Genomic DNA, 57,671 nt, shown 5'->3' with positions numbered 1-57,671 from the left:
GATAACGTCGCGGACGCGCTCGGGCAGCTTTGCCACACGCTCGTGCTGACCGGCATCCCACGCCGCATCGTGATGGGCGGCGGCGTGATGGGGGCATCACACCTGTTCCCGCGGGTTCGTGCAGCAATGACGCGCAGCCTTGGCGGGTACATCACGCTGCCCGAGGTCGCGCTGGTCGACACGTTCATCGTGCCGCCCGCGTTAGGCAACAACGCCGGGCCGCTGGGCGCAATCGTACTGGGCGCTCAAGCACTTGGACATAAGTTACAAACATCGTTCACAGCGTCTTAACTGCTTTAGGTTACTATCCTTCGTAACGATGAAGGCACTTGGCGTACCGCAAGGCACGGATGCGGTGGCCAGTGAGGAACTGTATCGATGCGCATTCTGATCGTGGACGACGAGCCAGCGATGCATGACAGCTACCGGCGCAGCTTAGCCGGTCAGCGATCGGAGAGCGGCGAGGCGCTCGGCGCGATAGCGGCGGACCTGTTTGGAGGAAACGCCAGCGATCTGCGCCGCGGGGACATCGCGGGCTTCGCGCTGACGCATGCGCACCAAGGGCTGGACGCGGCCGCGGACGTCGCGCGGGCGTTGGCGGACGGCGAACCTTTCGCAGTCGCGTTCATCGATATCCGCATGCCACCCGGTATCGACGGGCGCGAGACGGCGCAGCGCATCCGGGCGCTCGACCCAGAGATCAACCTCGTCATCGTCACCGGTTTTTCCGATTTTTCACCGATCGAAATCAGCAAGGTCGCAGGACCTGCCGACAAGATCTTCTACATCGCCAAGCCGTTCGAGGTTGCCGAGGTGACACAGACCGCGACGGCGCTTGCGAAGCGGTGGGAAATCGATCGCGAGCTGAAGGCGGCGCGCGTCACGCTGGCCGCGCAGGTCGTTCAACTCGAAGAGCAGAGCGCCGAACTAGCCGCGAACGAGAGTCGCGCGGTGCATATGGCGACACATGATTCGCTGACCGATGCGCCGAATCGGCTCGCATTTCTGCGCGCGCTTGCCGAGCGAACCCGCGCGGCAGGGCTGTTCGCGACGGTGATGGTCGATCTGGATCGGTTCAAGCTGGTCAATGACACGCTCGGCCACCTGGCGGGCGACGCGCTGATCCGTGAGATCTGCACGATCCTGCAGCGATCGGCGCCGGAGGGAGCATTGGTCGCCCGGCTTGGCGGGGATGAGTTCGGCATCCTGTTCGAGACGTCCGGCGAGGCGGCGGGCGTCATGGCGTGCGAGCGTGTCGTCGCGGCGTGCTCGGTCAGCCTGCAGGTGTTCGGCAATTCGGTGCAGGGCGGGGCGTCGGCGGGCGTGGTTGTCAGCGAGGGTGGGCAGGGCCGCGATCCGGTGGATGTCATGCGACGGTCCGATCTCGCGCTCAACGACGCCAAGCGTGGTGGGCGAGGGATCGTCCGCCTGTTCGACGAGAGCATGGACGAAGGCATCCGGTTTCGCCGGCGGGTCGAGGGTGGGCTGAGCCAGGCGATCGCGAAGGGCGAATTGAGCCTGGTCTATCAACCGATCGTGTCGCGCGACGCGGTCGAGGTGATCGGTTTCGAGGCGCTCATCCGCTGGAACACCGACGAATATGGCGCGATGAGCCCGAGCACGTTCATCCCGATCGCCGAGGAATCGAACCTGATCCACGAGTTGGGCGACTGGGTGCTCGGCGAAGCGCTGCACGTCCTGAAGCAATGGCCCGGCCAGTATGTCTCGGTCAATTTCTCGCCGCGCCAGTTTCGCCGCCACAATTTCGTCGGGCACATCATGGAGAGCGTCGAGCGCGCCGGGATCGAGCCTGCACGATTGCAGATCGAGATCACCGAAACCGCGATCTTCGACGATGCCGAACGGGCGGCGGAAACGCTCTACAAGCTCCGCCAGATGGGATTTCGGATCGCGCTCGACGATTTCGGGACGGGGTATTCGAGCCTGTACAACATCCGCAAGTTCGCGCTCGATTGCCTGAAGATCGACCGCTCGTTCATCGATGGGATGGGTCGGGAGCGCGAAAGCGCGGCGATCGTGCATTCGATCATCCATCTTGGCCGCGCGCTGGGGCTGGGCGTGATTGCGGAAGGCGTCGAGACCGACGCGCAGGTCCAGGCGCTCAAGCTGGCTGGAGCGAGCCATTTCCAGGGATATTTCTACTCGCGCCCGGTTGCTGCGGATGTGGCGCTCGACATGGCAAACGCGCGCTATCTCGGCGGCGAAGACGATGTGGCGGGTGACGGACCGACGGCACCGCGGCAATTGGGTAATGGAATGCTCAACTAGTGCCGACCGTCGGGATGGGTCGCGTCCCGGCGACGCTCGGCCGGCAATTCGGCAAGATGCGGCGGCCTGCGTCGCTCGGTGCGAAACTCGTGCTGATCATGACGGGCGTGGCGCTGTGCGGGACGGTCGCGATCACGGTGTTGCTGGCGTCGATCATCACGCCGAGCTTTACAAAGCTGGAAGACGCGGCAATCTCGGGGCAAGTCGAACGGACGCGCGCGATGCTGTCCAAATACGCTGCCGGGGTCCAGGCGGAAGCACGAGACCGCCGCGATGCAGCGGGGCTATCCGAGGCAAGACTTGCGCCCGGTAGTCGCGCCACGCCTGCGACGCGATCACTCCCTGCCGATGGCGTTGCCGATATCGCAGCAAACGGGCGCATTGCTCGCGCGAGTTGGAACGGACCGCCGGGTTCGACGTCGTCGCAACAATGGGCTGATTTGCTCGATCGTACGGACTTCGCGCTCGTGCTTGGTCAGCGTCGTTCGGCGCGGTTCTATACGCGGCTGGGGAATAGTGTCGCAGCGGTAGGTGTCGCGCGAATGGCGGCGGCGAGCGGCGCGGATACCGGGCAGGGCTATATCGCGATCGCACGCGTGATAACCGCCAAGCAGATTTCCGAAGCTTTGGGTGTAGATGCGACGTTAGATGTCGGTTCCCGCAGTTCGGGGGTGGCGACCTATCGAGGGTCGAGCGCGGCAATTGCCGTGCCACTGATCGGCGCCGATGGGCGCGCCGTGGCCACGGTTCGGTTTGCCGTGCCAAGTGATGCAACGCGGCTTGGCAGGCGCGTGCTGGTGTTTGCGATCGCAGGATCGATTGTGCTTCTGCTGTTCGTGCTCATCATGCTGCGTCGCCTCATTGCGCAACTCGTGCTGCGCCCGTTGCTGCGCATCGAAAATCATATGCGGCGTGTTCGCGCGTCGGGATCGCTCGCGCTGCTCGAAGAGGATGAGCGGCGCGACGAGATCGGTTCGCTCGGGCGCAACTTCAACGCGATGTTGCAGCAGTTGAAGGATCTCCGTGAACAGATCGGCGTGCAGTCATTCGATCTCGGGCGGAGCGAGAGCGCGGTGGCGGTGATGCACAACGTCCGCAACGCGCTCAACCCGATCAGCACGATCCTCAGTCGCGAGATCGCGCAGGTGCCGCCGATCGATCGCGCCACGCTCGATCGGGCGATCGACGAACTCGCCAGGGGCGACGTCTCAGACGAACGTCGCGCAAAGCTTGCCGCGTTCGTCACCGCGGCGATCGACGCAGAAGTCGCCAACCGCGAATCTACCCGCCATGAACTCAGTATCGGACGGGAGGCGATGGGTCATGTGCTGGAGATCATTGGCCAACAGCAGCAAGGCGCGCACGAACGTCCGGCGCTGGAGATATGCGACGTCACCGCGATCATCGCGCGCAACGCGACGATCGTCCGCTATCTCGACGGCGCATCGATTGCGTTCGGGTTTCCCGCGGGACCCGATCTGGTCATGGCGAACCGACTGATCCTGAGCCAGGTGATCGGCAATCTGTTTGCAAATGCCGCCGAATCGATCGTCGCGCGGGGGACCGGCAGCGGATCGATCGTTACCGCCATTGAGCAGGGCGATGGCAACGTGACGATCGAGATACGCGACGATGGCGAGGGGATCACGCCCGAGGTCGCAGTGACGCTGTTCCACCGCGGCTTCTCGACGCGTGCGCATAAGTCTGGCGGGCTGGGGCTGCACTGGTGCGCTAATTCGGTGAACGCGATGCAGGGTTCGCTGCGTCTGGAGAGCGAAGGGCCAGGGCAAGGCGCGGTTGCGATCCTGACCCTGTTGGCGCCCGATGCAGGGGTCGTCGACGTCGGTTGAACCTACAACAGGCTTGGCTGCACTTCGTCGTCTTCGCCCATGATGCCCGACAAGGTGAGCCCGAGGAGGCGCACGCCGTCCGGCACGGGTAGTTGTGCCATCAGCAGGTCGAGGCCAGCAGCCAGGAATGCGGCCTTGTCCGTGACCGGCGCCTGTGACGATCGTGCGCGCGTGATCGTGCGGAAGTCGGCGTGGCGCAGCTTGAGCGTGACCGTGCGACCGCGGGTGCCGTGCCGTTCGATCCGCACCCACGCGGCATCCGCCACCCGGTGCAACGCGGCGCGCAGATCCTCCGCGGTCGTCAGGTTCGTCTCGAACGTCCGCTCCGCCCCGACCGACTTCGCAGCCCGGTTGACGCGCACGGGCCGGTGATCGATGCCGCGCGCCGCACCGTAGAGATAGTCCGCATAGCTGCCGAAATGCGCCTGCAGGAACGCGAGCGTCATGCCGTAGAGGTCCGCGCCGGTGAGGATGCCGAGCCGCTCCATTTTCTGCGCGGTCACCGGCCCGACGCCGTGGAAGCGCTTGACCGGCAGCGACTGGACGAACGCCGCGCCGCGCTTCGGCGTGATGATGCAGATGCCGTCGGGCTTGTTCTGGTCCGATGCGAGCTTGGCGATGAACTTGTTGTAGCTGACCCCGGCGGATGCGGTGAGACCGGTATCCGCCTTGATCCGAGCACGGATTTCCTCCGCGATCGCAGCTGCCGTGCCGAGCCCACGGATGTCCTCGGTCACGTCGAGATACGCCTCGTCGAGCGACAGCGGCTCGATCAAATCGGTATAGTCGGCGAAGATCGCGCGGATCCGGTCCGAGACTTCGCGGTACACGTCGAACCGGGGGGGCACGAACACGAGATCGGGACATTTTCGGATCGCGGTGACCGACGGCATCGCGCTGCGGACACCGAACGCGCGCGCCTCGTAGCTTGCCGCCGCCACCACGCCGCGCGCACGCGACCCGCCGACTGCCACCGGGCGGCCCTTGAGCGAGGGATCGTCGCGCTGTTCGACCGACGCATAGAAGGCGTCCATGTCGACATGGATCACCTTGCGCTGCACCGGCGGCTGGGTAGGAGGGGCGGCCATCGTCATCCCAGATAGGGCGGCTGTGCGCGACGATACAGGGCATTCACGCAACCAAAACGGCGCGCCGCGCATATCTTTGCGCAATGGACGAAGGGATACCGATGCAGGTTGGGACGGAGTGCTGGCGGGTCGAACGCGCCGAACGGATGGCGGTGATCGTCGATGCGGCGGACTATTTCCAGACGGCGCGCGTCGCGATGCTGGGGGCCAAACGCCGCATCCTGCTGATCGGCTGGGATTTCGATGCGCGTATTTCGCTCGAGCCCGGCGTCGATCGGCCGGGCGAACCCAAGACGCTGGGCGCGTTCATGCACTGGCTGGTCGAGCGCGAGCCCGAACTCGAGATCTTCGTGCTGCGTTGGGATACCGGGGCGATCAAGTCGCTGTTCCGCGGGTCGACGCTGTTCACGATGATCAAGTGGATGCGGCACAAGCGGATCCATACCAAGCTCGACGGGCATCATCCGACCGCGGCGTCGCATCACCAGAAGATCGTTATCATCGACGACGCGCTGGCGTTCTGCGGCGGGATCGACATGACCGGCGACCGCTGGGACACGCGCGAACACCGCGACGGCGATCCGCACCGCGTCCAGCCGTCGGGCAACCCGTACAAGCCGTGGCACGACGCGATCAGCGCGGTGCAAGGACCCGTCGCGCATGCGCTGGGCGAGCTGTTCCGCCGTCGCTGGCGACTGGCGGGAGGCAAGCCGATGGCGGCGGGGGTGCCGGGCGGGACGTTCTGGCCCGAGAGGCTCGCGGTCGATTTTCGCAACGTCGACGTCGGCATCGCGCGGACCGAGCCAGAGATGTCGGATCAGGCGCCGGTGTACGAGAGCGAGGCGCTGTTCCTGGGGCAGATCGCCCGCGCGAGGAAGCATCTGTATATCGAGAGCCAGTATTTCGCATCGCGGAAAGTGGCGGAGGCGGTGGCGCGGCGGCTCGACGAGGCGGACGGGCCGGAGATCGTCATCATCAACCCGACCGTGGCGCAGGGGTGGCTGGAGCCGCTGGCGATGGACACCGCGCGGGCGCGGTTGATGGAGGCACTGCACCGGCGTGACACGCACCGGCGGCTGCGGATGTATCATCCGTACACCAAGGACGGCGCGCCGATCTATTGCCACGCAAAGATCCTGATCGCGGACGACGACGTGTTCCGGTTGGGGTCTTCGAACGTCAACAATCGATCGCTGCGGCTTGATACGGAGTGTGACCTGGCGATCCGGGCTGTCGATGCGGCGACCGCGGAGGGGATTGCGGCGATCCGGGACGGGTTGATGGCGGAGCATCTCGGCGTCGCGGTGGAGGTGGTCAGCGCGATGATCGCCGAGACCGGATCGTTGATCGAGACGATCGAGCGGTTGCGTCAGGAGCGGGAGGGCGTGAGCAAGACGCTGCGGTGTTACGAGGTGCCCGACCTGACTGCGGTCGAGGCTTGGCTGGCGGACAACGAGGTGCTCGATCCGGAAGGCCCTCAGGAGATGTTCGAGTCGCTCAGCAAGCGGGGGCTGTTCCGGCGGTGGCGGCGTAAGACTTAGGACGAGTTCCAGTATCCTCCCCCGCAAGGGGGAGGTGGCGCCGTAGGCGACGGAGGGGGAGGACGAGGAAAGCGGTTACTTCTTTCCTCCCCCTCCGTCTGGCAAGGGCCAGCCACCTCCCCCTGGCGGGGGAGGATTTGGAACCCCAAAATAGGAAAGGCCGCGGCACCCCCCGATGCCGCGGCCTTCTTGCTCCCGAAAACTGGGGAGTTACGCGACCTGGGATTCGAGCACTTCGTCGGGTTCGCGCAGCACGTAGCCGCGACCCCAGACGGTCTCGATGTAATTCTCGCCGTCGCACGCAAGGCTGAGCTTCTTGCGGAGCTTGCAGATGAAGACGTCGATGATCTTCAGCTCGGGCTCGTCCATCCCGCCGTAAAGGTGGTTGAGGAACATTTCCTTGGTCAAGGTCGTACCCTTGCGGAGCGAAAGCAGCTCCAGCATCGCATATTCCTTGCCGGTCAGGTGAACGCGGCTGCCATTGACCTCGACCGTCTTCGCATCGAGATTGACCGCCAGCTTGCCGGTGCGGATGACCGACTGGCTGTGCCCCTTCGAGCGACGGACGACGGCGTGGATGCGCGCGATCAGTTCCTCGCGGTGGAACGGCTTGGTGACATAGTCGTCGGCGCCGAAGCCGAAGCTGCGAACCTTCGAGTCCATCTCGTTGACGCCCGACAGGATCAGCACCGGCGTCGCGACACGCGCGACGCGCAGGCGTTTCAGCACGTCATAGCCGTGCATGTCGGGCAGGTTCAGGTCGAGCAGGATGATGTCGTAATCATACAGCTTGCCCAGATCGAGGCCTTCTTCCCCGAGATCGGTGATGTAGACGTTGAACCCTTCGGTCGTCAGCATCAGCTCGATAGCCTTGGCCGTCGTCGGCTCGTCCTCGATCAGCAGCACTCGCATGCGTCGTCCCCTGTTCGCGAGACCGCCCGACACCCCATGCCAGCCGCTCGACTTCTATTCATTAACCACACAACATCTGAAGGCAAAAGGTTAATTTCGGACTAAGGTTGACGCGACGAATCGGTTGGATCGCCGCCGAGCAGTTGAATTCTTTACAAATCTTCGGTCGGAGGGCTCGGCGTCAGGTCGGGGCCGAGCAGCGTCCGGTGGACCGTCTTCGGGATATCCTCGCCGAGAACCTCACGCAGATACAGGCTGCGGACGAGCGTGAAGATCACCACCAGCAGCGCCGCTGAGAAGAACAATCCGAACAGGCCGAAGATCGTACCGATACCGATGATCGCGAAAACCGTGATCGCGGGTGGGATCGAGATCACGCGGTTCTGCACGTACGGCGTGATGAAATTGGTCTGGACGAGCCGAACGACCGCATAGGTGACGAGCGTGCCGACGATCGAGGAGGTCCCTTGCGTCGCGGCGAGTCCGAGCGCGGGGATCATCGCCGCGGTGGGGCCGATATACGGAATGAACTCGGATAATCCGGCGAGCAGGCCGAGCGCGGCAGCGCTGGGGACGCCCGACAACCACAACCCGATTCCGACCAGGATTCCCATCGTCGTCATCAGGATCAGCGACGAGCCGAGCCACAGCCGGAGCGTCGAGCCGACGTCGAACAGCGCATCCTCGACCGCGGCCCGCTTCGATCGTGGGATCAGCAACAGGAAGCCGCGTTCGTACACCTTGGGATCGGCGGCGAAGAACAGCGCGCCGACCAACAGCAACAGGCAGTTTAGGACGAGTTCGCCCGCGCCCGTCACGAGTCCGCCGACGTCCTGCGCGACCTTCGACCCGGCATAGGCCTGCTGCACGGCATCGACGAGCTTCGCGCCGACCGCGCTTTGCGAAAGATACGCGGCGAGCTGGTCGAGCAGCGCCGGCGTCTGGGCGATCAGGACGTTGACCTGGCTGCGGAACTGCACGCCGAACAACCAGACGAGGAACGCGATGACGCCGAGCACGGTGGCGATGCCGAGGCCGAGCGCGGGCTTGCGCGGGACGCGGAGATGGTCGCGGTAGAGATCGGCGATCGCGTGGATGACGATCGCACCCAGGATCGATCCGAAGGCGAGGATGAGCAGGTCGCCGGCCTTGTAGAGTGCGGCGACGACCGAGACGATCACGATGGTCAGGATGACGCGACGGATGAAGCGCGAATCATCTGCATCGGGGGCCAGGCGGTTCATGCTGCGGCCCGCCGAAAAGCCGGAAGTTCACAAAGTGCACACGCTGGCGCGGTATGCGCGGACTGTGCACTTCCGGCTTTTGAAGCCGATCCTTGGCCGGATTGGTGGTGGTTTTGCGAGGATGGCGGGGCGATCATCTTGCGACCGTGGCAGATCGTCGCGGCGTAGGACAGCCGTTCCAAGGACTTAAGGTACGTTCCGGAAACGACACTCGCTGATGCTCCCCCGTCAGGGGGAGATGTCGCCGAAGGTGACGGAGGGGGAGGACTCGCAACGGCCGTCATCGCCTGCCTCCCCCTCCGTCTGGCAAGTGCCAGCCACCTCCCCCTGGCGGGGGAGGATTGTAGAATGGACGTCGGTATAGCTTAGAGCGCGAGGTCGGGGCTGCGGTCTGGCTTTACGCGCATGGCCGCGGGGCGCGGGCTAGCTGCAACGCCGACCGTGGGCGAGGGGATGGCGAGCTGCAGCGTGTCCGCGGTCGAGGCCCAATGCTCGGCGAGGACGTCCGGCGTCTCGTTGAGCATCACGCCGTAGGTAGGCACGATCTCGCGGATCTTCGCCTGCCAGCCGGCGGTGGCGAGGTGGTTCGGGAACACTTTCTTCAGCAGGTTGAGCATGATCGACGGCGCGGTCGAGGCACCCGGCGAAGCGCCCAGCAGCGCGGCGATCGAGCCGTCCTTCGACGCGACGATCTCGGTGCCGAGGCGCAGTACGCCACCCTTTTCCGGATCGCGCTTGATGATCTGGACGCGCTGGCCCGCCTGCCACAGGCGCCAGTCGCCGTCCTTCGCACCCGGGAAATACTCGCGCAGGGCATCCATCCGGTCGCTGTCCGACATGATGAGCTGGCCCGCGAGATATTCGACGAGGTCGAAATCGTCCCAGCCGACCGCGAGCATCGGCCGGAAATTGTCGAGCGTGACCGACGCCGGAAGATCGAAATACGAGCCTTCCTTGAGAAACTTGGTCGAGAAGGTCGCGAACGGGCCGAACAATAGCGCCTGCTTGCCGTCGAGGAAGCGCGTGTCGAGATGCGGCACGGACATCGGCGGCGAGCCGACCGCCGCCTTGCCGTAGACCTTGGCGAGATGGCGGTGGGTGATTTCGGGCTTGTCCGCGACCAGGAACGAGCCGCCGACCGGGAAGCCGGCATAGTCGTCGGCCTCGGGGATGCCTGACTTCTGCAGGATCGGCAGCGCGCCACCGCCGGCGCCTGCGAACACGAAGCGCGCCTTGATGACCTGCTTCTCGTCGGTCTTCATGTCGCGCGCGGTGACGCGCCAGCGCGCCTTCTTGCCGCCGATCGTCTCGCGTTCGAGCGAGCGGACCTCATGGCCCGTGGTCAGCGTGAAATTGTCCTGCTTGGCGAGCGAGGCGATGTACTGGCGCGTGACCTCGCCCCAGTCGCAATCGGTGCCGAGCGGCGAGCGCGTCGCGGCGAGTTTCGTGCCGGGCGCGCGGCCCTCCATCATCACCGGCGCCCACTGCGAGATCTGCTTCGGGTCGGTGGTGAATTCCATGCCGGAAAAGAGCGGGCTCGCCTGGAGCGCGGCGTGGCGCTTTTGGAGGAAGGCGACGTTGGCATCGCCCCACACCAGATTCATGTGCGGCGTCGAATTGATGAACGAGCGCGGGTTGGCGAGGATGCCGGTATCGACCTGGTGGCTGAGAAACTGGCGCGTGACCTGGAACTGCTCGTTGATCTCGACCGCCTTGGCGATCTCCACCTTGCCGTCAGCCTTGTTGACCGGCGTGTAGTTGAGTTCGCACAGCGCGGAGTGGCCGGTGCCGGCGTTGTTCCAGCCGTTGGAGCTTTCGTCGGCGACCTTGTCGAGGCGTTCGACCATCTCGATCGTCCAGGTCGGCTCGAGCTCGCGAAGCAGGACGGCGAGCGTCGCGCTCATGATGCCGCCGCCGATCAGCAGGACGTCGACCGTCCGCTCGGTGGTCGCGGCGTCGGCGTGCGCGATCGGCAGCGCGGCTGCACCGCCGGCGACGATCGCCGAGCCGAGCAGGTTACGGCGGGTCACGCCGGTCTTGGTTTCTGGGGACATCGTGTCGTTAGCGTCTGGCCGCATGGTCATGCCTTTTCGTTTCGGCATGGTCCGCTGTCCCGACACAGGCCGAAGACGACGAGAATCCATAACCGGATTATCGGGTCAGCCACGCGGAAATCACGGAATCGATACACGAACTACCGACTGAGCGCGGCCGCTGCTCAAAGTCCTCATCCCGGTATCGGGTGTCGTTGGGATCGCGCTGGGGTGCAAACTCGAGCGTCTATCCAGCCTCTTACATGGCATCCGACCCGGTTTTGCGCAAGGTCGCCGCTTTACGCTTGCCCTGCGTTCGGATCGCGGAGCCGTGCGGCGAGGAAGTCTATCAGTGCCTCGACGCGGGCCGGGCGGAGGGGGCTTGGCGGGGTTAGGAGATGCAACCCGATCTTGGCGGGCGCCCAGTCTTCGAGGATGATGACGAGTGCGCCAGACGCGATATGGCGGTCGACGATGAAGTCGGGGAGGCGCGCGATTCCGAGGCCGGCGATCAGCGCGGGGACGATCGCCTCGCCGCTGTTGGCGGTGAGCTGGCCTTGCAGGCGGACCGAGACGTCGGCGCCGCCGGGGCCGTGGAAGCGCCACGGGCCGACGACGTTCGAATATCCGACCAGCTGGTGCTCGCCGAGCTGTGCCGGGTGCGTCGGGGTGCCGTGCTTCGCGAGGTAGCTGGGTGCGGCGACGGTGTGCGCTTGGATGCTGCACAAACGGCGGGCGCGGAGCGAGCTGTCGGGAAGCTCGGCGATCCGCAGCGCGACGTCGAAGCCTTCCGCGACGATGTCGACGCGCGCATCGGAGAGGTGAAAGTCGACCTCGATACCCGGGTGCGCGACGAGGAACTCGGCGAGGATGGGGGCGACGTTGGTGACGCCGAAGCTCATCGGTGCGGCGAGGCGGACGCGGCCGGTATGCGCGCTGGCGGCGTCGTGCGCGGACTCCTCGGCGGCGCGGGCTTCGGCGAGGATGCGTGCGGCGTGCTCGGCGAGCGGCTTGCCGGCTTCGGTGAGCGCGAGGCGGCGCGAGGTGCGGTGAAAGAGCGACTGGCCGAGATGCGCTTCGAGGCGGGTGATCGCCTTCGACACGGTTGCCTTGCTGAGCCCGACCGCGTCGGCGGCGGCGCTGAACGAGCGGTGCTCGACGACGCTGGCGAAGATCGCCCAGGCTTCGAGATCGGGCAGGCGCATGTGGGTCTCCGCAAACATCCGTAGAATACCACCCCGGCGGAGGCCGGGGCCCAATTGGAGAGGCCAATGTAACGACGGACGGCGCGTCGTTATCGATGTCCCCCAATTGGGCCCCGGCCTTCGCCGGGGTGGTCGATTGGCTGGTACAGGATAGCCACCGAAACGATCGGTTTCCAGCGTTTCTATTTACGGCGTAATCGCAGCGCTTATCTAGGGTTCAATCAGTGGAGACCTAGCATGACGACCACGACCCTTTCCAAAGTTGACCGCCGCCCCTTCGAGAGCCTTGGCCATGCCGATCACGGCTGGCTGAACGCGCGGCATCATTTCTCGTTCGCGAGCTATTACGATCCGGCCCGGATGGGCTGGGGAGCGATCCGCGTGTGGAACGACGACCAGATCGCCGCGAACTCGGGCTTCCCGCCGCATCCGCATCAGGACATGGAGATCATCACCTATGTCCGGTCTGGCGCGATCACGCACCAGGATTCGCTCGGCAACAAGGGCCGCACCGAGGCTGGCGACGTGCAGGTGATGAGCGCGGGGACCGGCGTGCGGCATGCCGAGTATAATCTCGAGCCCGAAACGACGACGATCTTCCAGATCTGGATCGAGCCCTCGCGCAAGGGCGGCGCGCCGAGCTGGGGTGCCAAGCCGTTTCCGAAGGGCGAGCGTTCGGGCCAGTTCGTGACGCTGGCGAGCGGGTTCGAGGGTGACGGCGATGCGTTGCCGATCCGGGCGAATGCGCGGGTTCTGGCGGCTACCCTGAAGGCTGGCGACAGCGTCGACTATGCGGTCGGCGAGGGGCGTCACGTGTATCTGGTGCCGGCGACTGGCGCGATCACGATCGGTGAAGACGCCTTTGGTGCGCGCGACGGAGCGGCGCTGCTGGGCGGCCAGACGGTGACGATCACGGCTCAAGAAGACGCCGAGATCGTTCTGGTAGACTCGGAGTAAAACTCCCCCTCCCGCTTGCGGGAGGGGTCGGGGGAGGGGCTTCCTCCCGCGATCCCGCCCGGAACTGCCCTCCCCTAACCCCTCCCGCAAGCGGGAGGGGAACTCGAAGGAAACACCCATGACCAAGGTTCTCGTGCTTTATTACTCGTCCTACGGCCATATCGAGCAGATGGCGGATGCCGTCGCCGAGGGCGCGCGCGCCGCTGGTGCCGAGGTCGATATCCGGCGCGTCGCCGAAACCGCGCCCCAAGCCGTGATCGAGGCTGCGCACTTCAAGACCGACACCGCGCATGCCGTGATCGAAGGCCCGGATGCGCTCGCGCAGTACGACGCGATCATCGTCGGTGCGCCGACCCGCTTCGGCCGGATGCCCGCGCAGATGGCGCAGTTCTGGGACACGACCGGTGGCCAGTGGTTTACCGGCGCGCTGATCGGCAAGGTCGGCGGTGCGTTCACCTCGACCGCGAGCCAGCATGGCGGCCAGGAAACGACCTTGTTCTCGATCATCACCAACTTGCTGCATCATGGCATGACGATCGTCGGGCTCGATTACGGGTTCCAGGCACAGATGGGCGTCGACAAGGTCAAGGGCGGCTCGCCCTATGGCGCGACGACGATCTCGGACGGCGACGGCAGCCGCATGCCGCACACCGAAGAGCTCGATGCCGCGCGCTATCAGGGCAAGCGGATCGCGGAAACGGCAGCCAAGCTGACCGCATAAGCTGCCGGTATCCGGTGGTGGCCGGCCCGACGAAACTTACCCCCCGGTAAGGACGTTTGGCCACCACCGGAGCATTTCGCTTCGCGTGCACCAGCTATGCGAGGATATGATCATGGGCTTGTTTTCCAAGGACATCGCGACGTTCGAAGACCTGTTCCTGCACCAGTTGCAGGACGTGTATTATGCCGAGCACCAGATCACCAAGGCACTGCCGAAGATGACCGACAAGGCGACCGCGCCGGGTCTGAAGGCCGGGTTCGAGACGCACCTGCGCGAGACCGAGGGCCAGATCGTTCGTCTCGAGCGGATCTTCGAACTGCTCGGCGAGAAGGCGAAAGCCGTGACCTGCCCGGCGATCGACGGGATCATCAAGGAAGCGAACGAAGTCGCGGGCGAGATTGCCGACAAGGCGGTGCTCGATGCGGCGCTGATCGCGTCGGCGCAGGCGGTCGAGCATTACGAGATCACGCGCTACGGCACGCTGATCGCGTGGGCGAACCAGCTTGGTCGCAGCGAGATCGCGGCGATCCTGAAGGAAACGCTCGACGAGGAATATGCGACCGACGACAAGCTGACCGCGATGGCGACCTCGAAGGTCAATCCGAAAGCCGAGGCGGTCACCGCCTGAGGTTTTCGCGAGGTAATTAAGAAAAGGGCCGGCGATCGGGTGATCGCCGGCCCGTTTTTCGTTCAGGCCTTCTTGCGGGCGCGCTTGGGCGCGGCGGCGGCGGCGACGTCCTCTTCCTCGTCCGGTGCGTCCTCACCGGCTTCGGTCAGCGCTTCGCCGAGTGCCTTCAGCTTGTCCTGCGACTTGTCGGCCTTGTCGGCGATCTTGGTCGTCGCGGTGCCGAGGCGGTGGAGCAGCGCGTGGACGCGGTCGGCGTCGGGCGTGTCCTTCTCCAACTGCTTGCGCAGCGAGCCGAGATCGCGAAGGATTCCCTTGGCGCCGGAGACTTCGGTATCGGCCAGCGCGGCTTCCCAATCCTCGACCATGTCGGCACCCTTGGTGGGCTTGGTCGCGTCGAGCCCGCGATTGATCGCGTTCATCGTTCCTGCAAATTTAATGGCCATGTGATCTCTCTCCGCATGCCTTTGTGGCAATCGTCAACGCGACGTGGCGGCGGAAATGTCCCCTCGATCGTATCGACTTCGATCAGTATCCGGGCCCAAGTTAACGCAGGATATCGGGCCCCTCCGCCTGCCGAATGACGTCGGCGAGTGCGGCGTCCGGCACGCGGTCCGCGAGCACCGGCGAGCAGGCGAGCAGGCCGTTGGGGCAGTAGCGATCGTCGTCCCAGCCTGGGTGGTCGAGGATGGGGTAGAGGCACACGCCCTCGACGGGCACGCCGAGCGATTGGGCAATCTTCACCTCGCGCAGGATCATGCGGAGCCAGGCGGGGCGGGCGCTGCCCTCGATACCGGTTTCGGCGATGAAGATCAGGCGGCCGTAGCGCGCGTAGGCGTCGGCGAGGATCGCGTGGAGCGGGCGGCTCAGCGGATGGTCGTACGACAGCGGGGGGCCGCCGTGGATCCACTGGTTGTTGTGGTAGAAATTGACGCCGACGATATCCAGCAATGGCGCGCGGCCGCCGATCTGCGGCCATGCTTTCCCCGCGATCATGTCCCACGCCTGGTATTGCGCAAGGCGGTGGCCTTCTGCGGCGGGGGCGTCGTGCGGGCGCGTGGGGTCGGTGATGACGTTGATGACCGGGTCGGCATGCACGAACCGCGCGGCAGGGTCGACCGCGAGGATCGCCTCCATCGCGGCGATCGACGCGCGGGCGAGTTGGACCTTCAGTTCGTAGCCGCGGCCTCGGGCGAACGGGTTGAGATAGGCTGCGTCGCCGCCGCCCCAGGCGAAGAACGAGATCTCGTTGACGGGGGCGTAGAAGCGCGTCTCGCCGGGTGCGGCCGGGCCGATGTGGCGCGCGGCGGCGGCGGCGAAAGCGGCGAAGCGCGTGACGAAGGCGGGCGTCCAGATATCGATGTCGTCGGGCCAGCCGTAATGGAGCAGGTCCCAGATGACTTCGGTGCCGATCGCCTTGGCGGCTTCCAGCTGGCGGTCGAGGCTGGACCAGTCGTAGATGCCGGGTTCGCGCTCGATCAGATGCCAGCGCAGGCCGTCGCGGACCGTCAGGATGCCGAGCCTGGCGAGTTCGCTGTAATCATGCGCGGCGAGGGTGTCGTGATGGCTCGCCGCAATGACATCGACGCGCTTGCGATCGTGTGCGCGGCGGTGCGTCGAGGATTCGAAGCCGCCTTGCAGAAAGCTCCGGAACAGGCCGGTCGGGCGGGGCACGGGCGGCCGGTCGGACAGGACTTCGGCAAACAGCGCTTCCCAGCGGGGGACGACGGCGGCGATGGCGTAGTCAGTGTCGACCTTGGTGCGGAGGGCAGTGCCGAGGCGGGTCCGGAGTGCGGCGTCTTCGAGGAGTTTCGTGATCGCAGCAGCAACTGCGGGGGGATCCTCGTGGGGCACGAACAGGCCGCTGATCCCGTCGACGATCTGTTGTTCGGAGCCGTTGTCGCGCGTTGCGATGACGGGGAGGCGTGCGGCGCCGGCTTCTGCGATGACGTGCGGCATGCCTTCGCCGCGCGACAGCCAGACGAAAATGTCGAGCGCGGCGAGCAGGTCGGGCACGTCGTCGCGGTCGCCGAGGAAGGTTAGGGCGGTGTCGAGGCCGAGTGCGTGCGCTCGGTTTCGAAGTGCGGCGGCGTATTCGGGGATGAAGGCGTCCGGTCCGCCGATGATGACGAAACGCGCCCGGGGGTGGCGGGCGTGGACGAGCGCGGTGGCTTCGATGAAGTCCTCGACGCGCTTCTTCGGGTCGAGCCGGCCTAGCCAGCCGATCAGCGGTACGTTTTCGGCGATCCCTAGCGTCGCACGGACCGGCGCGCGGCGGGCGGGGTCGAAGGCGCGCGTATCGACCATCGACGGGATCTCGATCGCGTGGTGTTCGCGGCCGGGCATGCGGCCGGCGGCGGCGTCGCGGATCGAGGCGCAGACGCCGACATAGCGCGCGGTGAAATGCTTGGGGCCGGCAAGCGCTTCGGAGACGAGGCCGCCATGCTCGATCAGTGGCGGGCGGAGGTACATGCGTTCGAGCGCGGGATAGATGTCCGCGACGTTCTGGCACGAGACGACGACGTCGTACGCGGGCAGCTTGCTGGCGAGGTAGGCGACGGTCTCGTCGAAGCCGAGCGCGTAGGGCGTGCGGTCGACGGGGACGCCGATCGCTTCCAATTGCGCGTGCGTCTGCTCGGGCATGCCGTCTTTCCGGAAGCAGGCGACGACCTCGATCCGGTAGCGGGTCGGGTCGAGCGCCTGGGCGAGCAGACGCACTTCCGTCTCCTCGCCGCCGACGACGAGCCAGGCGAAGACGAACAGGATGCGGATCGGTCGGGCGTCGGCAGTGAGTGCGGTACTCAATCGCCGACCTTGAAGACGATCTGGAGGAATTCGGGCCGCTCGCCGACCAGCCGCGCGATGAAGGCTGGCGCGTCGTCATAGGGCACGACGTGCGTGATGAGCTGCGCGCGGATCTCCGGGCCGCGGGCGAGGAGGAGCTTGACCGTCTCGTTGGCGAGGCGGCGGCGGTCCCACTGGAAACCGAGCCCGCGGGGGACGCGGTTGATCTGCGCGCAGCGGAGGTTGAGGCCGTTGTGGTGGAATTCCTCGCCGAGCCTGAGCCGATCCGCGCCGCCCTGGTAGAAAGCAAGGTCGATCACCGTGCCCTGCGGTCTCAGCGCGCGCATCGCGGCGTGGAGGCTGGCGGCGTCGGCGCGGGTTTGGAACACGACGTCCGCGCCGCGATCGTCGCCGCCGTGGAGCCAGCGTGCCTTGGCATACGCCCAGGCCTGATCCTCGGTCATAGCGGTGATGCCGAGGCATTCGGCGCGCAGGCGGCGGAAGGGGGACGGGTCGGCGATCACGACTTCACTCGCGCCGGCGGCCTGTGCGAACAGGGCCGTCAGCATGCCGACGATGCCTGCGCCGATCACCAAAGCGGGACGGCCACGGATGCCGTCGCCTAGGTTGACGACGTTGGGTCCCAGCAATTCGACGTCCGCGTGGAGAATGCCGTTGGCGGCGATCGGACCCATCTGGCCGATATAGATGCCGAGGATCGGATCGAGCTCGGGCGGGAGCTTGGTCAGCAGATCATTGAACGGGTCTGCGGTGTGGCCGGTCTTGTGGCCGAAGACGGTGCCGACGACGTCGCCGTTCGCGAAATCGTCGACCCGGCTGTCGCTGACGCGTGCACATTCCATGTAGCCGAGGAACGGCACCGGATAGTGCGCGCTCGATTCGCCGGGGACGAACACGCCGCGGCCTGCGTCCCAGCGCGAGTGGAAATACGGGTTGCTGTTCTTGACGAAGGTGAGTTCGGTGCCGGCGGAAAACCCGGTGTAGAGCAGGTCGAGGCGGACCTGGCCGTCGCCCGGAGGTGCTTCGTCGTAGCCGAAGAAATAGGCTTGGCCGGGACGTTCGACGCCGAGCGAGCGGACGTGGCGCCACTCAGACATGCCCCATCTCCTTGGTTGCCTCCCGCTCGCGGACGTCGATCGCGCGGCCTTCGACGGCGGAGCGTTCGATCGCCAGCGCGAGGCGGAGCGTTTCGAGGGCGGCGGGGTAGGGACAGCGGATGCGGTTTTCGCCGCCGCGGACTGCGTCGATGAAGTCGCGATCCTCCAGCACGACCGGATCGCTGCCGGTGCCGCGGACCGGACGTCCGCGGCCGATGTCGATCATGACGTCGCGGTCGGTGAGTTCGATCGCGAGGCCTTCGCCAAACAGGTGCAGGCCGACGCGGTGGTTCCAGTTGAGCAGGCAGGTCGAGGCAAAATTGGCGATCGCGCCGCTCGCGAAGGTGAGCATCGCCGTACTGGTGGTGGCGACGTCGAGGCCGGGGAAGGCGGCGCGGTCGATGTGGCCCGATTGGCCGTAGACGCGGACGACGTCGCCAACGAGGTAGCGCGCGAGATCGACCAAGTGCGTCGTCTGTTCGAGCATCTGGCCGCCCGATGCGTCCTTCTTCCACCACCAGCGCGGCGGCGGGGTTGAGTCGAGCCAATAGCCGGAGAGCAGGCGGGCGGGGGTTGCCGAGAGGAGCGCCTTCACCTCGTCCACGGTATCGAGATAGCGCCAGTGATAGCCGACCGCGGTGACGAGACCGAGCCGGTCGACTGCCGCCGCGACGTCCTCCGCGGTGCCGAGGTCTAGCGCGACGGGCTTTTCGACGAAGAACGGGAGCTTGTGCTCGATCGCGAGGCGTTCGGGTTCACCGTGCGCGAAGGGTGGCACGCAGATGTAGAGCGCGTCGAGGTCGACCGCGGCCAGCATCGCGGACGCATCGTCGAAGGCGCGCGCGCCGAAGCGGGCGGCGGCTTCGGTCGCGCGCGCCATGTCGACGTCGGCGACCGCGACGATCGCGACGTCGTCGAACTGCTCCAGCACGCCGAAATGGCGATTGGCGATACCGCCCGCGCCGATGAACCCGATCCGTGTCCGCTCCACGCCGTCTCCCTTTGATTGTCTATCTGTCTGATCTTGCACGGCGGCGTAGACCGCGCGCGTGTCGGCGATCATGCGATCGGCCGAGAATAGGTCTTGCTGGCGTTCGATCGCGGCACTGGCCATCGTTTTCAGGCGGTCACGGTCGGCTATCAGCGTGACGATCGCATCGGCGAAACTGGCCGGGTCGGCGGCGGTCAGGCGACCGGTGACGCCGTCCTCGATCGCTTCGGCATTGCCGGGTGCGACGGTGGCGACGACGGGCAGGCCGGCGGCCATTGCTTCGAGCGCGACCAGCGGCAGGCCCTCGAATGCAGAGGGCAGGACGAGCAGGTCGGCGAGCGTCATCAGGTCGGCGACGTCGTTGCGCGTGCCGAGCATGCGGACGGTGCCGGCCAGATCCTTTGCTGCAATCGCGCGCGCGGTCTGGGTGAGGAGGGGGCCTTCGCCGGCGAGCAGCACGATCACGTCCGGTTGTGCGGCGCGGATTGCTGGCAGTGCGTCGAGCAGCAGAGCGTGGCCTTTTTGCTCGGCGAACCGTGCGACCATCAGGAGGACGGGGGCATTGCCGACGCCCCATTCGCTGCGGAGGGCGTCGCGCGAGCGCGAGGGTTTGTGCGCGCCGACGCCGTTGTGGATCGTCGCGACCAGTGCCGGATCGACACCGGCTGCGCGGTGGGTGTCGCTGACGGCGTCCGAGACGCAGATCAGGCGCGCGAGTGCGGCCGAGGTGTCGCGGTGTTCGTCGCGCTGCGCAGGGTCGGTCAGGAGGTAGGGGAGGTGTTCGGTGCGGATCACCGGCACGCCCGCCGCGTGCGCGGCGCGGACGGCGGCGTGGCCTTCCCAGCCGATACCGGCGTGGACGTGGACGATGTCGGGCGCTGCGCGGTCGAGCCAGCGCGCGAGGCCTGCATCGTCGTCGAGCGCTTTCACCGCATAACCCTTGGCGGCGGCGTGTTCGAGCAGGCCGGTGCCGGGCCGCGCGGCGACGACGATCTCGTCCCCGCCCAATCCTTCGGCGAGCGTCATCATGTGCGCGCCGACGCCGGACGGGGCGAGGCTGTCGGTCAGCAGGCAGATCCGGGTCATTCGGCGGCCATTACGGGGGTTTCGAGGACGGCGGACTTCGCGACCATGCGGCGATAGGTGGCGAGCGCCTGGCCGACGACCTGGTCCATATTGTAGTAGCGATACGTCGCGAGCCGGCCGACGAAGGTCACGCCTTCCTCCGCGTCGGCGAGTGCCTCGTAGCGTTTGAACAGGGCTTGGTTCTCGGGGCGAGGGATCGGGTAATACGGGTCGCCTTCCGCGCTTGGGAATTCGTAGCTGATGCTGGTCTTCGCGTGGAGTTGGCCGGTCAGGTGCTTGTATTCGGTGATGCGTGTCTGCGGCACGGTCTCGTCGGGATAGTTGACGACCGCGACCGGCTGGAACTGCGCGACGTCGTGCGTCTCGTGGCGGAACTGGAGGCTGCGATACGGCAGCTTGCCGAAGCGGAAGTCGAAATACTCGTCGATCGGGCCGGTGAAGACGATGTGGTCGACGTCGACCCGGTCGATCACGTCGCGATATTCGACGCCGAGATCGAGCGTGATGCCGGGGTGGTCGAGCATCGCCTCGAACATCCGGGTGTAGCCGTTCGCGGGCATCGCCTGGAATTTATCGGTGAAATAGCGGTCGTCGGTCGAGGTGCGCGTCGGCACGCGCGCGGTGACGGTGCGGTCGAGTTCGGACGGGTCGAGACCCCATTGCTTCCGCGTGTAGCCGCGGAAGAACGTCTCGTAGAGATCGCGGCCGACTGCGGCGACGACGACGTCTTCGGAGGTGCGGATGTCCTCGACCGATTCCGCGCGGCTGGCGAGGAAAGCGGCGGCATCCGCATCGTTCTCGAGCGACAGGCCGTAGAGTGCGTTGAGCGTGGTGCGGTTGATCGGCATCGGGACGAGCTTGTCGTCGACGCTGGCGAGGACGCGGTGTTCGTACGGGCGCCACTCGGTGAAGCGCGAGAGATAGTCGAACACGTCGGCGGAATTGGTGTGGAAGATGTGCGGGCCGTAGCGGTGGATCAACACGCCGGCCGCATCATGCTCGTCATACGCGTTGCCACCGATGTGCGGGCGGCGGTCGACGACGAGGACGCGCTGGCCGCTGTCGCTGGCAAGCCGCTCGGCGAGGACCGCGCCGGCGAACCCTGCGCCGACGATCAGCGTGTCGTAGCGTTCGCGTTTCGGGGCGGGGCGGAAGGTGCGTTTTGCCTGGAGGATGCGGTCGATCTCGGTTGCCATGGCGGTTTGCGTGCGGTCCCAGGATTGCGTGGCGAGCAGGCGATCGGCTTCGTCGCGCCACGCGCCTTCGCGGGGGAGGGCGAGGGCGGCCTCGCACGCCGCGACGAACGCGGTTGCGTCGGCGGCGATCGAGACGGCCGCTGCGTCACCGTAGTGGCGGATCACGTCGACGATCGGCGTCGAGACGACGGGCAAGCCGCCGGCGAGATATTCGGGTGTCTTGGTCGGGCTGATGAAGCGGGTCGCGGCGTTGATCGCGAAGGGCATCAGCGCGACGTCCCAGCCGGAAAGGTATGCCGGGAGTTCGTTGTAACCGCGTCCGCCGAGCCAGTGGATGTTGGCGCGGCGTGGCAGGTGCGCGGGGTCGATCTTCACGACCGGGCCGATCATCACGAACGACCAGTCGGGCCGCTCAGCGGCGACCGCGTCGAGCAATGCGAGGTCGATGCGCTCGTCGATGACGCCGAAGAAACCGAGCTTCGGGCCGGCGATTTGACGCTGATCTTCGGGTTCGCTGTTGCCGGCGCGGGCTTGGGCGAAATGCGCGACGTCGACCGCCGAGGGGAAGGCGTGGACGTCGCGGTGGCGGTCGCGCTTGGCTTCGTAGAGGCTGTAGCCGCCGGTGAAGACGAGGTCGGCGCGCGCGAGTAAGCGGGCTTCGCGATCGAGCAGGGCGGGGTCGGCGAAGCGGAACGCGGACAGTTCGTCCATGCAGTCGTAGACAACCGCGGCGGCGTCGAGATGCTCGGCGAACGGGAGCATCATCGGCGTGTAGAACCAGAGGACGGGCTTTGCGCGGATGCTCGTCGTAACAAGCATGTCGAGGAGTTGCCGCAAGCCTGCCTCGACCTGTTCGGCATTCCACCAATGCGGCAGGCGCGGGCGCAGCGCGATCACGTTGTCGGCGGGGAAGGGATGGTGTTCGAGAAAGGGCAGCGGGTGGTCGCAGGGGATGTGTTCTTCCCAGACGAACACGCTCTGGGCTTGCGCGAACCGTTTCATCAGATGCTGCGGGCGCTGCGTGACAAAATCCCAGCGGAGATGCGAGAAGCAGATCAGCGGCGGCGGGATCGTATCGTCGGTCGTGGCGAGGGTGGGAGTAGGTCCGATACCGTGCACGCTCTTCCAATCCGCGAATCCGCGGTCATCCGCGTTGTTGATCGAACCTAAGCCCACGCCTCAGACCTGACTATGCAAATGTAATTGCTTTGCATCATGTATTTGCTGGATAATCGCACCCAAACGCACAACGCTATGCTGCCAAGTCCAACGCGCCAATACGGCGTCGCGGGGCCGGAATTCGGCGTAGGTTTCACGCATTGTAAGGATCGCATCGGCAAACCCGGTCGTCGAAGCGGTCATGCCGGTCTCGGGCAGAATGAACTGTAATCCGCAACGTAATTTCGCATTGGCGAGCACGGGCAAGCCGGCGAGCATGTATTCGGTGAGGATCGCGGGTGCGCCGTCCTCGATGCCGCAGACGACACCGAACTTGGCGCGGTTCATCAAGCGGTTGACCTCGTCGATGGGCACGCCCGGTGGTCCGACGAACTCGATCGAGAGGTTCTGGTCGCGGGCGCGGTGCCGGAGCGCGTCGGCATCCTCGCCATAGCCGAACACGCAGAGCGCGCGGACGTCGCGCGGCAGGTGTGCGAGCGCGTCGAACAGGATGTCGTGGCGCTTATACGGTTGCGCGGCGGCGACGTAGATGAGGTCGACATCCTTGGGTGTGCCCAGTGGACGGAACTGGTCGATCGCGGCGAATTCGGGACCGACCGGCAGGATCGCGGTGCGCATGCCGGGGTGGCGGGCCTCGACCTCGTCCGACTGCCACTGCGCGCCGGTGATAACGAGATCGAAATGTTCGCTGACTTCAGGTGGCACGCGCAACGAGGGCGCGTCGATCGAATTGTAGAGGATGATGCTGTTCGCACAGAGCGCGAGGAGTTCGGGCGCGACGCCGAGACCCAGCACGACCAGGATGTGCGGTACGCCGAAGGTCCGCACGAAGTCGATCATCTCGGTAGACGCGAACGGCGCGTGGTCGTGGTCGAGGCGGAAGGCGCGGCGGGCGAGCACCGGGCTGTCGCGGCGGAATCGCGGGTCGCCTTCGCCGCGCCAGTGATGCCAGATCTCGGCTTGCTCGACGATGCCGGCGGCGACGAGCGCGAGCGGAAGGCGTTCAAGATACCCGCCAGCGACGGGCTCGCGGTGGCCGGCGGCACCCGTCCAGGGTTGGTTCGCGGGATCGAGCGCGCGCCATGCCGATCCGTCGCGAGGAGGCGTCGCGGCGGAGGGATCCGCAGGAGGCCAGCCGTCGACCCAGTCGCTGATGACGACGACCGATCGCCGTTCGCTCAACGCCACCATGCACGCATTCCCTGCATCGGTATCCCCCTGGCCTTGCACCCTTTCGTTGCAAGGCAGGCACTTAACGGGCGAAATCGAGAAACGGGATCATGCAGCTTAAATTTAGTCGGCGCGCGTATTCGCAATCGCGCTCGACCGCCGGCGGGGCTTGCGCCATGTTAGTGCAAAGACGTCCATGAGTAGGTGGGGCGATGACTAGGCGAGGGCAGCGCGGACGATGCTAATCTGGATGGCGATAGTCGGCGCTTTGCTCGGCTGGGTGCTCGGAAGCTTTTCAGAAACCGCTTTATTCTTGGGCGGGGCGGTTGGCTTGTGCATCGGCTGGGCGTTGCGGCGGGCGATGCGGATCGAGATCGTTCGCGAGACGGCGGTTCTGAGCGCGGAGGTCGCCTTGTTGCGGGCGCACGTCAACGAACTGATGGACGCGCCGCGTTATCGTGGGGACGGTGTCGCCGATGCGCCGGAGGTCCGCACTACGCCGCGATCGATCGAGCCGTTGGTCGCCGAACCGTCGATCGCGACGGTTGCGCCGGAGGTCGTATCGCAAAGTGAAGCACTAACCGATTTCGATACCGCGGCGGGAAGCCGCTGGGGTTCGCCGCCTTCGGGCGACCGCGCTGCGTCTGTACCTGCGCCCGCCGAACCACGCGAGCCGGGCTGGCTGGCGAGCGGCGTGGCGGCCGCGCGCGGCTGGCTGTTCGGCGGCAACACGATCGTCCGGCTCGGGCTCGTCATCCTGTTCGTCGGGTTGTCGTTCCTCGCCAGCTATGCCGCGGCGGCGGGGCTGTTCCCGATCGAGTTCCGTCTCGCGGTAGTCGGCCTGTTCGGCATCGCGCTGCTCGGCATCGGTTTTCGGACGCGGACCAAGCGACCGGATTTCGCGCTGGCGCTGCAGGGCGGCGGCGTCGCGATCATCTATCTGACGCTGTTCGGGGCGGCGCGCTTCTACGACCTCGTACCGCTGTCCGCGGCGTTCGTGCTGATGATCGCGGTCTGCGCGCTCGGCTGTGCACTGGCGCTGTTGCAGCGTTCGCAGGCGCTGGCGGTGACGGCGTTCGCGGGCGGGTTCGCGGTGCCGTTGTTGCTGGGCGGGGAGGGCGGCAATGCGCTCGGCCTGTTCGGGTACGGGACGATCCTGAACCTCGCGATCCTGTCCATCGCACGCGCGCGGACATGGCGCGTGCTGAACCTGGTCGGGTTCTTCGCGACCTTTGGGATCGCGAGCCTGTGGGGCGCGACCGCGTATCGGCCCGAGCATTTCCTGATCGCGCAGATATTCCTGATCGTCTCGGTGCTGATCTACGTCGTGACCGCCGTGCTTTACACGCGGGCGACGCCGGGCAAGTTCGGCAACGCGGTCGATACGACGTTGTTGTTCGGGCCGGCGCTGGCGGGGTTCGGGCTCGAGGTCGGGCTGATCGGCGACCGGCCGTTCGGCAGCGCGTTTGCGGCACTGGGCTTTGCGGCGCTGTATCTGGGCGTTTCGCTGGTGGCGCGGCGTCGGCAGCGTGGGGGACAGCAAAACGGGCTGCGCGTGATGAACGAGGCGATGCTGGCGATCGGCATCGGCTTCGTCACGATGGCGATCCCGCTTGCACTGGGCGCGCGCTGGACCTCGGCGGCGTGGGCGCTGGAAGGCGCGGGCGCGTTCTGGGTCGGGATGCGGCAGGCACGCTGGATGCCGCGGCTGTTCGGGCTGGCGCTGCAGGTCGTCGCGACCTTGCTGTATCTCGGCACGCTCGACGACAATCTCGCGGCGCTGCCGTTCGCCGATCCGGCGTTCGTCGGTGCGATCCTGGTGGCGCTCGGCTGGTTCGCGACGGCATGGTTCGCGAAGGCGACGATCGCGCCTGGGGAGACCCGGCTCGCGCGGGCTTATGCGCGGGGTGAGGCGGTGATCGCGACGCCGGCGTTCCTGACCGGGTTTGCGGCGTGGTGGATCGGCTGGCTGATGGAGGCGACGCGGCTTCATCCCGCGGTCGAGCGATCGTTGGCGCCGGTGCCGGTGTTCTCGACGAACGTGCAGATCCTGTTGGCGATGCTGGCGTATCTGGTCAGCGCAGCGGCGTTCCAGACGATCGCGCGGCGTCGCGACTGGCCGGTCGCGGCGTGGCCGGCGCGCGTGAGTGTGGGCGCGTTGTGGATCGGCTTCGTCGGGCAGGCCGATCGGGGCGGGAGCGTGCTGTCGTCGCCCGGCTGTTTCCTGTGGATCGTCGCGCTCGCGGTGCATGGCTGGATGCTGTTCCGCAGCGATCGTGACGACGTCGAGACACCGGGCACGCGGGCGGTGGCGTCGGCTAGCCATGTCGCGGGCGTCTGGCTGGCGGTGGTCCTGATCGCCGACATGCTGTGGTTCGGGATCGATCGCGCGGCACTGTGGTCGACGGCGTGGAACGAGGTGACGTTCCTGGCCGGCGCGGTGGCGGTCCTGGCGGGCCTCACCTTGTGGGCGGGACCCGCGTTGCGCGGCGACCGGGCTGCAACGCGGTGGCCGCTCGATCGCCATGCCCTGCACTATGCCTGGACCGCGGCGGTGCCGATCGCGCTGGGTATCTTCAGTGGCGCCGCGGCGATCGCGCTGTTTTCGTCGGGCGATACCGCGCCGTTGCCGTTCGTGCCGGTGCTCAACCCGGTCGACGTGATGGTCGCGCTGGCGGCGGGCGTGCTGTTGCTGTGGCGACGGGCGGTGCTGGCCGCGGATGCGGTGCCGGCGGGCGCGGCGCTGTTGGCGAGCAAGCGCATCTGGCTGCCGATCGCAGCGCTTGGTTTCGTCGCGGCGAACGGCGCGTGGTTGCGGACGGCGCATCATCTGGCGGGCGTCGCATGGGAGGCGGATACGCTGCTCGGCAATGCACTGGTCGAGACCGGGATTGCGATCCTGTGGACGGTAATCGCACTGACGCTGATGGTCGTCGCGCATCGGCGTGCGACGCGCAGCCTGTGGCTGGCGGGAGCGAGCCTGTTGGGGGCGACAGTCGTCAAGCTGCTGGTGGTCGACCTGTACGCGACCGGCGGCGGCGCGCGGATCGTCGCCTTTATCGCGGTCGGGATGCTGATGCTGCTGGTCGGGTATCTGGCGCCGCTGCCACCCAAGGCAGTGTCGGACGATACGAAACGAGGGGCGGTGGCATGAGCGGGGTTCGGTGGCGGTTGGGCGCGCTGGTCGGCGTCGTATTGTTGGTCGCTGCGGCGCCGGCGGGATCGGATGGCGAGCCGGAAGGCTATGCGCTTCGCCTGTCGCTGTCGGTGGAGGCGAATGCGAAAGTCCAGCGACTGGCGTTGCCGGCCGCAGTGCTGGCAGGATTGCAGACCCGCGACGGGCATGACGTGCGCGTGTTCGATGCGAAGGGGCGGGCGATGCCGATCGCTCGCGCAGGCGCGTCCGCGGCGGTCGGCCATGTGTCGCTCGATCCGATGCCGATCCTGGGTGCGCCCGATGCGCTGAAGGTGTCGGGCGTGTCGCTGAGGCTCGATGGGCGCGGTGCGGCGCAGGTTGCGGAAGTGCGCGGCGAGCCGGTTGCGGCTGGCGGCGCGCCCGTGTTGCTGGGCGTGCTGCTCGATGCGCGGCAGGTGTCGGGCGCGATCGCGCGGGTTGCCGTTGCCGCGGACTTGCCGGTGGGCCAGCCGGTGACGTTGACGGTCGAGGCCAGTGCCGACCTGCGCGAGTGGCGGCGGTTGGGCGAGGCGACGGTCTATCGGCGCGCGGGCGAGGCGGTGCGGTCGTCGATCGTCGCGTTGGACGATGCCCTGGTGGCGCAGGAGTATCTGCGGATCACATGGAGCGCGGGGTCGCGATTGCTGGCGCCGGTCGCGATCCGTGGCGCCGCGCTCGACGTGCGGCCCGACGGTGCGGCGGCGTCGGAAACGGTCGAGGCTCAGGCGCCCGCGCCGACGTCCGGGAATGCGCGCGTCGTCGATTTCGCGGTGCCGTTCGCGACGCCGATGGCGAGCTTGCGGGTGATACCGGTCGAGGGCGATGGCGTCGTACCGGTTCGGATATTGGGGCGGGACGACCGCGAGCAGCCCTGGACCTTGCTGGGGCAAGGCGTGGCGCGCAGCGATGGCGGGCGCGACATCACGCTGTCCGGCGACGCGCCGCGTGCGATCCGGATCGAGGCCGATGCCCGCAGTGCGGGGTTCACCGTCGCGCCGCGCTTGCGGATCGGCTTCGCGGACCGCGGCGTGATCTTCCTCGCCAGCGGCACCGCGCCGTTCACGCTGGCCGCCGGGCGCGCTGCGGCGAAGGACGTGTTCCTGTCACCCGCCGATCTTGCCGATGGACAGGGCAGGCCGGGCGAAGCGCGCCTGGTGTCGGTGCCGGCCGCGACGGTGACACTGTCGGCGCTCGGCGATGCGGGGGCGCCGACGCGGAATATCGTACTGTGGGCGGTGCTGCTTGCGGCGACGGCAGTGCTGGCCGGGGTGGCGTGGATGCTGTGGCGGCAACAGGCGACGCAAGCGCCGCGCGATCCCTGCTGACGGTCAGGGTCCAAGGTATCGGCCCGCAGCGGGATTTAGACTACGCTGCGGGCCGATCCTGACGGGTGGTCAGCTTTTCACGAACGCCAGCAGATCGGGGTTGATGACCTCGGCGTGCGTCGTCAGCATGCCGTGCGGAAAGCCCGTGTAGATCTTCAGCGTGGCGTTCTTGAGCAATTTCGCCTGTACGAGCGAGGCGTCTTCATAGGGGACGATCTGGTCGTCATCGCCTTGCAGCACCAGCATCGGCACGGTGATCGCCTCCAGATCCGCGGTCTGGTCGGTCTCCGAAAACGCCTTGATGCCGTCGTAATGCGCGAGTGCGCTGCCCATCATGCCCTGGCGCCACCAATTCCGGATGACGCCGTCCGAGACGACGGCGTTCGGACGGTTGAAGCCGTAGAACGGACCCGATGCGACATCGAGGAAGAACTGCGCGCGGTTTTCGGCGAGCGCCTTGCGGAACCCGTCGAACACCGCGATCGGCGTGCCGCCGGGATTGGCGTCGGTCTTGAGCATCAGCGGCGGTACTGCGCTGACGAGGACGGCCTTGGCGACGCGGCCCTGGGGCTGGCCGAACTTCGCGACATAGCGCGCGACTTCGCCGCCGCCGGTCGAGTGGCCGATATGCACCGCGTTGGTGAGGTCGAGATGCTCGGCCACGGCGGAGGCGTCGGCGGCATAATGATCCATGTCGTTGCCGGTGTCGGCCTGCGACGAGCGGCCATGCCCGCGGCGATCATGCGCGACGACGCGGTAGCCCTCGGCGAGGAAGAACAGCATCTGCGTGTCCCAGTCGTCCGACGACAAGGGCCAGCCGTGGTGGAACACGATTGGCTGCGCGTCCTTCGGTCCCCAATCCTTGTAGAAGATGTCGACGCCGTCTTCGGTCTTGATGAAGCCGCTGCTCATTTCGATAACTCCGTCTTGTCATGAAAGTGCAAGGAAGCGTGCGATTCAGGGTCAAGCCTCTCCGAACACAGGTTTTTCTGATCTGCCGGGCGTTTTCACGTCTACAATTGGCAAGCAGAAACTGCGTCGTCAGAGGAATGACACGCCGCGCCGCGATGTAAAAGCCCGGATCGGACTGGGATAGATCGGTTGATCGTATATAGTTCATAGTATCGCAACGGCTGAGACCGAGCCGGTTTATTGCAAGATACTGAGTTAACATTTCCTATTGTGGCCAAGCTCACGGTGAGAGCTGGCGGGGAGCGGCTATGAGCGGACGACGACTGGGGCCGGGGAGAATCGAGGCCTTCACCGACGGCGTGGTCGCGATCATCATCACGATCATGGTGCTCGAGTTGAAGGTGCCGGAAACGGGCGACCTGCATGCGTTGATCGGGAGTGCGCCGGTGTTGCTGGCGTATGTGTTGAGCTTCGTGAACGTCGGGCTTTTCTGGAACAATCACCACCATATGTTTTCCGCGGTCGAGCGCGTCGACGGGCGCGTGATGTGGGCGAACCTGTTCCTGCTGTTCTGGCTGAGCCTGGTGCCGTTCGTGATCCGCTGGCTCGACGAGAGCGCGTTCGCGGCGGGGGCGACGGCAGCTTACGGCATCGTCCTGGGCCTCGCGGCGATCGGCTATTCGTTGACCGAACGCGCGATCATCGCCTGCAACGGCAAGGAGTCGGCGGTCGCGCGCGCGATCGGTTCGGACTGGAAGGGGTGGGGCAGCATCGCGCTGTATTTCACCGGCGTGCCGCTCGCGTTCGTCAGCCGCTGGTTCGCGATCGCGTTGTACGTGGCGGTGGTTGCGCTGTGGCTGATCCCCGACCGGCGGATCGTGCGCGCGTTCGAGGATGAGCTGCGCGGCTGAGTCCTCCTCCCCCAAGCGGGGGAGGATTTGCGCGTCATTTCCTAGTGCGGAGGCCCCACAGCATCGTCCCGACCAGTGCGATGCCGGCCGCGGTGCCGCCGACCGCGACTGCGGCCATGACCGGCGAGATGCTGCCGTCGGCACGGTGGAGGTGCGGGCGCAGGTTCTTGAGCAAAGGCTTGCGGCCCGACAATCCCTCGAACATCTCGCCCGGACCCTCGGGATCGAGGATCTTGTTGTCGGCCAGCCACTCGCGGACGGAGTCGAGTTCGGGAACCTCGTAGGGGCGGAGCGAGCGGCCGTCGCCGCGCAGCCGTTCGATCGTCTCGATCAGCGAGCCCGTTTCCGCGATCGACGTCTCGATCGTCGCGACGTCGGTGTCGAGATGTTCGGCGAGCAGGCCGTTGCGGATGCTGGCGATCGTGTCGCGTTCACCGGCGTTGCGATCGCGCGCGGCATCGATGACGACGTCGCATTCGCTGTCGAGCCGCAGCGAGCGGTTGTTGAAGTTGGACGAGCCGACGCGGAGCACTTCGTCGTCGACCACCGTCACCTTGGCGTGGACGTAGATCGGCTGCCCCCCCGCGGTGAAGGGGTGGTAGAGCCGCAGCCGGTTGTGTGGGTCCTGTTCGTGCAGCGCTTCGACCAGACGTGCACGCGCGGAGTCCATCGCGATCGGTTCGAGCCAGCCTTCCGCCGTGGTCGGGTGGACGATGACGAATTCGGGACCATCGGGTTCGCGCAACCGCTTGCCGATCGCCTCGGCCACCTTGCGCGACGCGAAATACTGGCTCTCGGCGTAGAAGAAGCGCTTCGTCCGCGCGATCAGGTCGACGTACAGCGCCTCGATATCGTGGCGGGGCTCCTGTTCGGCCATTTCGGGAATCGTGAGCGCGATGCCGACTTCGACGTCGGTGAAATCGGCCTTCACATGATCGGGCCAGCAGTCGGCGCCGTCGGTCACCGGCTCCAGCGCGCCGCCGCCGGACACTTCCCAGCGGCCACGGCACATGTCGCCGAGTGCGCGCGCGACGGGGCCTTGCAGGATCGTGGTCGCGTCGTGCCACGGACCGTAGGGCGAGCCGTCGGGCTCGATCCGGCGCGGTTCGTCGTCGGCGTGCGCGCGCGTGTCCCAGCGATCGACGGTCATGTCGATCCCGCCGCAGAACGCGACGTCGTCGTCGATCACGACCACCTTCTGGTGATGCGAGCCGGCGGGGGGGTGATGACCGTCGAGCCGGAGATGGACCTGCGGGTCCCTAATCCACTTGGCGATCCGCAACAGCGTCTGACCGTGGAACAGCGTCTTGATCGCGCCGGTATCCCAGCGGAGGATGTGGATGTTGAGCCCCGGCGTGCGGCGTGCGAGCCAGGTGACGAATTCACCGACGCGCTCGGGACCGCCATCGTCGTCGTCCCCGCCGCTGTCACCGCCACCGAAGCGGATGCGCGCGTCGAAATCCCAACCGACGAGCAGGATCTGCTTCTTGGCCTTCATCATCACCGCGCGGGCGGCTTTGAAATAATCGTCGGCGTCGACGATGACGGTCGCCTGCTTGGCGGGTTCGATCCGCCAGCAGTTGCGACCGGGCTCGAGCAGTGTTCCGTGAGAATTCATGATGCTGCCATCGCAGGCTTGGCGCGATCAGCCAACCCACGGAGGCGCGTTTTGCCACTCAATGGACGAACGGCCGACGGCATTCATTATAAAATGTTCGTGGCGCGCACGCACCATCGGTACTTTATTCGGACAGCTCGTTCTCGGCTGCGTCGAGCGCCTGCGCCAGCAAGGCCGCCACGAGATGGTCGTCCTGGGCGTCGGCAAGTTGCAACGCACGGACGATGGCAATGCGAAGCGAACGGCGATCCTGTTGCGACGTGGTCATCTCGGTACCCTTGGATTTTTATCAGGTCCTCGCCGCGGGGCCTTACCCGGTCGGCAGCGACGATGTAACCTGTTTGACGAACGAACGGCCGCGCGATTGCGCGGCCGTTCGCCGAATGGGATGCCGTCCAGTTACGCGGACGGCGCCCGTTACACGAACCGATCGGCCGTATCAGACGGCGTCGGTGTAGACGCGGCGGCGGGCGGCGGTGGTGGCACCGAAGCCTGCTGCGGCAGCGCCGATGAGCAGCGCGATCACGATCATGAACGACGTACCTGCGGCTGCACCGGCGGCGGTGTCGGTCGCCGACTTGGCGGTCTCGACCGTCTTGTTCTTGGTCTGGACGAACTGTGCCTTGGCGCGCGTCACCTGGGCCTGGGCCTCCGGACGGCTGATCTTGCGCTGTGCAGCGACGATGTCGACGATGCGGCTTTCAGCCTGCGCGCCGTCCTGGCCACCCTTTGCGAGTGCTGGCAGCTCCTTGGCGATTTCCTTCTGCGCCTGCTCCGGCGTCATCTGCGCGGGATCCGACGGTGCGTCCGACAGATACTGAGCAGCTTCGGCGCGAACGTCGGTGACGTCGACATTGGCGACGTCGGCAACCTTCGGGGCTGCTGCGCCGATGCCGGTGCCGGCTGCCGATGCGACCGAACCGACGGTGCGGAATGCGCCGCCGATGATGCCGCCGACGGCCGAGGTCAGCAGGTACATGGTGAGGATCAGAGTGACGCCCCAGACGACCAGGCCGTGGATAAGGCCGTCGAACCGGTCATGCACGCCAGCGCCGCGTGCTGCGGCATAACCACCGGCACCCAGCGCGATGATCGTCGTGATGATCCAGTATATCCCTGCGCCGATGCCGAAGCCGGTCGCGCCGGGGGTCGTGCCCTCGACCGGATCGACCAGGCTGAGGCCGATGCCGGTGCCGAGGATGCCGAGTACCAGCTGGATCGCGATCGCGATCACGACGCCGGCGAAGATTGCGCCCCACGAGATGCGGGTGGGGGTCTTCACGCGACGGAAGTCGTCCGTCGGCAGAACGCCGGAATTTACATGGTTAGCCATAATTCACTCCTGTTATTCACGATATTCGAGGAACGGCGTCAGTCTTTGCCGTGCCTATCGATGGGTGTGTCGATCTGTTTGTCGGCCTTCGCTGGCCCGGCCTTCGAGCCTTTGCCAGACTTCGAGGCTTCGTCGGCCTTGGCTTGGCGCGCGCCGGCTTCGCTTTCCTGCGAGCCGCGCTGCTCGATCGCGGCATTGCCGATGATCTTGCCGATCGCCTCCTGGATAGAGCCCTTCGCCTGGCGGGTGCGGGCGTCGTCCTGGTCCGGCTTGTCCTTGTCGCGCGTCATGCGGCGATCTCCTTCGAGGGCGCCTTGAGGTGGAGCGCGTGCGGGATGGAATCGCCGTCAAAGCCGCGGGCGCGGGCCCAGGCGGCAGCGGCGTTGCGACGGTTGACGCCGATCTTCGAATAGATCCGCGCGACATGGTTGCGCACGGTATTGCTGGAGACGTCGAGCGTGCGCGCGATCGACTTGTCGTCGAGCCCGCGACAGATCAGTGCCAGCACCTCGCGCTCACGCTGCGTCAGTTCGTCGAGCCCGACGCCGACCGGCTCGGCGTTCGGCGTGCGGATTCGCGCCAGCTTTTCCATGATCGACCGGCTGAGCCAGCTCGTGTCTTTCATCACCGCCTCGATCGCGTTGACGAGTTCGCGCTCGGACGCTTTGCGCGTGCTGATGTCGCGCATTGCCCACAGCACGCAGGCTTCGTCGTCGAGCTGGATCGGCTCGGTCGAGACGATGCAGTCGATGATGTCGCCGTCCTTGCCGCGGATGCGGACTTCGCGGTCGCGGATCGGGAGGCCGGCGTCGATATCGGCCTCGATCGCATGGCGCAGCGCGGGCGTTTCCCACAGGTCGACGTCGCCGAGCGGGCGACCGATGATCTCCGCCGACGAATAACCGGTGAGGCTGGTGAAGGCCTCGTTGACGTCGCACAGCCGGTGGCCGTCGCGCGCGCCGATCGCGAGCGCGACGGGCGCGAGCGAGAAGGTCCGCATGAAGCGCTCCTCGCTATGACGCAGCTGCGTCTCGGCCTTGCGGCGTGGCTCAAGGTCGGCGAAGGTGAACAGCATGCAGGGCTGATCGCCCATGTCGATCGGCTGGCCGGCGACGATCACAAGCTTGGTCGCGCCGTCGGGAAGGCTGAGCTCCGCCTCCATCTGCGGGATGGTGCGACCCTCGGCGAGGCGCTGCTTGCCGAGATCGCGCTTTTCGCCGCGTTCGAGGACATCGATATCGTAGACCGTGCGCGACAGGATGGCGTCGCGGTCGTGTCCGGTCATGTCGATGAAGCCTTGGTTGACCTTTACGAAGCGAAGATCGCACAGGCGACAGATGACCGCGGGCGCGGGGTTCGCGTTGAACGACTGTTCGAAGCGATCCTCGGCCTCGAATTGTGCGGACACGTCCTGGATGATCATGACGAGGCATTCGGGCTCGTCGTCGTCGTTGGTCAGGACGAGGCTGCGCACCTGATGCACCCAGCGGGGTTCGTTCTCGCCGGCCATCGCGACCTCGACCACGACCTCCGAGAAGGCCTCGCCCGAGACGACGCGCTCGATCGGGTAATCGGCGTCGTTCAACTTGTGATTGTTGCGGTAGCGCAGCTGGAAACGCTGGCGATAATCGTCGACCGTGGCACCGAGATCCTCGACCGAGTCAACCCCGTGCATCCCGAGTGCGGCCGTATTGGCCCACAGGATGTCCTGATCGGGATCGACGAGGATGACGCCTTCGTCCAGCCCCGCGATGATCTGGCGCAGATGGCGCAGATCGGCGGAGTCACGAAGCGACTTGAGGGGCGGCGCCACGGTCACGCGATCAGTCGCGCTGGCCGTGGACGAGCCAGGCGAGGCCGTAGCCGATCGCTGCGGCGCCGAGCGCCCAGAGGACGGGCGCGTCCTTGGCCGATGCCTGCGCGGTCGAGGCGGCGCGACGAGCGGCGTCGGCGGCACGATCGCCGGCTTCGCGCGCCTCGCTGCCGATCTTGTCGGCGAGTTCGGGGGCACCGTCGACGGCGTCCTCGATCGCCGACTTGGCGCGGCCGTAGAGGTTCTGTGCGCCGCCGGCGACCTGGTCGACGACGCCGTCGACCTGCCAGTCGCGGCTGTTTACGGTGTCGCCAACAGCCTTCTCGACCTTGCCGCCGACATAGCGGGCGCCGCCCTGGAATTCGTCCTTGTTCATGTCAGATCCTTATGTTTGGAGTTCGGTGGAGAGGGCGCGGGTTACGGCAGCACGCCGCAGCCCGCGGCGGCCTTGCCGACTTCGAGCGCGATTTTCGGATCGCGGAGCTCGGAGGCGACGCGGATGAGATCGGACGGGGTGAGCACGCCGGGCATGGTGTCGCCCTGGCGGTACGCCGCGGCGGCCTTGCCGAGACGCTGCAGCTGGCCGAGCGAGAGGTTCGCCTGAAGCCGATCGCCGACGCAATCGGAGCGCGATTGATCGAGCCCATAGCGCTGCAGCCCAGACGAGATGCGCGTCGCGGGCGCGGCGCAACCGGCAATGGACGCCAGCAGGGCCAAGGCCCCGGTGGCGGACGTCATGCGCTTCATGTGAGCAGCTCCAGTATCTTGCCGCACGCGGGGTATCGCGACGGGACTGGACGCATAAACCTACCGGTAACCTCTTGGTTCCTGGTAGTTTTGTGTAAGAATACTAGCTGTAATGTACCATATCAGGACGTCGCGCGCGCCGCATAGAGCCGCGCGAACCGCAGATGCAGCGACCGCGTGCTCGAATCCTCGGCGACCTCGGCGCGGCCTTCATGCCACTCGGCTCGACGCTGAAAATAGGTCGAATCGTCGTTGTCGTCGGCGGGAAAGTGGCTGTCGTCTTGAACCTTCGTCATCGCATTGCCCTTGGTAACCTGCGCCTTCAGTACGAAATTGCAGGCGGCCGCGCGTGATCGGAAACGACTAGGCGATGCGGTAGTATGATCAGTCTGGCGTCGGGGGTAATGACGCTATGGGGACGCCGCCGCGGCCGAGTTGGCCGGGCGACGATGCCGTCCTTATGTCGGCCTGGTTCGATCGATTACTTGGCCATTGCCGCGGATTGGTCGAGCGGGACGACCGGTAACCAGACCGCGCTCGCGGATGCGCCGCCGCGGACGATCGTCACCGTTGCCGGCTTATAGTCCGCTTTCTTTGCGAGGAAGATGTTGGGCACGAACGTCTGCGGGTTGCGATCGTAGAGCGGGAACAGGCTTGACTGGACCTGGATCATGATCTTGTGGCCCGGCTGGAACACGTGGTTCACGGTCGGCAGGCGGAACTTGTATTCCTGCACCTTGCCTGCCGGGATCGCGGTCGGCTTGGCGAAGCTCTGGCGATAGCGGCCGCGGAAGATGTCGAGGCTGATCGGCAGTTCGTAGCCGCCCATCTTGGGATCGGTCGCGTTCTCGGCCGGGTAGACGTCGATCACCTTGACGACGAAATCGCCGTCGGTGCCGGTCGTCTTCGCAAAGATGTCGGCGATCGGTGCACCCGACACGCGCACCGGCGTGGTCAGCGCCTCGGTGGTGTAGGTCATCACGTCGGGACGGCCATCGACGCCGCGCTGGTCGCTGACGAGCCAGTCGCCCCAGCGGCCATCGCCGAAGTTCACCGGGCGGGGCAAATGCGGCACGGGCTTCGACGGATCGGAGACATAGCTGTCACCGCCGGTCGTCGCCTTGCCGAAGCCGAGCGTGCCGCCCTCCTGCAGGTAGATCGGCTTCAGCGGCGACGTGCATCCGGTCTCGCATGCGAGCGGCCAGGTTGCGAACTTGTCCCAGTGGTTCTCGCCGGTGTTGTAGATCGCGGCGGCGGGCAGCGTGACGGGCGCGCCGTCCTTCAGATACTGGTTGAAATAGGGGAGCAGCATGTCCTCGCGGAATTGCTGGGCGGTGTCGCCATTCCACTGGAACGGCCCGAGGCTGCGGCCCTCGCGGTTGATCTGGCTGTGGCGCCACGGCCCCATCACGAGGTGGTTGTTGCCGAGCTTGCCCTTGGCCTTGAGCGCTTCCCACGCGGTGATCGCGCCGTACATGTCTTCCTGGTCCCACAGGCCTTGTTCCCAGATCGTCGGCACGTTCGACGGGTTGGCGGCGAGCAGCTTGTCGAGCGCCTGACCCTGCCAGAAGCCGTCATAGGCGGGGTGCGACACCATCCGCTGCCAATAGGGAAGCTGGTCGTAGCCGGACTTCTTCGCCCAGTCGCCGGCCGAGCCGACCTCGCGGAAATTCTCGTAATCGTCGTAGCCGCCGGTGGGCGGTGCCTTGCCCGCGCCCTTGTAACCCGTTTGGCTGCCGAGCCACGCGATGTTGGCGAGACGGAAGGCGCCGTAGTGGAACCAGTCGTCGCCCATCCAGCCGTCGATCATCGGGCTCTCGGGCGCGGCGACCTTCAGCGCGGGGTGCGGGGCGAGCAGCGCCATCGCGACCGTGAATCCCTCGTAGGACGAACCGATCATGCCGACCCGGCCGTTGCTCTCGGGGAGGTTCGCCTTGTTCACCAGCCAGTCGATGGTGTCGTACGCGTCGGTGACGTGATCGACCTTGGTCGGGTTGAGTGGGCCGATGACGGGGCGTGTCACGACATACTCGCCCTCCGACCCGTATTTGCCGCGGATGTCCTGATACACGCGGATATAGCCCGCCTTCACGAACATCTCGTCGGCGAGCGGCAGCGTGGCGAGGATGTTCGCACTGTCGGAGCGGTTCGCGCGACCCTTTGCGTTGTAGGGCGTGCGGGTCAGGACGATCGGCGCGTTCGCGACGCCCTTGGGATAGACGATGACGGTGTAGAGCTTGGTCCCGTCGCGCATCGGGATCATCACCTCGCGCTTCACGTAATCCTGCGCGGCGGTCGGCGGGACGAACTTGGCGGGGATGTCGCCGCCGACGGGTGCGATCTTGTCCTGCGCGATTGCAGTGGTGGCGAGGGCGATCGAGGCGAGCAGGACGAATTTGATAGTCATGGTGACGTGCTCCGGAATCTTTGGGGCGAAGCTAGGCGCAACCGGGGCGCGGGGGCAATCGGTCTGACGGTCTTTAGTGGCGCGGCATGGTCGATGGCGCGGTCGAGGCCGAGAACGGCCGGGCCTTCGCGCCCTTGCCCCAGAGCTTGTTGGGTTTTGCGGCCATCACGAAGCGGAGTTCGCCACCCTGCCGGATCTCGTCGTCGCGCAGATAGCTGCGGGTGAGGGGCGCTCCGTTCAGCGTGACCGACTGGATATAGGGGTTGGCGTCCGACAGATTGTCCGTGCGGATCGCGAACTGCTTGCCACCGGGCAGCGCGAGCGTTGCCTGCGACAGGAACGGGCGACCGATGACATATTCGTTCGATCCCGGCGCGACCGGGTAGAAGCCGAGCGCGGTGAAGACGAGCCATGCGGACATCTGGCCAAGATCGTCGTTGCCGCTCAGCCCCTCCGGTTTGGCGCCATATTGGCTCCGCACGATCTGGCCGAGCCGCTCCTGCGTCCGCCACGGCACGCCGGCGTAATTGTAGAGATAGGCGACGTGGTGGCTCGGTTCGTTGCCGTGGATATACTGGCCGATCAGCCCGGCGATATCCTCCGCATGACTGTAATCGACCTTCGAATTGTCGAAGTCGAACATCGCGTCGAGCTTCCTGACGGTCTTCGCATCGCCGCCGAGCAGATGGAACAAGCCCGCCTGATCCTGCGGCACGAACCAGCTATATTGCCACGCATTGCCCTCGGTATAATCGGAGCCGTAGTTGATCGCGGTCGGATCGAAGGGCGTACGGAACGCGCCGTTCGCGAGCCTTGCGCGCAGCCAGCCGGACTTCGCATCGAAGCTGTTGCGCCAGTTGCCCGCGCGCTTTTCGAACCGCTCGGCGATGGCGGTCTTGCCCATCCGCCGCGCCATTCGCGCAATCGTCCAGTCGTCATAGGCATATTCGACGGTCTTCGACGCGGCCTCCGGCTCCTTGTCGATCGGGACGTAGCCGCGCTGGATATATTCGCCGAGCCCGCCGTAGGACGCGTGGTCGGCGCTCGCGACCATCGCCTGCAGCGCGGCGTCCGCGTCGAAGCCGCGAATGCCCTTCATATACGCGTCGGCGATGACGGGGACGGCGTGATAGCCGATCATTGTCCACGTCTCGCGTCCGGCGAATTGCCAGACCGGGAGGATGCCGTCGGGGCTGTGCTGTTGGCTGGCAATCAGCGAGCGGACGATGTCGGAATTGGTCTTTTCCGGCTGGATCAGCGTCAGAAGCGGGTGTTCGGCGCGGAACGTGTCCCAGAGGGAAAAGGTCGAGCGGACGGTGAAGCCGGTGGCCTGATGCACCTGGTCGTCGGGGCCGCGGTAGCGCCCGTCGCTGTCGCTCCACACGCTGGGGGCGAGCAGGCTGTGGTAGAGCGCGGTCGCGAAGATGCGGCGCATCGGTGCGGGCGCCTCGAACTTGACGGCGCCGAGCGCGGTATCCCAGTCGCTTGCAGTCTTGGTGCGGACGGCGTCGAAGCTACCGGGTTCGCTGTCGAGATTGGCGAGCGCCCCGGCTTCATCGACGCCGGAGATCCCGACCTTCACCTCTAGCGGAGCGTCGAGCGGGCCGAAGTCGAGCCGTGCTTCCAGTGCCTGGCCAAGCTTTTCCGCGAGCGCATCGCTGCCGCGGCCGGGGCCTTGAAAGCCCTTGTACGGGATATCCTTCTCGCGGTTGACCAGCGCGTGGCCGACCAGCGGCGCGGAGAACCGCATCGCGAAGTAGAGCTTGCGGCCGGGTGCCCAGCCGCGCGTCTCGCGGAAGCCAGTGAGCACGCCGTCGTCCCGCAAATGCAGTCCCGACCACAGGATCTTGCCGGGATAATTATATAGCGACGACCGGAGATCGACGACGAGGTGCGCGGCCTTGCCCTTGGGAAAGCTGTAGCGATGCACGCCGATCCGTGTGCCCGCCGTCATTTCCGCGCGTACGCCCGGACCGTCGAGCGTGACCGCGTAATAGCCAGGCTTGGCGACTTCGCTGGCATGCGAAAAGCGCGAGCGATACCCGAGTGCGGCGGGCGTGCCGGGGTCCATCGACACGGCGTCGCCCGATACCGGCATGACGAGGATGTCGCCGAGATCGGAATGTCCCGCGCCCGAGAAATGCGTGTGGCTGAACCCCTCGATCGTCGGATCGTCGTAGCGATAGCCGGCAGCATGGCCGTAGCAGGTACGGATCACGCAGGAGGTATCGGTATCCGGCGACAACTGGACCATGCCGAACGGCGCGACCGCGCCGGGGAAGGTGTGCCCTTCGCCGCCCGTGCCGATGAACGGATCGACCGCATCGCTAGGTTTAGCGGCATCTTGTCCGAAGGCAGGGCCGGCGAGGATCGTGGTGAACAGTGCACCCACGAGGCACGATCGTGTGAAGATGGACGTCGAGGTCACCCGTTCGGAGGGAAATAGGCGGGGTAGCTTGCCGGGTGCCAGGTGAACCATGTCGCGCACATCCCCTCTATTCGTTCGGTCGCCAGACTGCCTTCATCGCCAGCTCTTGCGCAACCGCAGAAGTGGATTAGAACATCAAATTGGATAATTCAAACGAACAGTTTGAAAGCGAGGGGATGCGGAAGATGGTCTTCAGACCGGGCCGATGTGCCATGCGTTCACTGAACGCCAATAGTGTGCGCTTGCCAAGCCTTCGCAATCGCGGGATCACTTCGTCGCCAACGCTGACGTCGCTATGTTGCAGCGCAGTACGGCTTCGTCTTCTGTTCTCCAGCCTGGATGATAGGTCCGCATGACTCTTCAAACGCCGCCGCGTCTGTCGGGGACCAACCTCGAGCGCGCCGCCGACCACAACCAGCGCGTGACGCTGCATGCCATTCGCCTCGGCGGATCGCTGACGCGGATCGACCTCGCACGCATTACCGGGCTGACAGGGCCGGCGATCGCGAACATCACGCGGCGGCTGTTGCAGGAAGGGATGATCGAGGAGGCGGGGCAGCGCCGTGGTGGACGCGGCCAGCCGCCGACCAAACTCGTCGTCCGCGCCGATGCGTGCTACTCGATCGGCGTCAATATCGACCGCGACCATATCACGATCGTGCTGGTCGATTTCCTCGCCCAGATCCTCGCGCGCAAGTCGATCGAGATCAGCTTTGCGCTGCCCGACGACGTCCGCGATCTCTTTCGGCGCTCGGTACGCCAGATGCTGAAAAGCGCGAAGGTCGATCCCGCCAAGCTGGTCGGCATCGGCGTGGCGCGACCCGACGACCTCGCGCTGGTCGCGATGCCGGGCCGTCCGGCCGCCTATGCGGCGTGGGACGGGATTGACATGGCGACGCTGTTCGACAAGCCGCTGTCGCTGCCGGTGTTCGTCGAGAACGATGCCGCCGCCGCCGCGATGGGCGAGATGCAGCTAGGCTTCGGACAGAATTACAGCAGTTTCTTCTACATCCTCGTGTCGTCGGGGCTGGGCGGCGGCTTCGTTGCGGATGGCGCGTATGTTCGCGGCACGCACGGGCGCAGCGGAGAGCTGGGGTTCATGGCGGCCGGCGGCGGCAAGCGGGGACGCGAGACCGTGCAGAAACTGGTATCGCTATCCGGACTTGCCGAGCATCTGGCGAATTCGGGTTTCGAGATCGGGCAGGTTCTGCATCAGGCCGATTGGGCGCCGGACGTCGAGCTTTGTCTGGAGGAATGGGTCGAGAGGGCGGCGCACACGCTCTGCACGCCCCTCGACGCGATCAACTGCCTGATCGATCCGGCGGTAATCCTGATCGGCGGGCGCCTGCCGAGCCGGTTGGTTGAACGGGTCGCGGAGCGCGTCAACGCGTTGATCCGGGACGCGACCGATGCGCCCGCGATCGCGCCGGTCCGCCGTGCCGCGCTGTCGGAGGATGCGCCGGCGGTCGGTGCGGCGATCCTGCCGTTCAGTCATTTCCTGCTGCCCAAGGCCGCTGCGCTCTGGAAGGATTCCGGCGCGGCAGCCGACTGACGCCGGTAATCGGTTTCGGTACCGCTACCTTGGCATGTGAGGCCTCTGTGCGCTTGGCGTTCCGGAGTGCGGGCTGTTGTCTTCGTTTACGTACGAATACGCGACGGCAGGCGTGAATCCTCGCGGTGTCTTCCCCCAGACTATCGGCGCATCAAAGGGTATTCGCCGAGTTACGTCCGCAACGGTCCAAAACTAGCGCAACAATCTATTTGACAATTTGCTTTTACAATTGGCAAATAGACGGGTCGAGACTGCACGCCGACAGGATCCGATTCAACCGGACAGCCCAACCGAAAACGGTGGGCAGGCGCGCTATTCGCAGGGGTAAGTGAGGGGGCGCAGGCATCCTCACGAGGAAGAGGAAAGTCTGATGACCGCAAGCATAGAATCGTGCTCGATCGTGGCGCGTCGCCATCGTCCGTTGTCGTTCCTGTTGGCCACGGTCAGTCTTACTGCGGCGTTGGCCGGTGCTGCGCAGGCTCAACAGGCCGCGCCTTCCCCTGCGCCTCCCCAGAGCGCGACGCCGTCCGACAAGGCGCAGACCGCCTCGACCGCTACGGCGGAGTCCGGGCAAGCCGCGGGCACGACACAGCCGGATGGGTCGGCGCAGGACACTGGCGACATCGTCGTTACCGGGTATCGGCGCTCGATCGAGAAGAGCCTCACTCAGAAGCGCGAGGCGAACGCGTTCGTCGACGTCATCACCGCCGAAGACGTCGGCAAGTTCCCCGACAAGAACGTCGCCGATGCGTTGCAGCGCGTGCCGGGCGTGGTCATCACCCGTGACGGCGGCGAAGGTAGCCGGGTCAGTATCCGCGGGCTTCAGTCGGGCCTGACGCTCACCTTGCTCAACGGCAATTTCCTCGCCGGCGCCGATAGTGGCGAGCCGCAGCGATCGTTCAACTACGTCCTGCTGCCGTCGACCTTCATCGCCAGCACCGAGGTCTATAAGTCGCCCGAAGCGCGGCTGGAGGAAGGTGGCGTCGGCGGCACGATCATCCTCAACACGCGGCGGCCGTTCGACGTGCCGGCGTGGTCGGGTTTCGTCTCCGCCGAGGGCACGTATTCGGACACGACCGAGAAGTACGAACCGCAGCTTGGCGGGCAGGTATCGTGGAAGAACAAGGAGGAGACGTTCGGTCTGCTGGTCGGCGGCGTCTGGCAGAAGCGTACCAACCGCGAGTTGCGCAGCTCGTCCGAGAGCTGGCTGTGGTGGAGCGATCGCGACGCACAGGGCAACGTCCTGAAGCCCGCGACCGACGTCGACGGCAAGACCTTCGCGAACAACGACGCGATCTCCTACTGGCCGGGCCAGGGCACGACTGCGCGCGATGGCACGCATTATTCGGGCTATTGGGCACCGCAGTCGGTCAACGCCGAAGTCTTCGATCAGGAACGCGAGCGGTACGGTATCCAGGCGACCGCGCAGTTCAAGCCGTTCGAGGCGGTCACGGTCACCGCGAACTATTTCCGGTTCGGCTATAGCAGCAACTTTACTTCGAACGTGCTGAAGATCCCCGAATGGGGCTATGACAACTTCTTCACCGGTGCGACGTTCGACAAGAGCGGCACGATCTTTCAGTCGGCCAATTTCGCGGTGCCGGCGGCGGGAACGGGCTGTCTCGCGCGCCCGACCCCGTGCACGATGGAGACGCCGCAGATCGCCGGCACGTACAGTCGCGAGAAACAGGTTTCGAACACGTTCGAGACCGAGGTCAAATATAGCCAGGATCGCTTCGACGCCGTCCTGAAACTGGGCAAGACCAAGTCGAGCGGTGGCCCGTCGGTGCGCTTCAGCGTCGCCGCCAAGCCCCGCCTGACGACGCCCGGCCGGGAGCAGAACGGTAATCTGGTCAGCAACTGGAACATCTCGGACGGCATCGCCAATTTCGAGTTCTCGCCCGAGCTGCAGAACAACATCCGCAACGGGATCGCGCAGATCGACGTGGGCTCGACCGGGTCGAGCTTCGTCAACAGCGACCTTGGCCAGCGTTATGCTCAGCTCGACCTGACTCGACGGTTCGACGGGTTCCTGAAGTCGGTACAGATCGGCGGCAAGTGGCGCGACCTGAAGATCGGCCGCGAGACCGGTCGCAACGACTGGTATGCCGATCCGGCGACGCTGCTCCGCTATCAGGATACCGCAGCGGGCGCGGTCGCCCGTCCCGAGTTCTTCTACGCAAACCAGATCGGCAACATCAACGGCGGCTTCAACGCGAACGTCGTGCCGGGCATTAATTTCGACGAATATCTGAAGTATCTGAATTCGACCTACGGCCAGGCGGTGCGGGTCTACGAGCCCGACTTCGTCTACGCGCTGGGGGAGCGGGTCTTCGCCGGCTATGCGCAGGTGAACTTTGGGACCGGTGGACTTCGCGGTAACGTCGGCATCCGCATGGCGAACACGAAACAGTCGGGCAACACGTCCGATCGCCTGCAATATCTCAACGACTATTGCGTCAACGGCCCCGGCGGGGCGGCCGATCCCAACCGTCCGCTCGGCCCCGATGGCAATTGCCAGGTGCTGCCGCTCAGCGTGCGCGAGACGATCGTCAACACGCGTGCCGACCAGTCTAAGACGTACACGGACTGGCTGCCGAGCTTCAACGTGTCGTACGAAGTCACGCCCGATCTCCTCGTCCGCGGCGCCGTCGCGAAGGTGATTGCGCGGCCATCGTTCGAGAATTTGGGGTCGCAGCGGTCGCTCACTTTCCGCTCGGATGCCTATGCGTTCGATCGCGGCCAGTTCGGCGAGTTCGCCGGCTGGTCGGGCAGCGGCGGCAATTCAGACCTGAATCCGTTCTCCGCGTGGCAATATGATCTTGGCATCGAATGGTATTTCCATCGCGGTTCGGTGCTCGGCGCGACCTTCTTCCGCAAGGACGTGTCGGACTTCGTGGTGCCGTTGGTGCTCAACGTCACGCGCGACGTCAACGGAACGCAGCAGTTGATCCAGCCTTACTCGACTGTCGCGAACGGATCGAATGCGCGGTCACAGGGTGTCGAACTGTACGCGCAGCACACGCTGCCCTTCGGTCTCGGCGCGCAGGTCAACTTCACCTATAACGACACCTCGGTGGCGGACGTGACGCTCGACGGGCAGAAGGTCGGCTCGTCCGCGCTCGTCGGCAGCGCGAAGACGCAGGTCAACGCCTCGGTCTTCTACGAACACGGCAAGGTGCTGATGCGTGCCTCGTACAACCGGCGCGGCGAAGTCGTCGGCGGGTTGCAGTCGGGCCTGAACGAATACACCGATCCGTATGCACAGGTCGATCTCAATGCGGCATACGCGCTGACCGACCGGCTGAACCTCACCGCTTCGGTGATCAACCTGACCAAGGCGGAAGAGAGCCGCCATCTCGGCAACGATACGAAGGACCGCTTCACCTACCGGAATTACTTCGGGCGGCGGGCCTATGTCGGCGTGTCGTTCAACTTCTGATGACCTGGTTTGATCGGCTTGTCTCTCGGGTGGCGCCTTCGCGGCGCTACCCTCTTTTGTCTCGAAGCGCCAAGCCGCAGGGCGCGGGCGAAGCGCATGGACGGCGCGGGGTTCGGATCGCGCTGACCGCGTCGGCTCTGATGATGTGCGGGCTGGCGAGTGCGTCGAACCCGATCGTTCCCGGCTGGTATGCCGACCCCGAGATCCGGGTATTCGGCGGCCGCTACTGGATCTATCCGACCTATTCGGATCACTACGGCAAGCCCGACGTCACGAGCCGTTTCTCGGCCGCGCAAAAGCTCGCGCGTCAGCGTAAGACGGTGCGCCCGTCCTACGGGATGCAGACCTTTTTCAACGCGTTCTCGTCATCCGACCTGGTACACTGGACCAAGCACGACCACGTGTTCGACGTGCGGAACGCAGCGTGGGCGGCGTATGCGATCTGGGCGCCATCGGTGATCCAGGCGAACGGTCGCTATTATATGTTCTTCAGCGCGAACGACATTCAGAGCGATGCGGAGCTTGGCGGGATCGGCCTCGCGGTCAGCGACCGGCCCGGTGGTCCGTTCAAGGACGCGATCGGCAAGCCGCTGGTCGGCGCGTTCCACAACGGCGCGCAACCGATCGACCCGTTCGCGTTTCGCGATCACGATGGCCAGGTCTATCTGTTCTACGGCGGTTGGAAGCATTGCAACGTCGTCCGACTCAGCCCCGACCTCAAGCGCATCCTGCCGTTCGCCGATGGCTCGACCTACAAGGAAGTGACGCCGCCCGGCTATGTCGAGGGCTCGTTCATGATCGAGCGCAAGGGCGTCTATTACCTGATGTGGTCGGAGGGCGGCTGGACCGGCCCGGACTATAGCGTCGCCTATGCGACCGGGCCGGGACCGACCGGGCCGTTCACGCCGCGCGGCAAGATCCTGTCGCAGGACCTGCGTATCGCGCGCGGGGCGGGGCATCACTCGGTGGTCAACGTGCCCGGTACCGACGACTGGTACATCGCGTATCACCGCCGCCCGCTCGACACCGATCGCGGCGAACACCGGCAGATCGCGATCGACAGGATGGTCTTTGCCGCCGATGGTCGGATCGAGCCGGTGGTGATGACCGATGCGGGCGTGAAGCCGCGACCGATCGGCGTGCAGAAGCCGACACGAAATTCAGGGAGAGCGATGTGAGAAACAGGGCGATCGCCAATTTGCGCGGCACGGTAGCGGCGGTCGCGTCGCTTGCGCTCGTCGCGCCCGCGCCGATTCTGGCTCAAGCTACTTCCAACGGCGCGATGCAGCCGCAGGATCAGCCTTCGGTCGATCTGGTCAACCCGCTGATGGGGACCGATTCCGACTACACTTTGTCCTACGGCAATACCTATCCCGCGGTGGCGGTGCCGTGGGGAATGAACTTCTGGACGCCGGTCACCGGCAAGACGACCAGCGGCTGGGGCTACACCTACGACGCGAACAAGATCAACGGCATCAAGCAGACGCACCAGCCCAGTCCCTGGATGAACGACTACGCTGCGTTCTCGCTGATGGCGACGACCGGTGCGCTGAAGGTGAAGGAGGACGAGCGCGCGTCCTGGTACAGCCACAAGGCGGAGGATAGCCGGCCGTACAGCTACAAGGTCTATCTCGCCGATTACGACGTGACCGCGGAGGTCGCGCCGACCAACCGCGCCGCACAGTTCCGCTTCACCTTCCCGCAGAGCAACGACGCGCACATCATCCTCGACGGCTATGCCGGCGGCTCGATGGTCTCGATCGACAAGGCCAGGCGCCGCATCACCGGCTATGTCCGCAACAACCACGGCGGCGTGCCCGACAATTTCCACAATTACTTCGTCGCGGAATTCGACCACGACTTCACCGTCAGCCAGACCTGGGACGGCAAGGGCCAGGTCACCGCGACGCCAACGCGCGAGGGCGATCATGTCGGCGCGGTCGTCAGCTTCAAGACACGCAAGGGCGAGCAGGTCGGCGTCAAGGTCGCCTCGTCGTTCATCAGCCTGGAACAGGCCGAGCGAAACCTGCGCGGCGAGATCGGCGGCGACGGGTTCGAGCAGACCAGGACGAAGGCCAAGGCGATCTGGCAGCGCGAGTTCGACCGCGTCCAGGTCACCGATCCCAACCTCGACAACCGCCGCATCTTCTATTCCGCGCTGTACCGCATGCTGCAGTTCCCGCGGATGTTCCACGAGGTCGATGCCAAGGGCCAGACGGTCCACTACAGCCCGTATGACGGCAAGGTGCACCCGGGCTTCCTCTACACCGACAACGGTTTCTGGGACACGTGGCGCGCAGTCTTCCCGTTCTTCGCGCTGATGTATCCCGAGCGCGACAGCGAGATCATGCAGGGGCTGGTCAACACCTACAAGGAGTCCGGCTGGCTGCCCGAATGGGCCAGCCCCGGCCACCGCGACGTGATGATCGGATCGAACTCGGCGAACCTGATCGCCGACGCGTACCTCAACGGCGTGCGCGGGTTCGACGTCGAAACCTTGTATGAGGCGATGGTCAAGAACGCGACGACGTCGCAGGGCCGCCCGGTCGACAAGAAGGGCAAGGTCGTCGGCGCGGTCGGGCGCGAGGGCGTCGAATATTACAACCGCCTCGGCTATGTGCCGTACGACGTCGGCATCAACGAGAATGCCGCGCGCACGCTCGAATACGCCACTGCCGACTTCTCGATCTCGCGGCTTGCGGCGGCACTGGGCAAGACCGAGGATGCGAAGCTCTACGCCACGCGCGCGCAGAATTACCGCAAGCTCTACGACACGCAGAGCGGCTGGATGCGGGGCCGCAAAAAGGACGGCAGCTGGTCGACGCCGTTCAGCCCGTACAAATGGGGCGATGCGTTCACCGAGGGGAATGCGCTGCATTACAGCTGGTCGGTGATGCAGGACGTGCAGGGGCTGGCCGACCTGATGGGCGGGCGCGAGGCGTTCGTGAAGCGGCTCGACTCGATCTTCACCACGCCGCCGATCTTCGACGACAGCTATTACGGGCAGACCATTCACGAGATCCGCGAGATGCAGATCGTCGACATGGGGCAATATGCGCACGGCAACCAGCCGATCCAGCACATGACCTATCTCTACGACTGGGCCGGCGCCCCGTGGAAGACGCAATATCACGTCCGAGACGTGATGAAGAAGCTCTACTTGCCCGCGCCCGACGGCTATCCGGGTGATGAGGACAATGGCCAGACCTCGGCGTGGTACGTGTTTTCCGCGCTCGGCTTCTACCCGGTCACGCCTGCGGTCGGGCAATATGCGATCGGCAGCCCGCTGTTCCAGACCGTGAAGCTGACGATGCCGGGCGGCAAGACGCTGACGATCGAGGCGGCGAACAACGGCCCCGGCAACGTCTACATCCAGTCGGCGAGCTTCAACGGCACCCCGCACGACAAGCCCTGGCTGACGCGCGCAGCGTTGCAGCAGGGCGGCACGCTGCGGTTCGTGATGGGGCCGACGCCGAACACCGCCTGGGGATCGGCGAAGGCGGATGCGCCGTTCTCGATGAGCGCACCGGTGGCGGGACGATGACCATGGAGACCGGAATGCGCCTTCGTCGACGCGACGTCATGACGGGTGCCGCCGCGTTGGCCGTCACCGCGAGCGTGCCGCGCGCCGCCGCCGCCGCCGCACCACGCGTGAGCAAGCGACCGCCACGCGGCCAGCGCCGCTTCGTCAGCCCCGCGGTCGAGGCCGAGATCGCGCGCGTGAAGGCGAAGATCGCCGACCCCGAACTCGCCTGGCTGTTCGAGAATTGCTACCCCAACACGCTCGACACCACGGTCAAAATCGGCACGGTCGACGGCAAGCCCGATGCGTTCGTCATCACCGGCGATATCGAGGCGCTGTGGCTGCGCGACAGTTCGGCGCAGATGCAGACCTATGTGCACCTCGCGCCGAAGGATGCCGGCTTGCGCCGTGTATTCACCGGGCTGATCGCGCGGCAGGCGCGGTGCATCCTGATCGACCCTTACGCCAACGCGTTCATGGAGGATCCGACCGCCAAGTCGAACCTCGGCGCGCGGACCGACCAGACCGACATGAAACCGGGCGTAGCCGAGCGGAAGTGGGAGATCGACTCGCTCTGCTATCCGATGCGGCTCGCGCACGGCTATTGGACCGCGACCCGCGACAAGACGCCGTTCGACGATCTGTGGGCGAAGGCGATGCGCCGCGCGGTCGCGACCTTCCGCGAACAGCAGCGCAAGAACGGCAAGGGCCCGTATCATTTCCAGCGCTTGAACGTCTCGCCGACCGAGACGCTGATGTTCGAGGGCTATGGCGCCCCCACGCGGAAGGTCGGCCTGATCCATTCGATGTTCCGCCCGTCAGACGATGCGTGCCTCTATCCGTTCCTGATCTCGTCGAACCTGTTCGCGGTGTCGGCGCTGCGCATGCTGGCGACGGTCCAGCGCGAGGCCCGCGGCGATATGGCGGGCGCGACCGACAGCGAGGCGCTGGCGACCGAAGTCGAGGCGGCACTCCGCGCGCATGGCAGGATGCCGGACGGGCAGGGCGGCGAGGTCTGGGCGTACGAGGTCGACGGCTTCGGCAACGCGATCTTCATGGACGACGCCAACGTGCCGAGCCTGTCGGGCCTGCCGCTGCTCGGCGCGGCGGATCGCAGCAACCCGCTGTTCCGCCGCACCGCCGCGCTCGCGTGGAGCGATCGGAACCCGTATTTCTTCACCGGCACCGCCGCGCGCGGGATTGGCGGCCCGCATATCGGGCTCGACATGATCTGGCCGATGTCGATCATCACGCACGCGATGAACAGCGACGACGACGCGGTGATCCACCAGTGTCTTGCGTGGCTGAAGACGACGCATGGCGGCACCGGGTTCATGCATGAGTCCTTCGACAAGGACGATCCGGGCAAGTTCACGCGCAGCTGGTTCGCCTGGGCCAATGGATTGTTCGGCGAGCTGATCCTCGACCTCGAGCGCCGCAAGCCTGCCTTGCTGGCCGCCCGCTACTGACATGAATTCCGGGAGATACACATGACCACCGCCAACCGCCGCCAGGTGCTCGCCGGCACCGGGCTCGCGAGCCTCGCCGCCGCGTTGCCCGTCACCAACGCCGCGGCCGCGCCGGCGCCGGTCGCGGGCAAGCCGGATTTGTTCGTCGGTACCGGCGGGCACGGCCATACCTATCCCGGCCCGTCGCTGCCGTTCGGGATGGTCCAGCTCGGACCCGATACCGACAATAGTCGCTGGGATGCGTGCTCGGGCTATCACCAGGACGATGGCTCGATCATGGGCTTCAGTCACACGCATCTGTCGGGCACCGGGATCGGCGACATGCTCGACGTGCTGGTCGTGCCGACGCGCGGGCCGTTGCAGCTGAAACCCGGCGCGCTCGGCAAACCCGAAGACGGGTATCGCCAGCGTTTTACCGACGAACTCGCCGAGCCCGGCTATTACCGCGTGAAGCTCGAATCGGGCGTGCTCGCGGAACTGACCGTGACCGAGCGGACCGGCCACCATCGCTACAGCTTCCCGCAGGGGCCGGGGCACATACTGGTCGACTTCGCGCACATGATCCTCGACGTCTGGGACAAGGGCACGTTGATCGACGAGGCCTCGCTGGCGCTGTCCGCCGACGGGATGCTGACGGGTAGCCGCCGCGTCCACCGCTGGGCGAAGGGCCGGCGCATCCATTTCGCGATGCAGCTCTCGCGCAAACCCGACCGCGTCCAGTTCTTCGGCGATGACGACGCGCCTGCACCAGCGGGTGCGAAGGGCGTCACCGGCAACCGCCTGAAGGTCGCGTTGTTCTTCGACCAGGCGGGCGGCGCGCCGATCCTGATCAAGACCGGCATCTCCGCGGTCGACGTCGCCGGTGCCAAGGCTGCGCTCGACGGCGAGGCGGCAGGGTGGCAGTTCGACGCGGTGCGGCGCTCGGCGGCGGGCACGTGGCAGGCCGAACTCGACCGCGTCCGCGTCGATGGCGGCACGCTCGAACAGCGCACGATCATGGCGAGCGCGCTGTATCACGCGTTCCTGTCGCCGACGCTCTTCACCGACCGCGACGGCCGCTATGTCGGGCTCGACCGCAAGGTGCACCAGACGACCGCCGCCGAACCCGCGTTCAGCACCTATTCGATGTGGGACACCTACCGCGCGCTGCATCCGCTGCTCACCCTCGTCCAGCCCGACAAGGCGGCGCAGTTCACCCGCGATCTCGTCCGCCAGACCGTGCAGAGCCCGACCGGATCGCCGGTCTGGCCGCTGCAGGGCGTCGAGACCGCGTGCATGATCGGCTGGCATTCGGTGTCGGTGCTTGCCGAAGCCTGCGCCAAGGGGATCAAGGCGGACTACGCCGCGGCGTGGCCGCAGATCCGCAGCCGCGCGTTCGATCGCAGCTTTCCGGACGTCGACAGCACGCTTGGCCGCGGCTTCTATTACTACCTCGGTTTCGTGCCCGCGGACAAGACCTGGGAGTCGGTCAGCCGCACGCAGGAATACGCCTATGACGACTGGGCGATGGCAGTGCTCGCCGACGCGGCAGGCGCCAAGGCCGACGCCGCAGCACTGCGCAAGCGCAGCCTCAACTACCGCAACGTCATCGACCCCAGGATCTGTTTCGCCCGGCCGCGCTTTGCCGACGGCAGCTGGTGGGCCGACTACGATCCGATCCAGCTCGGCCACAAGCCCGAGAAACAGCGCGACTATACCGAGGCGAACGGCTGGCAGGCGACCTTCCTCAACCAGCACGATGTTTACGGCCTGATCGCGCTGTTCGGCGGGGATGCGGGGTTCGTGACGAAGCTCGATGCGTTGTTCACCGCGCCGTCGACGCTCCCCAAGAATGCGCCGCCCGACATCACCGGGCTGGTCGGCCAATATGCGCACGGCAACGAGCCGGACCAGCATGCCGCCTATCTCTACGCCTATGCGGGCGCGCCGTGGAAGACGCAGGCGATGGTGCGTCGCCTGTTGACCGAGATGTACAAGGCCGAGCCCGACGGCGTCATCGGCAACGACGATTGCGGCCAGATGAGCGCGTGGTTCATCCTGTCGGCGCTCGGCTTCTACCCGGTCGATCCGGTCAGTGGCATCTACGTCTTTGGCTCGCCGCTGTTCGACGCGGCGCAAGTCGATCTCGGCCAGGGCCGCACGTTGCGCGTCGTTGCGAAGGGCAATGCGCCGGCCAGCCCCTATGTCCAGTCGGTCCGCTGGAACGGCAAGCCCTGGACGCGGAACTGGATCTCGCACGCCGACCTCGCACGTGGTGGCGAACTGGAATTCACGATGGGACCGAAGCCGTCGTCGTTCGGCACCGCCAAGGCGGACCGCCCGCCGTCGTTCGGATCCCAGCCGCGATAAGGGTGCTGCGCCGGGCGCCAGCAGGTAGACGTCGGCGTCCGGTCAGCCGTCCAGCCCGTACCGCGCCGCGCGTTTGGCGACGTTCGGGTTGATTGCGAGTGCGGCCTTGCGGTCCGCGTCCGCCGCTTCGACCTTGCCCGCGCGTCGTTCGGCGATCGCGCGGGTGTAGAGCGACCAGGCGTTGCGCGGGTTGGCTTTGACCGCGGCGTCATAGTCGACGAGCGCGGCGTCGAGCTTGCCGAGACGCAGGTTCACCAGCGCGCGGCTGTCCAGATAGGCGGCATAGCCGGGGCGGAGCTTCACGGCGGTGTTGCAGTCGGACATCGCACGATCGAGCTCGCGGTTCAGCAGCGCACGCGCCCAGCATCGGCCGTTATACGCGGTGGAGCGGGCGGCGTCCTCGGGATGCATCTTCAGCCACGCATCGTAATTGACGATCGCGAGCGCGGGCTGGTCGAGATTTTCGTACAGGCCGGCAAGCTGGAGCCGGCGATCCGAGCCAGCCGGCAGCGCGCGATCGGCGACCTTGGCATCTTCGCCCGCGCCATCCGGATCGCGGCTCATCAAGCGGAGGCGTGCGCGCAGCAGGCGGGCGTCGGTGTTGTCGGGCATGAGCGTCACGGCCTTGTCGAGGTCGGCCGCGGCGAGCAGGAGCTGGCCGTGCGCGAGCCGGGCCTGCGCGCGCTGATACACATAGCGGCCTTCGGTCGGCGCCATCGCCACCGCCTTGTCGAGATCGGCGAGCCCCTCCTCGATCCGGCGCTTCGACAGGAAGACCGCGGCGCGTCGGCTGAACCCCTCGGCATCGGTCGGCACGGCGGCGGTGTCGGTCAGGTCGAGCTTCTCGCCCGCGGTGGTACGCGCGCCGCTCGGCGTCAGCCCGAAGACCGGGCCGCCTTCATAGGTCATGTAGAGCAGGTGGTTCGCGTTCGACACGAAGATGCGGTGCGTCAGGAAGAAATCGAACCCGATCAGCATGTCGCCGTCGATCCGGATGTCGGCGATCTGGAATTTCGGGTGCGGCACGGTCTCGCCGCCGAGGTCGATCGTATCGAACGCAGCGCGCCAGGTCGCGAGCTGCTTCGAGCCGATGCCCGAGTTCAATCCGACCGCGGTCACGCCGGGACTGGTCGGGGTGATGCCTGCGCGCTTGGCCGCGGCGAGCGTCATGACGGTGGTCTGCGCGCCTGAATCGAACACCGCGCGCATCTTGACGCCGTTGACCAGGACGGTGCCGATCGTGTGCGGCTTCCACGGTCCGGTGCCGCCGCGTTCGAGAGGGATCGTCGAAAACGGTTTTCCCGCGGCCCAATAGGCGAGCCCGACATTGCCGCAGCCATCGACCCGCATCAGCCGCACCGCGCTATGCGGCAAATCGTATTCGACATCGGCGAGACCGAGGATGTTCTGGCCGAGCAGACCGGCCGTCCCCGTGTCGGTGCCGCCGACGATGAAGCTCACTCGCGGGATCGGCAGGCCGGCGAGCGAGAAATCCTTTGCGCTGGCGACCGCTGCGGACGTGTCGCCGTTGACGCCGCGCAGCCGGAACCAAGGGGGAGCCGGTTCGCTCGACAGCCCGAACTCCGCAGCCGACGCGCGCGACACCGTGCTGTAGAAGGCGCCGCTATCGACGATGAACCGCGTGTCGTGCGTGCCGAACTTCGCATCGACCATCGCGCGGCGACCGGTGAGGGTCACGGGCAGTTCGGCGATCTTGCTGACCTTGCAAGCAGCCACCGCCGGGCCAGCCGCCGTCAGGCTCAACAGCGCGAGCACACTCAACCGAACCCGTCCGCGCATGCCCGTCTCCCGATCCCGACTCTCGATTCCAGGCGGAAGACTATCGGAGCGATGGTCACGAGCAAGTGACGACGGTGTCACGCGGAGCATTTGATGATCGAAGGGAAGCGAATTTCGGCATGAAGTTTTTGTTAAGGAGCAGCCGGACCGGCAGTCGCGCGTTGCGGCGATGGGAACCTTAGAGCATCACGCCATAAGACGGCTTCTTCACGCAGCCGGCGCGAAACCGTTCCTGGGCGCGGGCGGTGCGACAAGGGGGCCAGGTGTTCGTTCGATTGAAGTGGAGACTATCGCGGTTGGCGCCGCTCTCGATCCTGATGGGGCTAGGGGGCTGCACAGCGCTGTCGCACGGGTTCTTCAACCCGCAGGGGCCGGTGGCAGGGCACGAGCGCGACCTGTTCGTCACCGTGTCGATCGTGCTGCTGTTCGTCGCCGGACCGGTGCTGCTGCTGACGCCGCTGTTCGCATGGCACTACCGGCTGTCCAACCGCGGCGACGCGTACCGGCCTAAGTGGAATTTCTCGTGGTGGGTCGAGGGGCTGATCTGGATCCCGCCTGCCGGGATCGTCATCGGGCTTGCGGTACTGCTGTGGCACTGGACGCAGATCGACGATCCGTATCGGCGGTTGCCCGGCGCGGCGCCGGTCGAGGTGCAGGCGATCGCGCTCGATTGGAAATGGGTGTTCGTCTATCCCGACCTCGGCGTCGCGTCGGTCGATCGGCTGACCATTCCCGCCGGGCGCCCGGTACATATCAAGCTGACCAGCGGCACGGTGATGCAGTCGATGCTGATCCCGCAACTCGCCGGGCAGATCTATGCGATGGGCGGCATGACGACCGAGCTGAACATCCAGGCGCACCGGCCGGGACGGTTCCGCGGCGAAAACACGCAGTATAACGGCGCCGGCTTCCAGCAGCAGAAGTTCGACGTCGTTGCGGTGTCGCCGGCCGACTATGATCGCTGGGCGGCTGCTGCACGTCGCGGTAGTCGCACGCTCGATGCGCAGACGTGGCGGCGGCTATCCGCGCGGTCGATCATCACCCGGCCCGTCGAGTTCGCGCATGTCACGCCGAACCTGTTCGAGCACGTCGTCGCCGCGACTGGCGGCATGACCCATTCTCCCCAGAAAGCCGTTCGATGACCGTTTCCGTTCCCCTCTGGCCAGCGGTGCTCGGCCGGTTCGGCTGGCAGGACCTGCCGTTCGTGCGCGCCTGGGAGAACCCGACGATCAGCGAGATCATCGGCGCGTTCGCGGGTGCGCTGGTGGTGGTCGGCGCGGTCGTCGTCGCGGCGCTGCTGACGCGCTACGGCAAATGGCGGTATCTGTGGACCGAGTGGCTCACCAGCCTCGACCACAAGAAGATCGGCATCATGTATATCGTCGTCGCGTTCGTGATGCTGCCGCGTGCGCTGGTCGAGGCGGTGCTGATGCGGATGCAACAGGCGGTCGCGATCGAGAATCCTGGCTTCCTGTCGCCCGATCATTTCGGCCAGCTATTCTCGACGCATGGCTCGATCATGATCTTCTTCATGGCGATGCCGTTCCTGACGGGGATGATCAACTATGTCCTGCCGCTCCAGATCGGCGCGCGCGACATGGCGTTTCCCTGGGCCAATTCGATCGCGCTGTGGCTGACGATCGGTGCCGCGGGGTTGATGATGGCGAGCCTCGTCGTCGGTGAATTCTCGACCGGTGGATGGAGCGGCTACCCGCCCTATACAGAGCGCGCGTTCAGCCCCGGTGTCGGTGTCGATTATTGGATATGGGCGGTGACATTGGGGTCGATCGGCTCGACGATGGCGGGGATCAACATCGCCTGCACCGTCTACAAGCTGCGTGCGCCGGGGATGCGGTTCATGCGGATGCAGATGTTCGCATGGACCAGCCTGTGCACGTCGATCCTGATGATCTTCGCGATGCCGCCGCTGACCGTCGCCACGCTGCTGCTCGCGCTCGACCGCTATCTGGGGTTCCATTTCTTCACCAACGACCTTGGTGGCAACATGATGAACTACGCCAACATGTTCTGGCTGTTCGGTCATCCCGAGGTCTACATCCTTATCCTGCCCGCGTTCGGCGTGTATTCGGAGGTCGTGTCGACCTTCTCGACCAAGGATCTGTACGGCTACACCTCGCTGGTGATCGCGACGATGGCGATCGCGGTGCTGAGCTTCACCGTGTGGGTCCATCATTTCTTCACGATGGGGCAGTCGGCCAACGTCAACGCGGCGTTCGGGATCGCGACGATGACGATCGGCGTGCCGACCGGCGTGAAGATCTACGACTGGATCTGGACGATGTTTCGCGGCGAGGTGCGCTTTACCGTGCCGATGCTCTACGCGCTCGCGTTCATGATGACGTTCGTGCTGGGCGGCTTCACCGGCATCATCCTGGCAATGCCGCCGCTCGATTACCTCGTCCACAACACGCTGTTCCTGGTCGCGCATTTCCACAACATGCTGATCCCGGGGCTGCTGTACGGGATGCTGGCGGGCTATCATTACTGGTTCCCCAAGGCGTTCGGTTTCCGCCTCGACGAGCGCTGGGGGCGGATCGCGTTCACTTGCTGGGTGGTCGGCTTCTACCTCGCCTTTTTCCCCTTGTACGTGCTCGGCGCGAGCGGGATGGCGCGGCGGACGCAGGCGATCTTCGAACCGTCGTTCCGGCCCTGGCTGTACGTCGCCGGCGTCGGCGCGTTCGTCCTGTTGGCGGCACTGACGTCGCTCGGCATCCAGTTGTGGGTGAGCATCCGCGACCGTGCCAAGACACGCGTGGAAGCGGGCGACCCGTGGGATGGCCGTGGGCTCGAATGGTCGGTCAGCGCCCCGCCGCCCGAATACAACTTTGCGGTCCTGCCGCTGATCGACGGGCGCAAC

At 66.0% G+C, this 57,671-nt stretch carries 41 protein-coding genes (2 of these 41 cut by a window edge); 18 read left to right on the top strand and 23 right to left on the bottom strand.

Going from position 1 to position 57,671, the window contains the following annotated elements:
• The 3 genes from C8J42_RS14000 to C8J42_RS13990 form a co-directional block, all read left to right on the top strand.
• Positions 1 to 291, top strand: the 3' end of a protein-coding gene (locus C8J42_RS14000; protein ID WP_133020563.1) for an ROK family protein. Its footprint begins 624 nt before the window's first position; the window shows 291 of its 915 coding nt (coding positions 625–915); the start codon falls outside the window, past its left edge; it ends in the stop codon at positions 289 to 291.
• Positions 292 to 378: 87 nt separating this feature from the next.
• Positions 379 to 2,289, top strand: coding sequence for a GGDEF and EAL domain-containing protein (locus tag C8J42_RS13995; protein ID WP_133020562.1), 1,911 nt, complete (start codon positions 379 to 381; stop codon positions 2,287 to 2,289).
• Entirely contained in the window at positions 2,289 to 4,139 is a 1,851-nt protein-coding gene (locus tag C8J42_RS13990) for a sensor histidine kinase (protein ID WP_243644434.1), read from the top strand. Before C8J42_RS13995 ends, C8J42_RS13990 begins: the two co-directional genes overlap by 1 nt.
• Positions 4,140 to 4,141: 2 nt before the next feature.
• Here the strand turns inward: C8J42_RS13990 and dinB are convergent, their stop codons facing one another.
• The gene (gene dinB, locus C8J42_RS13985) at positions 4,142 to 5,227 is read right to left on the bottom strand and encodes a DNA polymerase IV (protein WP_133020561.1); all 1,086 of its coding nucleotides are present in this window, start codon (positions 5,225 to 5,227) and stop codon (positions 4,142 to 4,144) included.
• Between the two features lie 101 nt (positions 5,228 to 5,328).
• On the opposite strand from dinB, the gene C8J42_RS13980 reads away from it, so the two are divergent.
• Positions 5,329 to 6,768, top strand: a complete 1,440-nt coding sequence (locus tag C8J42_RS13980; protein ID WP_133020701.1) for a phospholipase D-like domain-containing protein — start codon at positions 5,329 to 5,331, stop codon at positions 6,766 to 6,768.
• 210 nt (positions 6,769 to 6,978) lie between these two features.
• Here the strand turns inward: C8J42_RS13980 and C8J42_RS13970 are convergent, their stop codons facing one another.
• The 4 genes from C8J42_RS13970 to C8J42_RS13955 all read right to left on the bottom strand — a co-directional run bounded on the left by C8J42_RS13970 (position 6,979) and on the right by C8J42_RS13955 (position 12,162).
• Positions 6,979 to 7,680, bottom strand: coding sequence for a response regulator transcription factor CtrA (locus C8J42_RS13970; protein WP_056064964.1), 702 nt, complete (start codon positions 7,678 to 7,680; stop codon positions 6,979 to 6,981).
• A 152-nt stretch (positions 7,681 to 7,832) separates the two neighbouring features.
• Positions 7,833 to 8,924, bottom strand: a complete 1,092-nt coding sequence (locus C8J42_RS13965; protein WP_133020560.1) for an AI-2E family transporter — start codon at positions 8,922 to 8,924, stop codon at positions 7,833 to 7,835.
• 365 nt (positions 8,925 to 9,289) lie between these two features.
• A complete protein-coding gene (gene mqo, locus C8J42_RS13960; protein WP_133020559.1) occupies positions 9,290 to 11,008 on the bottom strand; it encodes a malate dehydrogenase (quinone) in 1,719 nt (572 codons plus the stop codon).
• A 248-nt stretch (positions 11,009 to 11,256) separates the two neighbouring features.
• Positions 11,257 to 12,162, bottom strand: coding sequence for a LysR family transcriptional regulator (locus C8J42_RS13955; protein WP_093398906.1), 906 nt, complete (start codon positions 12,160 to 12,162; stop codon positions 11,257 to 11,259).
• Between the two features lie 237 nt (positions 12,163 to 12,399).
• Between C8J42_RS13955 and C8J42_RS13950 the strand changes: the two genes are divergently transcribed.
• From C8J42_RS13950 to C8J42_RS13940, 3 genes are all read left to right on the top strand, one after another.
• A complete protein-coding gene (locus tag C8J42_RS13950; protein ID WP_133020558.1) occupies positions 12,400 to 13,119 on the top strand; it encodes a pirin family protein in 720 nt (239 codons plus the stop codon).
• Between the two features lie 118 nt (positions 13,120 to 13,237).
• On the top strand, positions 13,238 to 13,840 hold the full coding sequence (gene wrbA / locus C8J42_RS13945; protein ID WP_133020557.1) for an NAD(P)H:quinone oxidoreductase: 603 nt from the start codon (positions 13,238 to 13,240) through the stop codon (positions 13,838 to 13,840).
• Between the two features lie 112 nt (positions 13,841 to 13,952).
• Positions 13,953 to 14,468: a ferritin-like domain-containing protein gene (locus tag C8J42_RS13940; RefSeq protein WP_056489424.1), complete on the top strand. Its 516-nt coding sequence runs from the start codon at positions 13,953 to 13,955 to the stop codon at positions 14,466 to 14,468.
• A gap of 62 nt (positions 14,469 to 14,530) precedes the next feature.
• Here the strand turns inward: C8J42_RS13940 and C8J42_RS13935 are convergent, their stop codons facing one another.
• The 6 genes from C8J42_RS13935 to C8J42_RS13915 all read right to left on the bottom strand — a co-directional run bounded on the left by C8J42_RS13935 (position 14,531) and on the right by C8J42_RS13915 (position 24,010).
• Positions 14,531 to 14,911, bottom strand: coding sequence for a hypothetical protein (locus C8J42_RS13935; protein WP_243644432.1), 381 nt, complete (start codon positions 14,909 to 14,911; stop codon positions 14,531 to 14,533).
• A gap of 100 nt (positions 14,912 to 15,011) precedes the next feature.
• Entirely contained in the window at positions 15,012 to 17,270 is a 2,259-nt protein-coding gene (locus tag C8J42_RS13930) for a glycosyltransferase family 4 protein (RefSeq protein ID WP_133020556.1), read from the bottom strand.
• A complete protein-coding gene (locus tag C8J42_RS20355; RefSeq protein WP_207897134.1) occupies positions 17,267 to 18,367 on the bottom strand; it encodes a zinc-binding alcohol dehydrogenase in 1,101 nt (366 codons plus the stop codon). Before C8J42_RS20355 ends, C8J42_RS13930 begins: the two co-directional genes overlap by 4 nt.
• On the bottom strand, positions 18,360 to 20,444 hold the full coding sequence (locus tag C8J42_RS20350) for a glycosyltransferase (protein ID WP_207897133.1): 2,085 nt from the start codon (positions 20,442 to 20,444) through the stop codon (positions 18,360 to 18,362). The genes C8J42_RS20355 and C8J42_RS20350 overlap by 8 nt, the downstream gene beginning before the upstream one ends.
• Positions 20,441 to 22,759: a UDP-galactopyranose mutase gene (gene glf / locus C8J42_RS13920; protein ID WP_243644430.1), complete on the bottom strand. Its 2,319-nt coding sequence runs from the start codon at positions 22,757 to 22,759 to the stop codon at positions 20,441 to 20,443. Before glf ends, C8J42_RS20350 begins: the two co-directional genes overlap by 4 nt.
• A gap of 60 nt (positions 22,760 to 22,819) precedes the next feature.
• Positions 22,820 to 24,010 carry a glycosyltransferase family 4 protein gene (locus C8J42_RS13915; RefSeq protein ID WP_133020555.1) on the bottom strand — a complete coding sequence of 397 codons (1,191 nt, stop codon included), beginning with the start codon at positions 24,008 to 24,010 and terminating at the stop codon, positions 22,820 to 22,822.
• Between the two features lie 229 nt (positions 24,011 to 24,239).
• Between C8J42_RS13915 and C8J42_RS13910 the strand changes: the two genes are divergently transcribed.
• Positions 24,240 to 27,143: a DUF2339 domain-containing protein gene (locus C8J42_RS13910; protein WP_243644428.1), complete on the top strand. Its 2,904-nt coding sequence runs from the start codon at positions 24,240 to 24,242 to the stop codon at positions 27,141 to 27,143.
• Positions 27,140 to 28,489, top strand: a complete 1,350-nt coding sequence (locus tag C8J42_RS13905) for a DUF3999 family protein (protein ID WP_133020553.1) — start codon at positions 27,140 to 27,142, stop codon at positions 28,487 to 28,489. Before C8J42_RS13910 ends, C8J42_RS13905 begins: the two co-directional genes overlap by 4 nt.
• Before the next feature lie 69 nt (positions 28,490 to 28,558).
• Here C8J42_RS13905 and C8J42_RS13900 read toward each other — a convergent pair whose 3' ends face one another.
• Positions 28,559 to 29,401 carry an alpha/beta hydrolase gene (locus tag C8J42_RS13900; protein ID WP_133020552.1) on the bottom strand — a complete coding sequence of 281 codons (843 nt, stop codon included), beginning with the start codon at positions 29,399 to 29,401 and terminating at the stop codon, positions 28,559 to 28,561.
• Positions 29,402 to 29,709: 308 nt separating this feature from the next.
• On the opposite strand from C8J42_RS13900, the gene C8J42_RS13895 reads away from it, so the two are divergent.
• Positions 29,710 to 30,312, top strand: coding sequence for a TMEM175 family protein (locus tag C8J42_RS13895; protein ID WP_243644426.1), 603 nt, complete (start codon positions 29,710 to 29,712; stop codon positions 30,310 to 30,312).
• A 34-nt stretch (positions 30,313 to 30,346) separates the two neighbouring features.
• Here C8J42_RS13895 and C8J42_RS13890 read toward each other — a convergent pair whose 3' ends face one another.
• From C8J42_RS13890 to C8J42_RS13855, 10 genes are all read right to left on the bottom strand, one after another.
• Positions 30,347 to 31,930: a phospholipase D-like domain-containing protein gene (locus tag C8J42_RS13890; RefSeq protein WP_133020551.1), complete on the bottom strand. Its 1,584-nt coding sequence runs from the start codon at positions 31,928 to 31,930 to the stop codon at positions 30,347 to 30,349.
• Positions 31,931 to 32,054: 124 nt separating this feature from the next.
• Positions 32,055 to 32,198 (bottom strand): hypothetical protein, encoded by a 144-nt coding sequence (locus C8J42_RS20175; protein WP_156348916.1) that lies wholly within the window; start codon positions 32,196 to 32,198, stop codon positions 32,055 to 32,057.
• A gap of 171 nt (positions 32,199 to 32,369) precedes the next feature.
• Complete coding sequence (locus C8J42_RS13885; RefSeq protein WP_133020550.1) at positions 32,370 to 33,263, bottom strand: hypothetical protein; 894 nt, start codon at positions 33,261 to 33,263, stop codon at positions 32,370 to 32,372.
• A 38-nt stretch (positions 33,264 to 33,301) separates the two neighbouring features.
• Positions 33,302 to 33,553 (bottom strand): hypothetical protein, encoded by a 252-nt coding sequence (locus C8J42_RS13880; RefSeq protein ID WP_133020549.1) that lies wholly within the window; start codon positions 33,551 to 33,553, stop codon positions 33,302 to 33,304.
• Entirely contained in the window at positions 33,550 to 35,082 is a 1,533-nt protein-coding gene (locus C8J42_RS13875) for a PAS domain S-box protein (protein ID WP_133020548.1), read from the bottom strand. The genes C8J42_RS13880 and C8J42_RS13875 overlap by 4 nt, the downstream gene beginning before the upstream one ends.
• Before the next feature lie 4 nt (positions 35,083 to 35,086).
• Positions 35,087 to 35,452 carry a CsbD family protein gene (locus C8J42_RS13870; protein WP_056064930.1) on the bottom strand — a complete coding sequence of 122 codons (366 nt, stop codon included), beginning with the start codon at positions 35,450 to 35,452 and terminating at the stop codon, positions 35,087 to 35,089.
• 41 nt (positions 35,453 to 35,493) lie between these two features.
• A complete protein-coding gene (locus tag C8J42_RS13865; protein WP_133020547.1) occupies positions 35,494 to 35,823 on the bottom strand; it encodes a hypothetical protein in 330 nt (109 codons plus the stop codon).
• 122 nt (positions 35,824 to 35,945) lie between these two features.
• A complete protein-coding gene (locus C8J42_RS20170; RefSeq protein ID WP_165895503.1) occupies positions 35,946 to 36,119 on the bottom strand; it encodes a hypothetical protein in 174 nt (57 codons plus the stop codon).
• 185 nt (positions 36,120 to 36,304) lie between these two features.
• Positions 36,305 to 38,230: a CocE/NonD family hydrolase gene (locus tag C8J42_RS13860; RefSeq protein WP_133020546.1), complete on the bottom strand. Its 1,926-nt coding sequence runs from the start codon at positions 38,228 to 38,230 to the stop codon at positions 36,305 to 36,307.
• A 73-nt stretch (positions 38,231 to 38,303) separates the two neighbouring features.
• Positions 38,304 to 40,601 (bottom strand): GH92 family glycosyl hydrolase, encoded by a 2,298-nt coding sequence (locus tag C8J42_RS13855; protein ID WP_243644471.1) that lies wholly within the window; start codon positions 40,599 to 40,601, stop codon positions 38,304 to 38,306.
• Positions 40,602 to 41,010: 409 nt separating this feature from the next.
• Between C8J42_RS13855 and C8J42_RS13850 the strand changes: the two genes are divergently transcribed.
• From C8J42_RS13850 to C8J42_RS13825, 6 genes are all read left to right on the top strand, one after another.
• Positions 41,011 to 42,210, top strand: a complete 1,200-nt coding sequence (locus C8J42_RS13850; RefSeq protein WP_133020544.1) for an ROK family transcriptional regulator — start codon at positions 41,011 to 41,013, stop codon at positions 42,208 to 42,210.
• 370 nt (positions 42,211 to 42,580) lie between these two features.
• Positions 42,581 to 45,652, top strand: coding sequence for a TonB-dependent receptor (locus C8J42_RS13845; RefSeq protein ID WP_133020543.1), 3,072 nt, complete (start codon positions 42,581 to 42,583; stop codon positions 45,650 to 45,652).
• 56 nt (positions 45,653 to 45,708) lie between these two features.
• Positions 45,709 to 46,830, top strand: a complete 1,122-nt coding sequence (locus tag C8J42_RS13840; RefSeq protein WP_243644424.1) for a glycoside hydrolase family 43 protein — start codon at positions 45,709 to 45,711, stop codon at positions 46,828 to 46,830.
• A gap of 104 nt (positions 46,831 to 46,934) precedes the next feature.
• Positions 46,935 to 49,196 carry a GH92 family glycosyl hydrolase gene (locus C8J42_RS13835; protein ID WP_207897147.1) on the top strand — a complete coding sequence of 754 codons (2,262 nt, stop codon included), beginning with the start codon at positions 46,935 to 46,937 and terminating at the stop codon, positions 49,194 to 49,196.
• A 14-nt stretch (positions 49,197 to 49,210) separates the two neighbouring features.
• The gene (locus C8J42_RS13830) at positions 49,211 to 50,644 is read left to right on the top strand and encodes a glycoside hydrolase family 125 protein (protein WP_133020541.1); all 1,434 of its coding nucleotides are present in this window, start codon (positions 49,211 to 49,213) and stop codon (positions 50,642 to 50,644) included.
• A gap of 21 nt (positions 50,645 to 50,665) precedes the next feature.
• Positions 50,666 to 52,993, top strand: coding sequence for a GH92 family glycosyl hydrolase (locus C8J42_RS13825; protein WP_133020540.1), 2,328 nt, complete (start codon positions 50,666 to 50,668; stop codon positions 52,991 to 52,993).
• Between the two features lie 42 nt (positions 52,994 to 53,035).
• Here the strand turns inward: C8J42_RS13825 and C8J42_RS13820 are convergent, their stop codons facing one another.
• Entirely contained in the window at positions 53,036 to 54,793 is a 1,758-nt protein-coding gene (locus tag C8J42_RS13820; protein ID WP_133020539.1) for an aspartyl protease family protein, read from the bottom strand.
• Positions 54,794 to 55,056: 263 nt separating this feature from the next.
• On the opposite strand from C8J42_RS13820, the gene C8J42_RS13815 reads away from it, so the two are divergent.
• Complete coding sequence (locus C8J42_RS13815) at positions 55,057 to 55,935, top strand: cytochrome ubiquinol oxidase subunit II (protein WP_133020538.1); 879 nt, start codon at positions 55,057 to 55,059, stop codon at positions 55,933 to 55,935.
• On the top strand, positions 55,932 to 57,671 hold the 5' portion of the coding sequence (locus C8J42_RS13810) for a cbb3-type cytochrome c oxidase subunit I (RefSeq protein WP_133020537.1). 360 nt of this gene lie beyond the right edge of the window; 1,740 of the gene's 2,100 nt are visible here — the first part of the coding sequence; its start codon is at positions 55,932 to 55,934; its stop codon lies beyond the right edge, outside the window. The genes C8J42_RS13815 and C8J42_RS13810 overlap by 4 nt, the downstream gene beginning before the upstream one ends.

The organism is Sphingomonas sp. PP-CE-1A-559 (assembly GCF_004340965.1).
Taxonomy (GTDB): domain Bacteria; phylum Pseudomonadota; class Alphaproteobacteria; order Sphingomonadales; family Sphingomonadaceae; genus Sphingomonas.
Note: the sequence above shows the minus strand (reverse complement) of the source record. Positions and strands in the feature narration are given on the sequence as shown.

Coding starts and splice junctions, on each gene's coding strand:
- C8J42_RS13845 (WP_133020543.1), top strand. CDS start 42,581: ATGACCGCAAGCATAGAATCGTGCTCGATCGTGGCGCGTCGCCATCGT.
- C8J42_RS13965 (WP_133020560.1), bottom strand. CDS start 8,924: ATGAACCGCCTGGCCCCCGATGCAGATGATTCGCGCTTCATCCGTCGC.
- C8J42_RS13980 (WP_133020701.1), top strand. CDS start 5,329: ATGCAGGTTGGGACGGAGTGCTGGCGGGTCGAACGCGCCGAACGGATG.
- C8J42_RS13880 (WP_133020549.1), bottom strand. CDS start 33,553: ATGACGCGCGACAAGGACAAGCCGGACCAGGACGACGCCCGCACCCGC.
- C8J42_RS20350 (WP_207897133.1), bottom strand. CDS start 20,444: ATGACCCGGATCTGCCTGCTGACCGACAGCCTCGCCCCGTCCGGCGTC.
- C8J42_RS13890 (WP_133020551.1), bottom strand. CDS start 31,930: ATGAATTCTCACGGAACACTGCTCGAGCCCGGTCGCAACTGCTGGCGG.
- C8J42_RS13850 (WP_133020544.1), top strand. CDS start 41,011: ATGACTCTTCAAACGCCGCCGCGTCTGTCGGGGACCAACCTCGAGCGC.
- C8J42_RS13820 (WP_133020539.1), bottom strand. CDS start 54,793: ATGCGCGGACGGGTTCGGTTGAGTGTGCTCGCGCTGTTGAGCCTGACG.
- mqo (WP_133020559.1), bottom strand. CDS start 11,008: ATGACCATGCGGCCAGACGCTAACGACACGATGTCCCCAGAAACCAAG.
- C8J42_RS13905 (WP_133020553.1), top strand. CDS start 27,140: ATGAGCGGGGTTCGGTGGCGGTTGGGCGCGCTGGTCGGCGTCGTATTG.
- C8J42_RS13835 (WP_207897147.1), top strand. CDS start 46,935: ATGCAGCCGCAGGATCAGCCTTCGGTCGATCTGGTCAACCCGCTGATG.
- C8J42_RS13870 (WP_056064930.1), bottom strand. CDS start 35,452: ATGAACAAGGACGAATTCCAGGGCGGCGCCCGCTATGTCGGCGGCAAG.
- C8J42_RS13895 (WP_243644426.1), top strand. CDS start 29,710: ATGAGCGGACGACGACTGGGGCCGGGGAGAATCGAGGCCTTCACCGAC.
- C8J42_RS20175 (WP_156348916.1), bottom strand. CDS start 32,198: ATGACCACGTCGCAACAGGATCGCCGTTCGCTTCGCATTGCCATCGTC.
- C8J42_RS20355 (WP_207897134.1), bottom strand. CDS start 18,367: ATGTCTGAGTGGCGCCACGTCCGCTCGCTCGGCGTCGAACGTCCCGGC.
- C8J42_RS20170 (WP_165895503.1), bottom strand. CDS start 36,119: ATGACGAAGGTTCAAGACGACAGCCACTTTCCCGCCGACGACAACGAC.
- C8J42_RS13955 (WP_093398906.1), bottom strand. CDS start 12,162: ATGCGCCTGCCCGATCTCGAAGCCTGGGCGATCTTCGCCAGCGTCGTC.
- C8J42_RS13995 (WP_133020562.1), top strand. CDS start 379: ATGCGCATTCTGATCGTGGACGACGAGCCAGCGATGCATGACAGCTAC.
- C8J42_RS13885 (WP_133020550.1), bottom strand. CDS start 33,263: ATGGCTAACCATGTAAATTCCGGCGTTCTGCCGACGGACGACTTCCGT.
- C8J42_RS13830 (WP_133020541.1), top strand. CDS start 49,211: ATGCGCCTTCGTCGACGCGACGTCATGACGGGTGCCGCCGCGTTGGCC.
- C8J42_RS13950 (WP_133020558.1), top strand. CDS start 12,400: ATGACGACCACGACCCTTTCCAAAGTTGACCGCCGCCCCTTCGAGAGC.
- C8J42_RS13935 (WP_243644432.1), bottom strand. CDS start 14,911: ATGGCCATTAAATTTGCAGGAACGATGAACGCGATCAATCGCGGGCTC.
- C8J42_RS13900 (WP_133020552.1), bottom strand. CDS start 29,401: ATGAGCAGCGGCTTCATCAAGACCGAAGACGGCGTCGACATCTTCTAC.
- C8J42_RS13915 (WP_133020555.1), bottom strand. CDS start 24,010: ATGGTGGCGTTGAGCGAACGGCGATCGGTCGTCGTCATCAGCGACTGG.
- C8J42_RS13865 (WP_133020547.1), bottom strand. CDS start 35,823: ATGAAGCGCATGACGTCCGCCACCGGGGCCTTGGCCCTGCTGGCGTCC.
- C8J42_RS13860 (WP_133020546.1), bottom strand. CDS start 38,230: ATGACTATCAAATTCGTCCTGCTCGCCTCGATCGCCCTCGCCACCACT.
- C8J42_RS13940 (WP_056489424.1), top strand. CDS start 13,953: ATGGGCTTGTTTTCCAAGGACATCGCGACGTTCGAAGACCTGTTCCTG.
- wrbA (WP_133020557.1), top strand. CDS start 13,238: ATGACCAAGGTTCTCGTGCTTTATTACTCGTCCTACGGCCATATCGAG.
- C8J42_RS13825 (WP_133020540.1), top strand. CDS start 50,666: ATGACCACCGCCAACCGCCGCCAGGTGCTCGCCGGCACCGGGCTCGCG.
- dinB (WP_133020561.1), bottom strand. CDS start 5,227: ATGGCCGCCCCTCCTACCCAGCCGCCGGTGCAGCGCAAGGTGATCCAT.
- C8J42_RS13910 (WP_243644428.1), top strand. CDS start 24,240: ATGGCGATAGTCGGCGCTTTGCTCGGCTGGGTGCTCGGAAGCTTTTCA.
- C8J42_RS13970 (WP_056064964.1), bottom strand. CDS start 7,680: ATGCGAGTGCTGCTGATCGAGGACGAGCCGACGACGGCCAAGGCTATC.